The following is a 43067-nucleotide window of genomic DNA, read 5'->3' as shown; positions in this document are numbered from 1 at the left end:
CGTACGCGCCGTACCGCTCGGGAAGACCGACACGAAGCTCGGCTCCGTCGGGTTCGTCGCCGTCACGTTCAGCACGACCGCCTTGACCCCGGTGGCCGGGATCCCCTCGACGCCGGCCACCGGCAGGGTGACCGAGGTGCCGCCCGCGACCTTCGCCTGCGGGACGCCCAGGCCCGTACGGGTGTCCATCAGCCGCTTCGGGCCGTAGTTGGTGTGCGTGGCGCCCGCACCGCTCGACGTGAAGTAACCGGTGACGTCCGCGATCAGGTCGACGGTGCCCTGGTTGTTGTAGAAGCTGACCTTCCCGTCCACCACGGGCACGACCACCAGGTTCGGGATCGTCTGGCCGGGGGTGAAGTTCAGGTTCGAGGCGCTGGAACGGGGCGTACCGCTGGGGTACACGGAAACGAAGCTCGGCTGCGTCGGGTTCGTCGCCGTCACGTTCAGGACGACGGCGGTCACGCCGCTCGCGGGGATCCCGCTGTTGCCCGCCACCGGCAGGGTGACCACACCGGCGGTACCGACCTTCGCCTGCGGGACGCCCAGGCCCGTACGCGTGTCCATCAGGCGCGTGGGGGTGACCGGGACGAACTTGATGTCCTTGACCGCCGCCACGACGGTGACCGGGAGGCTGGTGGCCACCTTGCCGTTCGTGGTGGTCGCCACGACCTGGAGCTGGTGGCTGCCGAGGGCCAGCGTGGTCGAGGCCGTACGGGCGGTGCCCGCCGTGGTCGCGACCGGCTTGTCGTCGACCAGCAGCTCGAACTTGCTCACCTGGGCGCTCGCCGTGCTGGTCTCCCAGGTGAGCGACACCGGACCGGGGGTCTCGACCGGGGTACCCGGCTGGGGCGCCACCCCGTTCACGGAGGTGATGTTCTGCTTCGCCGCCGGGCCGGACTGGCGGACGGAGGCCAGCTGCGGGTAGAGCGAGTTGCCCGGGCACTGGGTGTTGAAGCCGTCCCGGTGACCCGAGAGCGTCTTGAAGGTGTACGTCTGGCCGAGCGTGAAGTCGGTGCCGAAGAAGTTCTTCTGCGTGGCGCCCGCGGTCAGCGTCGTCGTGCCGTTCATGTCCCCGTCGTACTGGCCCAGCTTGTACGCGGCGATCTTGGAGATGGCGTCGAGCGCGGCGGTCGGGGCCCCTGCGGTCGTGTAGTCGCCCAGTACGGCGATGCCCGCGGACTCGGCGTTCCAGCCGTAGGTGTGCGCGCCGTAGACGGGCTGGTCCGCGCCGCCCTGGCGGCCCTCGAAGACCGTGCCGCACTTGTCGACGAGGAAGTTGTAGCCGAGGTCCCGCCAGCCGTTGCCCTGCACGTGGTAGACGTGCAGCGCGCGGACGATGGCCGCGGACTCGGAGCACTCGTACGGCTCGGTGGCCGCCGTGTGGTGGACGAAGACCGCCTTGACCTTGCCGCCGGGGAGGTAGATCGGGCCCTCGTCGTTCAGGGACTCGTCAGCGCCCCACGCGAGGCGCGAGACCGCGTCGGGCTTCGGCGCCGTGGAGGCGGGCCCGGGGGTCGTCGGCGGCGTGGTGGGCGGGTCGCCGTCCGCCGTCGGGAGGGCGAAGGCCACCGGGGCGGCGGCGAGGTCGCCCTTCTTCTTGCCCGGGGCGGTGCCCGGGTCCACCAGGTTGAGCTGCAGTCCGGCGGGGAGCGCGGCGGCCGTGCCGCCCACCCGTACCTCCGCACCGTCCGACGGGCCGACCCAGACGGGCTCGGTGGCGCCGCGGAGCCCCGGGCGCTTGCCGTCGAGGCCCGCCTTGGCCTCCTCCAGGGTGATCCACTTGGACCACTTGCCGGTCTGCGCGTCCCGGGTACGGGCCTCGATGGCGCCCTTGACGTCGGCGGCCGGGTCCGTCCAGGTGACGCCCAGGAGGCCGAAGGGCTTGGTGTCCTGCTGCGAGAGGACGGCCTTGCCGGTCCCCTGCGACTTCAGCGCGAGCTTGTGCACCTTGCCCGCGACGGGAGCGTTCGCCTTGCCCGAGGACCGGTAGCGCGCCCCCGCGTCGACGTCCAGGGAGTCCGAGCCGAAGCCATTGGCCGCCCCCTGGAATCCGAGTACCGCTACGACACCGAGCCCGGCCGCAAGAGCCGTCCCTCGCACTCGCCCTAGTCTCAAGATGTCCCAACCCCTGTTGTAAGTGCGCCATAACACATGTCCGACCGGCCGGATGCTACTGGCCATCGAATTTGGCTTGAACAGTGGGGTCTGGCTTGATTTTGGGGGGCGCGTACGCAAGAACCCCCGGGCCCGCTCGTCGCGGGCCGGGGGTTCTCGGCAGGGCCCGGGACCACCGGGCCGGGACTACTTGTCCTTCTGCTGTTCCTTCGCCAGCTCCGACGCCGGCGCCTTGCGGCCGCAGACCGCCTTCCAGTTCAACGGCCCGATTCCACCGCACCAGAGCTCCCCGTCGTCGGGGTTCTGCCGCCAGTCGTTCGTCAGGATCTCGGCGCAGCTCTTGCTCGGCGCGAAGCGCGGGCAGCGGCCGTCGGCCTTCTTGATGGTGTGGGCGCGGTAGGCGTCGATGCCCATCGTCATGTTGTCGGACTGCGGCATGTAGCGGTTGACCGACCAGGACGCCCCCATCGTGGCGAACAGCGCGACCGGGCACACCATGCCGGCCGCGAGCTGCCGGACCACCCGGCGGGGCACGACCCGGGCCGTCGGTTCGGCGCCCTGCGGCCGCAGGGTGCGCTCGGCCCAGCCGGAGCCGCGGTGGACCACGGCCATCATGCCGAGGACGGCCAGGATCATCAGGCAGTACATGATGATCCAGGTGGTGCGCGGGTAGAGCTGGACCGCCTTGTCGTGCGCCATGTGCGAGGCGAACCAGAAGCGGGCCAGCCAGGCGCCGGCCAGGGTGGCGGCGGCGGTGCGGACCATGATGCTGCGCAGTCCCAGACCGACGCCCAGGCCCACGGCGAACAGCAGGAGCAGGGCGAAGCCGCTCTGCCCGGCCATCTCCCCCGCCGTCGGCCAGGTCTGGTACTCCAGCTTCCCGGACCGGTCGGAGACCCAGCCCAGCACGTACGCCGGGTCGACGTACACGGCCAGGAAGGCGTAGCGGTCCGGCGTCTGGGAACCGAGCCGGGCCATCTGGTAGAGCAGCGGGGCGCCGACGACACCGGCCGTCAGCACGGTGATCCCGACGAACGCGGCGGCCCGCTTGACCACCGCGGACCCGGCGCGCCAGGGGAAGACGAAGAGCGCCAGCATGCCCACGCCGGGCGCGGCCCAGACGTACCAGCCGGAGTACCAGAGGAAGAGCAGGCCGAAGAAGAGGCCGAGGACCGCACCGCGCAGCAGCGTCCGGCGCAGCGGCCGCTCTCCGGCGCGGCGCATCTCGCGCAGCCAGTAACCGAGCAGCGGCAGCAGCACGAGCATGGTGGCGTGGCTGTACGGGCGGATCGGGTCCATGAAGAGGATGGCCGACGGGACGGCGATCAGCAGCGCCCAGAACGGGCGGAGCAGCAGCCGCCAGGCCAGGTACGTCATCGGGCCCGCGACGGCGGTGAAGAAGATCTGGAAGTCCTTGAGGGCGAATCCGGTCCCGCCCGGGACGTCGTAGCGGATCTTCGCCCAGACGGCCATCAGGCCGGGGAAGAGCGGCGGGTAGATGCCCGAGACGCCCTCGCCGTGCAGGAAGGAGTTGGCCATGGCGACCAGGGCGCTCGGGTCGCCCTCCTGACCGCCGAGCGGCCAGGGGGTACCGCGCAGTGCGACGACCACGCCGCCCGCCACCACGCCGGTGGCGAGACCCGCCAGGGCCGCGCAGACCAGGCGCTTCACCATCTGGTGGCGGGCCGCCCTGCCGCGGTAGGCGGTGTGGAGCAGGAGCGCGAGCAGCGGCAGGCCTATGACGGCCGCGTACTGCTGGAGCTTGGCGAGTCCGCTGACCTGCCCGACGCGGACCAGCGGGTTCACGCTGATGTGCGTGCTCAGCAGGGTGAACCCGAGGGCTGCCGCGAGGCTGACCACGACCTCGGCCAGCGGCAGCACCCAGCGCCGGGACAGCCACGCCCGGCGTGGGGAGACGGACGAGGGACGCCCGCCTTCCGCTGTCTCGGCGTGGCGGTGCTCCGAGCCGGCCTGTCCGACCGCCTCGGGGGCCAGGTGTGTCATCTCAGTCCGTTTCGTGGTGTGCGGATCGGCTCAGTTCTGGCCGGAGGTGAAGGCGTGCTTCGCCAGGGTGCGTGCGCCCTCCCGGTGCCCGCGGCGCAGGGCGCCGGGGAGCATGGTGAGCGCGTGCAGGCGGGATGCGCTGTGGAAGCGGGCCGCGCGGGCCGCCTTGGGCCAGCCGCGGGCGTCCATGCGCGCGGCGACCGCGGCGAAGTACCGCTCGGCCTCGGTGAAGCGGGTGCCCGAGAAGGCCTGCACCGACGACTCGCTGACGGCGTGCCGGCGGTACTGGAAGACCGTGGTCGAGTTGTCGATCACCATCTCCTCGCCGCCCTCCAGCAGGTCGACCACCAGCGCCAGGTCCTGGATCACCGAGTAGTCGTCGCGGAAGTTCACCTTGCGCAGCGCCTCGCCGCGCCAGGCGATGGAGGGGAAGTACAGCCAGTTGCCGCGCAGCACGCTGGCGGCCAGCTCCTCACCGGCCATCAGCCGGCGGCCCTTCACCTGCGGCGCGTACAGCCGCTTCTTGGTGTTGTCCGCGAGGCCGCCCTGTGTGACGCGGCCTTCGCCGTCGATGACCTCGACGCCGGGCTGGACCATGCCGATGCCCGGGTGGGCGGCGATGATCGAGCGCACGGTCTCCAGGTAGTGCGGGTGCAGGAGGTCGTCGCAGCCCATGATGACCACGTGGTCGGCCTCGGAGAGCTCCACGCACTTCTGGAAGTTCTTGGTGATGCCGAGGTTCCGCTCGTTGCGGGTGTAGTGGACCCGCTCGTCGCCGAGCTGCTCGAACCAGCCGGGTACGTCCGGCTCCTTGCCGTCGTCGATCACGACGAGCCGGAAGTCCGGGTCGGTCTGCGCGAGGACGCTGCGCACGGCGTCCTGCATCAGCTGCACGTCCCCGTAGTAGGGGAGCATGAAGTCGAAGGTCGCCATGGGGCGTCAGGCCTTCACGGAGTCGGAGTCGGCGTCGGCCTTTGCCCCGGCCTTCGCACCGGCCTCGGCGCCGGCCTTGACGTCTGCCGTGGCGTCGGCGGTCGCCCGCGCGGCGGGGACGTCCGAGCCGAGGCGCTCGTCGTTGTGCCGGACGCCCTCGTTGATGGCCACCGTCCGGGCGAGGTCGGTGATCTTCTGCTCCAGCGAACGGAAGCGCAGGAAGGTGTTGAGCGTGAGGAAGCCCATCGCGAGCACCATCACGTAGAGCACCAGGTCGGTGCCCCGGCCGACGCCGAGCTGCTGGGCGAGCCAGGTGACGTCGGTCGGGCGGAGCACCGCGTACACGTTGACGACGACGAACACCGAGAACGCTATGCGCTTCCAGGCCCGGTTCTTCGCCTGGCCCCAGGTCCGGATGAACATCAGCGCCATGGACACCGAACCGAGGATCAGCAGCAGCTGGATCCAGAAGTACTTCATCGACGCCCACGCTCCCGCAGCGAAATGTCAAAAAGGATGTTGACGCCGTTGATCAGGGACTGACCCTTGGCGCGTGAGTAATCGGTGTAGAGGATGTCCACCGGGACCTCGGTGACCCGCAGTCCGGAGCCGGCGAGGAAGCCGACGAGCTCGGACGCGTGGGCCATGCCGTTCATCGTGATGTTCAGCTGCTCCGCGGCCTTACGGCTCAGCACGCGCAGGCCGTTGTGCGAGTCGGTGAGCTTGAGCTTGCGGGCGGTGGGGCTGACCGCGGCGGCGGTACGCAGCACCACCTGCTTGATCCACGGCACCTGGCCGTTCTGCTCGATGAAGCGCGAGCCGAGCACCACGTCGGCCTCGTCGCCGCGCAGCACCGCGACCATCGTCTCGACGTCCTTGGTCTGGTGCTGGCCGTCGGCGTCGAAGGTGGCGAAGTACTGGGCGCCGGGCTGGGCGAGCGCGTACGTGAGGCCGGTCTGCAGCGCCGCGCCCTGGCCGAGGTTGACCGGGTGGCGCACCAGGTGGGCGCCGGTCGTGGCGATGTGCTTGGCCGAGTCGTCGGTGCTGCCGTCGTCGACGACGACGATGTTGGGGAACGTCTTGCGGGCCCCCTCGACCACCTCGGCGATCACCTGGCCCTCGTTATAGGCCGGTATGACCAGCCAGACATCGTCGTATTGGGACACGGTAGCTCCAGCGGAATGGGGCACAAACGAGTGCTCGGTGATCGGTGTGACGTCGTGGGCCGGCATGGTCATGTCCCGACCGCGCCCACGCCCGGGCTGCTTGTGTCGGCCATCTGCCCGGGCCCTTCGGTGGCTGCCGCAGCCGCTCCGGGGAAGCTCAGCCTCAGCGCGGCCAGCATAGCGAGCACGGTGGCGACGGAGCCGAGAGCGTAGGCGACGATCACGCGCAGGGCCACATCGCCCGGGATCAAGGTGATGCCCAGCAGGACCCCGGTGCCGAAGGCCCAGCAGAGCAGTTGCAGGTTGTGCCGCTTGAATACCATGAGCGCCTGTCCGAGCACCATCGCGAACATGTACGCCACGGTGCCCGCGGACATCAGGAAGAAGTCGAAGCAGCCCAGCCGCGGCTTGGCGCCGAAGAGCACCTCGATCAGCCACGGGCCGAGGACGGTGGCGGGCACGCCGCCGAGCAGGCCGAGCGCGCCGACGACCATCGCGATCCGGCGCAGCATCGCCCAGAACGCGGCGCGGTCGCCGGCGGTGAAGGCCGCGGTGAGGCCGCTCAGCAGGGACGCCTGGAGCGAACCGAAGACGAAGAGCGGCACCCGCGCCAGGACCAGCGCGCTCAGCAGCGCCGCGATCAGCACGCTGTCGGTCGGGGCCAGCAGTTTGGTGCTCACGACCGCCGCGTTGACGACGGCCTGCGACAGCAGGGTCGCGCAGACGAGCAGGCCCAGTCCGCTGTACAGCTCCCGCCAGGCGATCGGTGCGCCGGGTCCGACGGCGCGGAGCAGCGCCGGCAGGGTGACCAGCGTCGCCGCTACCGGCGCGAGGGCCAGGACGAGGCTGAAGGCGAGGGCCGAGTGCAGCCCGAGCAGCGCGCAGCCGAAGGCGAGCACGATCCGCAGGCCGCCGTCGACGGCGAGCTGGGTGCCGTACGCGGGGAAGCGGCCGAGGCCGGCCAGTACGCCCCGGGTGAGGTAGCAGACGGCCATGCCGGTGAAGGCGCCGCCGAGCGCCGCCACCAGGGCGCGGTCGCCCTGGAAGAGCAGGTCGGCGATCGGGCCGGCGCCGAGGCCCAGGACGAGCAGGGTCGCGCCGAGGATCGCGCCGGTCAGCAGGGTGGCCCGGCGCAGCACCGGGGCCGTGCCCTGGCCGAGGACCACACGGGCGGAGACGATCCGGGTGAGCTCCTGCTCGATGGGGAAGAAGACGCCGATGCCGATGGACATCACGATCGTCCAGAGCACCGAGACGTTCGCCATGTCCTGCTCGGCCAGGCTGTGGCCGGCCACGCCCAGGTGGACGTAGGAGGCCGCGCCGAGCACGACGGTGCCGCCGGCCACCGCGACGGTGCCCGGCGGCAGCGCCGCGGTCAGCTTGTTCAGCAGGGTCCTCATCCCGTGCGGCCGTCCCGGGCCTGGGCGGCCAGTGCCGTGAAGACCGGGGTGGCGAGCGCCTCGGCGAGCTGCTCACGCCAGTCGGGCAGCGGGGCCAGGCCGGCTTCGGCCCAGCTGTCGTGCGCGAGCACGCTGAAGGCGGGGCGGACGGCGGGGCGCACGAACGCCTCGGAGGTGGTCGGCCGGATCCGCTCGGGGTCCAGGCCGCTCAGCCGGTAGGTCTCGCGGGCCAGTCCCATCCAGGTGGTCCGGCCGCTCGCGGTGCCGTGGTAGACCCCGCCCATGGCCCAGCCCTTCAGCGCGGCCAGGCCGAGCTCGACCAGGTGGCGGGCCAGCGCGTAGGACCAAGTGGGCTGGCCGTGCTGGTCGTCGACCACGTCGAGGGTGTCCCGCTGGGCGGCCAGCTTCAGCATGGTGGCGACGAAGTTCGGCCCGTGCTCGCCGTACAGCCAGGCGGTGCGGACCACGTAGCCGTCCTGCGGCAGCAGTTCGGCCACGGCCTGCTCGCCGACCAGCTTGGAGCGGCCGTAGGCGTTGACCGGACCGGTCTCGGCGTCCTCGCGGTACGGCTCCGAGGCGTCGCCGGGCAGCACGTAGTCGGTGGAGACGTGGAGCAGTCGCACGTGGGCGGCGGCGCAGGCCTCGGCGAGGACGCGTACGCCGGTGCCGTTGACGGCGGTGGCGGCTTCCTCGGCGGTCTCGGCGCCGTCGACGTCGGTCCAGGCGGCGCAGTTCACGACCACGGTGACGCCCTCGACCGCGACCCGGACGGCGGCCGGGTCGGTGATGTCGAGGTCGGCGCGGCTCAGGCCCACGGCCTCGATCCCGGCGCGCTTCAGGACGGCCAGGACGTCCTGTCCGAGCATCCCGGCGGCGCCGGTGACGAGCCAGCGCCCGGCCAGCGAGTTGGTCCTCACTTCTGCAGGGCCGCCTTCGCCTTCAGCGGCTCCCACCAGGCGCGGTTCTCGCGGTACCACTCGATGGTGGCCTTGATGCCGTCCTCGAAGGTGACCTGCGGCGCGTAGCCGAGCTCGGCGCCGATCTTGCTGATGTCGATGGAGTAGCGGAGGTCGTGGCCCTTGCGGTCCTCGACCTGCTCGACCATCTCCCAGCCGAGGCCCGCGGCCTCCAGCAGCACGCCGGTGAGCTCCTTGTTGGTGAGCTCGGTGCCGCCGCCGATGTTGTAGACCTCGCCCGCGCGGCCCTTGCGCATCGCCAGGTCGATGCCGCGGCAGTGGTCGGAGACGTGCAGCCAGTCGCGCACGTTGCCGCCGTTGCCGTACAGCGGGACCTTCTTGCCGTCCATCAGGTTGGAGACGAACAGCGGGATGACCTTCTCCGGGAACTGGTAGTGCCCGTAGTTGTTGGAGCAGCGGGTGACCACCACGTCCATGCCGTGGGTGCGGTGGTAGGCCAGCGCCAGCAGGTCGGACGACGCCTTGGAGGCGGAGTAGGGGGAGTTCGGCACCAGCGGCCACTCCTCCGTCCAGGAGCCCTCGCTGATCGAGCCGTAGACCTCGTCGGTGGAGATGTGGACGAAGCGGCCGACACCGTGCTTGCGGGCGGAGTCCAGCAGGACCTGCGTGCCGACCACGTTGGTCATCACGAAGGGGCCGGCTCCGGCGATCGACCGGTCCACGTGGGACTCGGCGGCGAAGTGCACGACGACGTCGTGACCGGGCATCACCTGGTCGACGGCCTCGGCGTCGCAGATGTCGCCCTTGACGAAGGTGTATCCCGGGTGGTCCGCGACCGGCGCCAGATTCGCCTCGACGCCGGAGTAGGTCAGCTTGTCGAAGACCGTGATCCGAGCGGCGGCATCTGCACCGAGCTGCTGGCGGACGAATTCTGAACCGATGAAGCCGGCGCCGCCGGTCACGAGGATGCGCATAATACGAAGAGTCTAGCGGCCTGCCGAACGTCACATTCCCTTGGCTCGGCTCCCCCGCACCCTCTCGCATAGGGTTCACCCATGCGTGGAATCCTTTTGGCCGGTGGCACCGGATCGCGACTCTGGCCGTTGACCCGGGCCGTTTCGAAGCAGCTGCTGCCCGTCTTCGACAAGCCGATGATCTATTACCCCCTCTCCACCCTGGTGATGGCGGGTATCAGTGAAATCCTGATCATCACCACTCCCGAAGACCGGGACCAGTTCGAGCGACTGCTCGGCGACGGCTCGCAGTTCGGCCTGCGGCTGGAGTACGCCGTCCAGGAGCGCCCGGAGGGCATCGCCCAGGCGTTCGTCCTCGGCGCCGACTTCATCGGTGACGAGTCCGTCGCGCTGATCCTCGGCGACAACATCTTCCACGGCAGCGGCCTCGGCACGCGGCTCGCCGAGCACACCGACTCCAAGGGCGGCCGGGTCTTCGCGTACCCGGTGGCGGACCCCACGGCGTACGGCGTGGTGGAGTTCGACGAGAACGGCCAGGCCATCTCCATCGAGGAGAAGCCGGTCAAGCCCAAGTCCCGCTACGCGGTGCCGGGCCTGTACTTCTACGACAACCAGGTCGTGGAGATAGCCCGCGGCCTCAAGCCGAGCGCCCGCGGCGAACTGGAGATCACCGCGGTCAACGACGCGTACCTCCAGGCCGGCGAGCTCAACGTCACGATCCTCGACCGCGGTACCGCATGGCTGGACACCGGCACCTTCGTCTCGATGGTGCAGGCCTCCGAGTTCGTCCGCGTGATCGAGGAGCGCCAGGGCTTCAAGATCGGTTGCATCGAGGAGGCGGCCTGGCGGGCCGGCCTGATCGATTCCGCACAGCTGCGCGAGCTCGCCCAGCCGCTCACCAAGAGCGGTTACGGCGACTACCTGCTGGCCCTGCTCGCCGAGGAGGACGCCCGATGAAGTTCCGTGAACTCTCCATCGAGGGCGCCTTCGAGGTGACCCCGCAGCTGCACGGGGACCCGCGCGGCCTGTTCACCGAGTGGTACCGCTTCGACCGGCTCGCCGAGGTGGTCGGCCACCCGCTGAACCTGGCGCAGGCGAACCTCTCGGTCTCCTCCGCGGGCGTGGTCCGCGGCATCCACTTCGCCGACGTGCCGCGCGGCCAGGCCAAGTACGTGACCTGCGTGCGCGGCGCCGTGCTCGACGTCATCGTGGACCTCCGGGTCGGCTCCCCCACGTTCGGCAAGTGGGAGGGCGTGCGCCTGGACGACGTGGACCGCCGCGCGGTCTACATCCCCGAGGGCCTCGGCCACGGGTTCTGCGCGCTGAGCGACGACGCGACGCTGTCGTACCTGTGCTCGGAGACGTACAACCCGACCGGCGAGCACTCGGTGCACCCGCTCGACGCCGACCTGGCCATCGAGTGGCCGGCCGACGTGCCGCTGCTGTCCGCCCGCGACGAGGCCGCCCCCTCGCTGGCCGACGCGGTCGCGTCCGGGCTGCTGCCCGACTACGCCGCCTGCAAGGAATTCACCGAGTCGCTCCGCGTGAGCTGACCGCGGCCGAACGAGCCGTACGGCAGGAGGGCCGCACCCCGGGCGGGGTGCGGCCCTCCTGCCGTTCCGCTCCCGGCGTTCCCCGACCGCACCGGGACGCGGGTGCCGCGTCCCGGCTGCCCGCGTCACGGCGGCCTTAGACGTATCTGCTGGGCAGTACCGGAAGCGAAAGAACCGTGCCCAACCCCTCCAGCCTCCCGCCGGGGGCCCGTAGCTCACACGGGTGAACCAGGCCAACTGGGCTGGCTTTCAAGGGGGTTCGCTGGCATATGCTCGCCGCGACACCCCAGACATACGTCGGCCCCCGGCGGGACTCGCAATCCCGGCCGAGGGCCTGGCCAACCAGGAAGTAGCACCTTCCCGATGGATGCCCCGCAGCCTACCGTCATCGCGCGCGCCTCGGTCCGGAATCCCGGCGAGACCCCCCGATCCGGTGTAGTGCACGTCAACGCCCGGCACACCCGCCGCTTCACGGTCGTCGGCAACCACCTCGCCCAGCACCCCGAACTGTCCCTGACGGCCCGCGGTCTGGCCCTCTACATCCAGTCCCTGCCGACCGGCGCCCGCATCGGCATCAAGGACCTGGCCCCGCAGTTCCCCGAGAGCGAGCACCGGATCGCCGGAGCCCTGCGCGAGCTGGAGACGTACGGCTACCTGCGTCGCACCCGGGAGCGGCTGCCCAACGGCCGGATGGTCACCCGTACGGTCTCCTACAACCGCCCGGGCTGCCTGCCCGAGGACCGGGAACCGGCCGAACCGGACCCCGAACCGGACCCCGTACCGGCGCGCGTGCCGGCGCCCGCGGCAGCGCCGTCGGCACCGCCTCCCCCACTGCCCGAGCCGCGTGACCCCGTTGATCCCTTCCGGTGGCAGGTGGCCGCCGCCCTCCTCGCCGAGCTGCGTCGCGTCGACCACCGGCTCCTGCTGGGCGCCGAGGACATCGACCGGCTCGCACCCGCCGTCGAGGCCTGGCTGGAGCGCGGAGCCCGGCCCGAATCCGTCATCGCCGTCCTCACCGCGAACCCGCCGCCGCAGATCCGCAACCCCGCCGGTCTCATCGCCCACCGGTTGACCGCCCAGCTCCCACCGCCACTGGAGCCCGTACCCCGCGCGCCGGCCTTCGTCCCGCCCGATCCCTTCCAGACCTGCCAGACCTGCGACCTCGCGTTCCGCGCCCCCGCGCCGGGCCACTGCCGGAGCTGCCACCCCGATCTGAAGGGGACTGCCTAGCATGAAGGTGATAACTCGGGCCCACGGGCACAGGAGCCGCCGCCGTGACCACCGCCCCGAACGATGAACAGCAGGGCACCCTGCTCTACCAGGTGATGCGCCGCACCCCGGCTCCTTCGACCCCCGCACCCTCATCGCCGCCATCGAAATCGTCTCCCGCTCCAACCCGGACAACGACTGGATCGGCAAGATGCGGGACTACCCGCTCCTCGGCGTTCCCGTCTACGCCGTCTTCGATCCGCGTACCGGCAGTGGCGCCGTCATGACGGACATCCACAGCACACCCGACGGCCCCCGGTACGCCACCCGCAAGGACTTCGTCTCCGGCGAGGACGTCACCATCGCCGACTGGACCATCTCCACCGAGGGACTCCCCCGCTACGCCTGAGCCACCCCGGGCACGACGAAGGGCCCCGCCCCACCGCCGAAGCAGTGGGACGGGGCCCCCCCGTCAAACATGGTGCCCGCTCGCGCGAGCTACCAGGTCAGAGCACGAAATTACTTCGTGATCTTGGTGACCTGGCCGGCGCCCACGGTACGACCACCCTCACGGATGGCGAACTTCAGGCCCTCCTCCATGGCGACCGGCTGGATCAGCGCGACCGTCATCTCGGTGTTGTCGCCCGGCATGACCATCTCCGTGCCGGCCGGCAGGGTGACGACACCCGTGACGTCCGTGGTACGGAAGTAGAACTGCGGACGGTAGTTGTTGAAGAACGGGGTGTGACGGCCACCCTCGTCCTTCGACAGGATGTAGGCCTGGGCCTCGAACTCGGTGTGCGGGGTGACCGAACCGGGCTTGATGATGACCTGGCCGCGCTCGACGTCCTCGCGCTTGATGCCACGGAGGAGCAGACCGACGTTCTCGCCCGCCTGGCCCTCGTCGAGCAGCTTGCGGAACATCTCGATACCGGTGACCGTGGTGGTGGTCTTCTCTTCCTTGATACCGATGATGTCGACGGTCTCGTTGACCTTCAGGACACCACGCTCGATACGGCCGGTGACGACCGTACCGCGACCGGTGATCGTGAAGACGTCCTCGACGGGCATGAGGAACGGCATCTCGGTGTCACGCGGCGGGGTCGGGATGGCCTCGTCGACGGCGTCCATCAGGCCGAGGAGCTTGTCGCCCCACTCCTTGTCGCCCTCGAGCGCCTTCAGCGCGGAGACGCGGACGACCGGCAGGTCGTCGCCCGGGAAGTCGTACTCGGAGAGGAGCTCACGGACCTCGAGCTCGACGAGCTCCAGGATCTCCTCGTCGTCCACCATGTCGGCCTTGTTCAGGGCGACGACGATGTACGGAACGCCGACCTGGCGGGCCAGGAGCACGTGCTCCTTGGTCTGCGGCATCGGGCCGTCGGTGGCGGCGACCACGAGGATCGCGCCGTCCATCTGCGCGGCACCGGTGATCATGTTCTTGATGTAGTCCGCGTGACCCGGGCAGTCGACGTGGGCGTAGTGACGCGCCTCGGTCTGGTACTCGACGTGCGCGATGGAGATCGTGATACCGCGCTGGCGCTCCTCAGGAGCCTTGTCGATCTGATCGAAGGCCGAAGCCGCGTTCAGGTCCGGGTACTTGTCGTGCAGCACCTTGGTAATGGCGGCCGTGAGGGTCGTCTTACCGTGGTCAATGTGACCGATGGTGCCGATGTTGACGTGCGGCTTAGTCCGCTCGAACTTCGCCTTCGCCACGGGGGTCCTCCTGAGAGTGGTTCTGTACGCCTTACAGATCGGCGCCAGGTGATCTTTGCTGGATAGCCGGCTCCCCCGGGGCAACGGGAGAGTTACTCCTGTTGCCCCAGAGGCTCCGGTGGCAAGCCTAAAGCGTGAACTCGGAAGAGTTACTCGCCCTTGGCCTTCGCGATGATCTCCTCGGCGACGTTCCGGGGAACCTCGGCGTAGGAGTCGAACTGCATCGAGTAGCTGGCGCGACCCGAGGTCTTGCTGCGGAGGTCTCCGACGTAGCCGAACATCTCCGAAAGCGGCACGAGGCCCTTCACGACGCGAGCGCCGTGACGCTCCTCCATGGCCTGGATCTGGCCACGGCGGGAGTTGATGTCGCCGATGACGTCACCCATGTAGTCCTCGGGCGTGGTGACCTCAACGGCCATCATCGGCTCAAGGAGCACGGGAGAAGCCTTGCGCGCGGCCTCCTTGAAGGCCTGCGAACCGGCGATCTTGAACGCGAGCTCGGAGGAGTCGACCTCGTGGTAGCCACCGTCGAGAAGCGTGACGCGAACGCCCGTCATCTCGTAGCCGGCCAGGATGCCGAACTGCATGGCCTCCTGCGCACCGGCGTCGACCGAAGGGATGTACTCCTTCGGCACGCGGCCACCGGTGACCTTGTTCACGAACTCGTACGCCGGACCGTCGGTCTCGGTGATGGGCTCGATCGCGATCTGCACCTTGGCGAACTGACCGGTACCACCGGTCTGCTTCTTGTGGGTGTAGTCGTGACGCTCGACGGCCTTGCGGATCGTCTCGCGGTAGGCCACCTGCGGCTTGCCGACGTTGGCCTCGACCTTGAACTCGCGCTTCATACGGTCGACCAGCACCTCGAGGTGCAGCTCGCCCATACCGCCGAGGATGGTCTGGCCCGTCTCCTCGTCCGAGTGAACGTGGAAGGAGGGGTCCTCCTCCGCGAGACGCTGGATGGCGACACCCAGCTTCTCCTGGTCACCCTTGGACTTGGGCTCGATGGCGACCTGGATGACCGGGGCCGGGAAGTCCATGGACTCCAGGATCACCTGGTTCTTGTCGTCACACAGCGTCTCACCGGTGGTGGTCTGCTTCAGGCCCATGACGGCGACGATGTCGCCGGCGCCCACCGAGTCGATCTCCTCACGCTTGTTCGCGTGCATGCGGTAGATCTTGCCGATGCGCTCCTTCTTGCCCTTGACGGAGTTCAGCACCGCAGTGCCGGCCTCCAGGCGGCCCGAGTAAACCCGGACGAAGGTGAGCTTGCCGAGGTGCGGGTCGCTCATGATCTTGAACGCCAGCGCCGCGAGCGGCTCGTCGTCGGAAGGCTTGCGCTTCACGACGAGCTCGGGGTCCTTGACGTCGTGGCCTTCGATGGCCTCGATGTCCAGGGGCGACGGCAGGTAGCGGACGACGGCGTCGAGCAGGGGCTGGACGCCCTTGTTCTTGAACGCCGTACCACAGAACACCGCGGTGATCGTGGGCTCGCCCTTGCCCTTGCCGGAGCCGAGGATGATGCGACGGACGGCGGCGTGCAGCTGCTCCACGGACGGCTCGTCGCCGTTCAGGAAGAGCTCCATGATCTCGTCGTCGTTCTCGGCGACGGTCTCGACGAGCTTCCCGCGCCACTCTTCAGCGGCCTCGGTGTGCGTGTCGGGGATGTCGACGATGTCGTACATCTCGCCCTTGGTCGCCTCGGCGGACCAGACGAACGCCTTCATGGTGACGAGGTCGACGACGCCCTGGAAGTCAGCCTCGGCGCCGATCGGGAGCTGCATGACGATCGGAACCGCGCCGAGGCGGTCCTTGATCATGTCGACACAGCGGTGGAACTCGGCGCCGGTGCGGTCCAGCTTGTTGACGAAGCAGATGCGCGGCACGCCGTAACGGTCGGCCTGACGCCACACCGTCTCCGACTGCGGCTCCACACCGGCGACACCGTCGAACACGGTGACGGCACCGTCGAGGACGCGGAGCGAACGCTCCACCTCGACCGTGAAGTCAACGTGACCCGGGGTGTCGATGATGTTGATGGTGTGGTCGACGTCCTCGAGCGGCCAGTGGCAGGTCGTCGCGGCGGACGTGATCGTGATGCCGCGCTCCTGCTCCTGCTCCATCCAGTCCATCGTGGCAGCGCCGTCGTGGACTTCACCGATCTTGTAAGACACACCGGTGTAGAACAGGATGCGCTCGGTGGTGGTCGTCTTGCCCGCGTCGATGTGGGCCATGATCCCGATGTTGCGGACCTTGGCCAGGTCAAGCGAAGTGGTAGCCATATCGGCTCAGTCTTCTCTCGGTCTCGATGTGGGTTTGAACTACCAGCGGTAGTGCGCGAAGGCCTTGTTGGACTCGGCCATCTTGTGCGTGTCCTCACGCTTCTTGACGGCAGCGCCAAGACCGTTCGAGGCGTCGAGCAGCTCGTTCATGAGGCGCTCGGTCATGGTCTTCTCGCGGCGGGCGCGGGAGTAACCCACGAGCCAGCGCAGCGCGAGGGTCGACTGGCGGCCCGGCTTGACCTCAACCGGAACCTGGTAGGTCGCGCCACCGACACGGCGGGACTTGACCTCGAGGGACGGCTTGACGTTCTCCAGCGCGCGCTTCAGCGTGATGACCGGGTCGTTGCCGGTCTTCTCGCGGAGGCCTTCCATGGCGCCGTAGACGATGCGCTCGGCGGTGGAGCGCTTGCCGTTCAGGAGGATCTTGTTGATGAGCGAGGTCACCAGAGGAGATGCGTAGACCGGGTCGATGATGACCGGGCGCTTCGGGGCGGGGCCCTTACGAGGCATTCTTACTTCTCCTTCTTGGCGCCGTAGCGGCTGCGGGCCTGCTTGCGGTTCTTGACAGCCTGGGTGTCAAGCGCACCGCGGATGATCTTGTAACGAACACCCGGCAGGTCCTTCACACGGCCACCACGCACGAGCACGATCGAGTGCTCCTGCAGGTTGTGTCCCTCACCCGGAATGTAAGCGGTGACCTCGATGCCAGAGGTCAGACGCACACGCGCGACCTTACGCAGCGCCGAGTTCGGCTTCTTCGGGGTGGTCGTGAACACACGCGTGCAGACGCCGCGACGCTGGGGCGAGGCCTCAAGCGCGGGGGTCTTTGTCTTCTCGACCTTGTCCTGCCGGCCCTTACGGACCAGCTGCTGGATCGTAGGCACTACTTCTCCGGTTTCTGTGTGCCGTGTAGTGAAGCTAACCTGGAACATTTGCCGACCCACGCGGTCGGGTGTGTCGGATCCGGCGGACCTCCGCGCAAGCACGGAAACGCATGGATCGCGGTGGCCGATACGGGCTCTCCTGCGGTTGATGGACACGCACGGGAGCCCAGGCACACCCCAGGCACAAGGTCTGAGCGTACCTACCGCAACCACTCCGGTCAAAACAAAAGCCCGGCCGCCGGAGCCGGGAGACGGCCACGACCCGTGCGCCGCACGGGCGACACCCCCGTGCGGCCCCGCCGACTCGCGGATGTGGTAGTGCCGTGGTATGGACGGCCAGGTCAGGCCCCCCGGGAAGGCGGCGACCGCCCCGTACGAGCACACGCGCGAGGCCCGCCGCGGGACCCCGGGCGCGGCCCGGTACCTGCCCGGCGAACTAAACTGCCGAGCGCTTCGGACCAAACGGCACGATCATCAGGGGAGCGGGACATTGGGGACGGTCACCTCGCAGCCGGCCACGGCGCACGGCCCGCGCCCCGACGGCGGCCGGGACCTGCCCGCCCCCCGACGGCGCCGGGCCCGCCCCGCCCGGCTGTACGGACCCCTGCTCGCCTTCCTGATCACCTCGGGGGCGTTCTGCGCGGCCTGGGTGGCGCGCGGCACCTTCCCCTTCGGCGACACCGGCCGGGCCGTCAACGACCAGGCCAACCAGTACGTGCCGTTCCACCGCGCGCTCTGGGACCTGGTCCACGGGCAGGCCGCCGGTGACGTGCTGTTCACCTGGCGCGGAGGTTTCGGACAGCAGTTCCTGTCCGACTACTACACCTACCTCGGCAACCCCTTCTCGTGGCTGACCGTCCTGGTCCCGCGCGCCCACGTCGACCTGGCCGTCTTCGCGCTCACCCCGGTCACCATGGGCACCGCCGCCGCCGTGATGACGGTGTACCTCGGCAAGCTGCACCCCGGTCCGTGGTGGCAGCGCGGCGTCCTCGGCGCCTGCTACGGCCTGTGCGGCTGGGCGCTCAGCGACGCCTCGTACATCCCCATGTGGCTGTGGGGCCTGGTCGCCCTCCCGCTGCTCGGCATCGCCGTCGAGTGGTGCCTCGAGGAGCGCCGCTGGCCGGGCGCGGCCCTATTGGTCGCGCTCGCCTGGTACGGGAACTTCTACACCGCGATGATGGCCACGATGGCCGCCTGCGTCCTGCTGGCCATCCGGCTGATCACCCACGACATGACGGGCCGGCGGCTGCGCGCCCTGGGGCGGGCGGCGACGGCCGCCGCGACCGGGGTGACGCTCACCCTTCCGCTCCTCCTGCCGTCGTTCCTGTCCAGCGGCTCCGCGCAGCCCACCCAGGCCGCCGCCTTCGACCCCGTCCGGATCGAGGTCTTCCTCGCGGGCATGCTCCCGGCGACCCACCTGTGGGGCGGCCGCCCGCGGCTCTACGTGGCCTCGCTCGGACTGATCCTCGCGGGCTCCTTCGTCTTCAACGCCGCCGTCGCGAGGAGGACCCGCCTGGTGTGGGCGGCCGCGATCCTGCTCGTGGCCGGCTCGTTCCAGTTCCCGCCCACGCAGTACGTGTGGCACGGGCTGGCGGTGCCCAACGGCAACCCGTACCGCGAGGCCTTCGTCTTCAGCGGCATGGTGGTCGTCGTGGCCTGGCTGTCGCTGGCCGCCCGGCCGCGCCCGCCGCACCTCGCGCTCGCCGCCGGCCTGCTGGTCGCGGCCACCTTCGTACTGCGGCACACCGACGACTTCGGCGGCTGGACCTGGCCCGCGGTGCTGGGGGGCGGGGCCGTGTCGCTGCTGGCCCTGATCCTGCTCGCGCTGGGTGAGGGGCGCCGGTACCTGATCCCCGTCGCGGCCGTCCTCATGGTCGGCGTGGTCTTCGCCGAGTCCACGGTGGCCGCGGCGAGCGCGGACGCCCGCCGGGCCCGCGAGCGCTGGGCGAAGCCGACCGCCACCTCGAACCGGTCGATCGGTGACCACTACGAAGCCGTCCGCCGGGTGGACGGCTGGCCCGCCTACCGGACCGACTCGGGCGGGCCGCAGACCTCGTACAACGACGCCCTCGCCCTGCGCGCGGAGGGCCCGCAGTACTACAGCAGCTACCTCCCGGAGGCCACGTACCGGGCGCTGGAACCCCTCGGCTACGGCTTCAAGAACGACGGCCGGACCTTCTTCGGCGCCGACAATCCGGTGCTCGACGCGATCTTCTCGATCGGCGCGCGGGTCCGGCCCGGGAGCGCACCGGGCAGCTGGACGGGCTCGAAGTTCCCCGCGCCCCCGCTGGTCACGGTCCGCTCCGCCCCGTACACCTCGCCGAACCCCGCGGCCAGCGTCTACGCCCGCCAGGAGAACGTCCTGGGCGCCACCGTCTACCGGGTCCCGCAGGTCACCCGCGGGGGCAGCGCCACCGAGCAGACGTACGCGGCGCAGTGCACCCCCGGCTCCGAGGCCTACTGGTACTCCCCCGAGGTGTACGGCACCCTGCGGACCACGGGCGCCGAGCTGCGGCTGGAGGACCAGATGACCGGCGTGATCCCGCTGGGCGAGGTCCCCGCCTCGGGCCGGGTCGACGTCACGGTGCACACCCGCACGCAGGGCGCGACCGCCGGGGACCACCCGCTGGGCTGCCTGGACCGCGCGGCCCTCGGCGCGGCGGTCGCCCGGCTGAGCGCCGGCGGCGCCACCGAAGTAAAAGCGAGCGGCCACACCATCGCGGCCACCCTTCCCGAGGGCGCGTCCGGCACCGCGGTCTTCGCGATGACGGATATCCCGGGCTGGCAGTGCTCCGCCCCGGTGCGCGACTTCCACGGTCTGGTGTCCCTGCCCCTGAGCCCCGGCACGAGGAAGGTCTCCTGCACGTTCACCCCCAAGGGCCTCACCACGGGCCTCGCCGGCGCCACCCTCGCCCTCCTGGCCCTGGCGTCGGTCACGGTGGCGGGCGCACGCCGCCGCCGCGCGGGCGCCGACGCCCGACCCGGGCACTGTCCGTGACCGTCCGTACTCATTCGAGTGGTTCCGGATCTGCGAGCGGCCCGCGGTCAGTACATTGACCGCCCTGACGCATCGGGGCGGGGGGCCGCATGAATGGGGAGAACCTCCGGGGCGACGGAGGGCTGGACGACCGGGTCCCCTTCCTGGCCCGGCTGGAGAACGAGGACGGGACGGCGTTACGCGCGCTCGGCCGTGAGCTGGCGTTCGCACCGCGCGACCGCCTGATCCACCAGAACGAGCCGTCGTCGCACATCCTGCTGGTCCTGCACGGCTGGACGAAGGTGACCGTCGCCGCACCCAACGGCTACCAGGCGCTGCTCGCCCTGCGCGGGCCCGGCGACATCCTCGGTGAGTCCGCCGCCCTCACCGGCCGCGTCCGCTCCGCCACCGTGACCGCGCTGGAGCCGGTCCGGGCGGTGGCCGTCGACCCCGAGACCTTCCGCGCGTTCCTCGCCGCCTTCCCCGCCGTCGCCCTCCAACTGCTCGCCCTCACCTCCGACCGCACCCGGGCCGCCGACCGGCGCCGCCTGGAGTTCGCCTCGCTGAGCGTGCGCGAGCGCCTCGCCGTCCTGCTCCTGGACCTGTCCAGGACCCACGGCCGCGCCACCGCCGCAGGCGTCGAGCTGACCGTTCCGCTCACCAAGGAAGAGCTCGCCGGAGCCGTCGGGGCGTCCCGCGAGATGGTCCAGCGGGAGCTCAAGGAGCTCCGCGAACGCGGCGTCGTGATCACCGGCCGCCGCGCGCTGGTGATCGTACGGCCGGACGTACTGCGCCGGATCGGCCAGTCGCAGCACTAGGGGGGTGTCCGGAGCCGACGGCGCCTTCAGTGCAGGGCGTCACACTCCGGGTGCGTCATCCGCCCTCACGGCATCGCGGCCGTCTGCCCCACTCTCTTGTCACAGCAGGGATCCGCCGGGATCCACCACGAGAGGCGATCATGAACGACCCACTCCCCCGCACCATCCTCCTGGTCGACACCGAGCGCTACAGCGACCGCGACGACGTCCAGCAGGCCTTCCTGCGCCGGATGCTCTACGACGTCGTCGACCGGACCCTGCTGGCGGCCGGAATCGACCAGACGTTACGGCTGCGCGCCGACCGCGGCGACGCGATCATGGAGATGATCGACCCGAGCGCGCCGCTGACGACACTGCTGCGCGCCCTGCTGACCGAGGTCCCCGCCCAGCTGCGCGCCGTGAACCGGCTGGCGGCCAGCTCGGCGCAGATCCGGCTGCGGGCCGTGCTGGCGACCGGGTACGTCGCCGTCGACGAGTTCGACGGCTGGGTGGGCACGGACCTCAACCACGCCTGCCGGCTGCTGGACGGCGAACCCCTGAAGCAAGCCCTGCGCGAGCGTACGGACGACTACGCGCTCTGCGTCTCGGAGCCGGTGTACGCCGGCATCGTGCGGCACAACCACACCGGAATCCCGGCCGACGAATTCACCGCGGTCACCATGCCCAGCAAGAACGGCCCGCTGGGCGCGTGGCTGTACGGACCACTGCCGACGGGGGGCCCGGCGCCGGAGCCCGAGGGGGACTCCGGCGCCGGGACAGCCGCAGCGCCCACCGCGCCGGCCGGGGCGGTGGGCCAGATCAACGGCGGGCAGTTCGGCGGCGTCAACCACGGCATCGACGGCGGCGTCTTCCACGGCGACATCCGGCTGGGCGGCGGTGACGGCCGATGAGCACACCGGTGGCGGAGGCCGCGGTCGCGGCGGAGGGCCCGGACCGGCCGGAGTCCCCGGCCGAGCCGGCGGCCGCGAGCGCGGCTCCGGCTCCGGCTGCGGTTCCGGCCGAGGAAGCACCCCAGAGCGCCTACGACGCCCGGCGCGACCTCTTCCGCGGCATCCCCGACGCCATGCGCGGCGGCGTCGGCGGCGGGCAGTTCGGCGGCGTCAACCACGGCATCAGCGGCGGCACGTTCCACGGCGGTGTCACCGTGAACCACCTGATGGTCGGCGGCGCGGCGCACACCTCCGGCGAGGTCCCCGGAGCCACGCTCACCCGCCTCGACGCGGTGTTCGCCGAGGACGGCAGCAACTTCCGGGATCTGCTGGAGCAGCTCCGCAAGGAGCGCGTCCTGGTACTCACCGGCCCCCGCTTCACGGGCCGGCGCACCGCCGCGCTGCTGCTCCTGCGGCGCCTGGGCACCGCTTCGGTCCATTCGCTGGACCGGAGCACGTCCCCCGAGAACCTGGCCGACGGGCTCGCCGCCGGAGAGTCGCGCGGCTACGTCCTGTGCGACCCGATCACCACACGGGACCAGCCGCTGCGCGACACGCACCTGCTGGCCGCCAGGGACCGACTCGGCGACCACGGCCTCCTGGTGATCACCGCCGGTCCGCACACCCATCTGGAGGGCGTCCCGGGCCACCGCTGGCAGCCTCCCGGCACCGCGGCCGTCCTGCGCTCCTCGCTGCGCGCCCGGCTGGACGACGAAGCCGAGTTACGGCGACTGCTGGAGCTGCCCGCCGTCACCGACTTCCTCAGCGGCCACCACCAGCTCCGCGAGGCCGCGCGGTTCGCCGAGGTACTGGGCCGGCACTCGCTCCACGGCTCCGACGCGTCGGAGATCGAGACCTTCTACCTGGGCGCCCTGGAACAGCAGATCCAGGAGTGGTTCGAGGACGCGGACGGCACGCTGCACCTGCGGGAGAAGGCCTTCCTCGTCGCCCTCGCCGCCTTCCACAAGGGGCCCTACGCCCTCACCGCCGAGCTCAGCGACCTGCTGTTCGGCCTCCTCCAGCGCACCGAGGACCCGGACGTGCCCGCGGCCGTCCCCGTCTTCGGCACCAACCCCGCCAAGCGCCTCCAGCTGGCCCGCGCCGTCCGCTACCCGAAGGAGGAGCAGACCGAGTGGGGTCCGGTCACCCAGTCGATGGCCGCCTTCCAGGACGACCGCCTCGCCGCGGTCCTGCTCCGCGAGGTGTGGACCGGCCACCCGTCCGCCCGCCCCGCCCTGGTCGGCTGGCTGCGGCTGCTCGCCGCCGACGGGCGGTCCTTCGTACGGACCCGGGCCGCGTCCACCGTCGCCGTACTCGCCCTCCACGACCTGCCCTCCGCGATGGCCCTGGTCGTCGAGGACTGGGCGCTGTCCGACCGCCCGTGGCTGCGGATCGGCGCCGTCAACGCCCTCGCGCTCGCCCACATCATCGGCACGCCGAACATCCCGCGGATCATCGACCGCTGGTGCGCCGACGAGGACGCCCACGCGCGCCTGCGCTGGGCCGCGATCCGCGTCCACGGCCTGATCGGGGACGAGCGGCCCGTGGAGACCGTCGAAGCCCTGCGCGTGGCCGTCCGGCGCGACGGGAACGACGCGGCGATGCTGCTCGAACTCGCCCAGTCCGTCGAGCTGCTGCTGCTCTCCGACGCGCGCGACGAGGTCCTCGCCGAGGTGCTGCGCACCCGCGACGACGACCGGGCCGCGGTCGACCTCGCGCTCGACGGTTTCCTGCGCGCCTGCCGGCACACGGAGGACGACGAGCCGTACGGCCGCCCGCTGGTCCTCGACTGGTACGCCCGGGCCGCCACCGAGCGTCCGCACTCCGCCCGCGGGATCGCCGAGCTGTGGCGGGCCGCCCTCGGCCGCCTCCCCAACCAGGACGCCCTCGACGTGCTGCACGACTGGGTGGTGGCCGCGGACCGCGACCACGCCGCCGAATGGGCGCTCGCCGCCCTGCTGCCCGCCCTGGTCACCCGCGCCAACGAGCGGGAGCGGCTGCTCCACCTCCTGCGCGAGCAGAACCACGGGGTGGTGAACGCCGCCGCCGAGCGCCTGCTGACCGTACTGCCGACCCGCTGAACCGAGGAGAAGCCGCACGATGTCCGATCCCCGCCGCCACCCCGACTGGGAGCAGCCGGCCGACCGGCGCACCCAGCTGATCGACCCGGTGATCACCGTCCAGCAGCTCGGGCGGTTCGAGGTGTTCCGCAAGCTGCAGACCCGCATCGACCACGCCCTGGTCTTCTCGACCGCCAAGGGCGGGTACGCCGCCTTCCTGCCGCCGCAGCGGCCGGGCTCCACCCGCGGCTACACGGCCGTCTACGAGGTGGACACGGGAGTCCACCACTTCCGGGCGGAGATCGAGCTCCCCAGCGACAACGACGCGTTCCAGTTCGTCGTGGTCGTGGAGATCAGCTGGCAGGTGACGGACCCGGCCCGGTTCGTGGAGAGCCGTCACCGCGACGTGCCCCGGCTGCTGCTCGGCGAGCTGGAGCAGGCCGCCCGGCCGGTCGCGCGGCGCTTCTCCATCGCCCAGAGCGCCGACGCCGAGGGAGAACTGCTGCGGGCGCTGCCCGCGGCCGGCCCGCTCGGCCGGACGTGCGGGCTCCAGACCTCGTGGACCGTCCGGCTGCGGCGCGACCAGGAGAACATCGACCACCAGCTGCGCATGCAGGCCATCCACCACGGCACCGACGAGCAGATCCTCACCGAGCGGCTCGGCATGCGCTACGACGCCCAGCTCGACGAGCGGGCCCGCCGGCAGGACGAGCTCACCACGGAGCGGGCCCTGGCCTACGGCGGCCGGCAGCACGAGCTGGCCCTGCGGCAGCAGCAGTGGGAACACCAGCAGCGCCTGGAGCTGAGCCGGCAGCAGGCGGAGCTGCAGCGGGTCGAGGCCGAGAAGATCGCCTTCTACCAGTACCACCTGGAGCAGGGCGGGGTGCACGCGTGGGCCCTCCACCTGGCCCAGCACCCCGAGGACTCGGCCCTCGTCATGCGGACCATGCGCGAGGACCAGCTCCAGATGATCCGGGACCAGATGAGCCTGGTCAGCCAGGTGCTCGGGGACGGCGGGGCCGAGCGGCACGAGTTGCAGGGACCCAAGCAGCTGGCGCTGCGGGCCATGAACGACATCCTGAACCAGCGCCTCCCCGGCGTCCCCCACGACGCGGCCCCGCCCTATCCGGGCCCGCTCCCGGCCCCGCCCCCGCAGCCGCCGGCGGGCCCGCCCGGGGTACCGGTTCAGGGTGTTCCCGTACCTGGCTACGGTCCGGCCGCACCGCAGCCGCCCGCGCCGTACGGACCGACCGCACCGCAGGCGCCCGCGCCGTACGGGCCGGCCCCGACCTTCGCCCAGTGGGAGCCGCCGCCCGGGTACGGGACCGCTCCCGTACAGCCGCCGGCGCCGCCCGGCCCCGCGGCCGAACGCGGATCCGAGCCCGAGCCCGAGGCCGGACCCGAGGCCCAGGCGGCCCCGGCCCCGGCCCGACCCCAGGAACAGGCCGTCGACGGGAGGCCCCAGCCGTGACCACCACCCCCACCCCGACCCCACCGTCGGCTCCACCCGGCGGTGAGGCCGCCACCAGGCTCCTCGCCGACCTGCGCGGTGAGATAGCCCGCGCCGACAGCAAGGCCTCGGTGCTGGTCGGCGCCCTCGGGATGACCGCCGGGGTGATCAGCGCCCTGCTCGCCGGGAAGGGCTGGCGGCCGGGCTCGCTCTCCACGCCCGGGACGGCCGTGTGGTGTGCGGGAGCCGCCGCCCTGGCCCTGGCCCTGCTCGCCCTGCTGCTGGCGGTGCTGCCCCGGTACCGCTCGACCGAGTGGCGACCGGGCTCCCCGCTCTCGTACTTCGGCGACATCCGCTCGGCGGTGCGCCAGGGCCGCCTCGCCGAGGCCCTCGCCGACACCGACCGCGACCCCGCCGCATCGCTCATGGCGGCGCTCGCGGAGAACAGCCGGATCGCCGCCCGCAAGCACCAGTGGATCAGGACCGGCCTGTTCGCCTTCTGCACCGCCACGGTGTTGCTCCCCGCCGCCCTGCTCATCGGCTGACGTCTCCGATACGACGAAGGATCCACCGTGAACCAGCCACCCGAACCCCAGTACCCGCAGGGCCCGCAGTACCCCCAGAGCCCGCCGCCCCCCGCGTACCCGCAGCCCCAGGCTCCCGCGTACCCGCAGCCCCAGCCACCCCAGCAGCCCGCGTACCCCCAGTACCAGCAACCCCAGTACCCCCAGCAGCCCGCGTACCCCCAGTACCAGCAACCCCAGTACCCCCAGCAGCCCGCGTACCCCCAGTACCAGCCCGCCCCCGCCGCCCCGCCGGCCCCGTTACCGGCCCCTGCGGCCCCGCTGGACGACCTGGAGTACCAGAACGCCCCCGGCAACCGCGTCCACCGCAAGGCGTACCAGCGCAGCGCGGACGCCACCGCCTTCGGCCAGCTCGCCCTGCACGTCCCCGGCTTCCTGATGAGCATGATGGTGGTGCTGCTCCTCGCCGCCGTCCTGGAGGGGGTCTCCGGCCTGCCGTACTGGTTGCCCACCCTGCTCTGGATCGCCTCCGGGGCCCTCGTGTTCCACCGCCCCAGCGAGGACTTCTTCGCCCGCCACCTGCTGCGCCTGCAGCGCCCGCTCCCCCACGAGCTCGCCGCGCTCTCCCCGGTGTGGCGCGAGGTCACGGCCCGCGCGGGCGTCGACGGCGACCGCTACGAGCTGTGGATCGAGGACACCGACCACCTGAACGCGTACGCGGCGGCCGGCCACATCGTCGGCGTCACCCGGTACGCCCTGGAGAACCTGCCCAAGTCCCAGCTCGCCGCCGTACTCGCCCACGAGCTCGGCCACCACACCGGCGGCCACGCCTGGTCCGGGCTGCTGGGCTGGTGGTACGGCCTGCCCGGGCGGATCGCCTGGCAGGTCATCAGGGCCGTGACCGTCTTCGTCATCCGGTTCACCAGCTTCTTCTCCTACCTGGCCGCCGGACTCATGATCATCTTCGTCGGGCTGTTCACCATCCTGACGATCACCGCCACCTACGGGCTCCCCCTGCTGCTGCTCGTGATGCCCTACCTGGTGGCGGCGGTGGGCCGGCGGGCCGAGCTGCGCGCCGACGAGCACGCCGCCGCCCTCGGCTTCGCGCCGATGCTCGCGCAGATGCTGCACGGGGTGATGGCCCAGGAGGAACAGGCGAAGCAGGCGGTCTTCGCCCAGACCGGGAAGCCGTTCACCGAGGCCGGCGCGCTGGACCGGCTGCTCTCCACCCACCCGGACCACCGGACCCGGCTGCACCACCTCCAGCCGTACCTGCAGCAGCCCGCACGCTGAGGCATCCGGTCGACAACGCGCCGCAGGGCGGCCACCCTCTCGGGTGACCGCCCTGCGGTTACATGCTCTGCGCGACTCAGCCGTTGTAGGGGCCGTAGTCGTAGTCCTCCAGCGGGACAGCCTGGCCGGAGCCGGTGCCGAAGGGCGAGTAGTCGATGTCGTCGTAGCCGACGGCCGAGTACATCGCGGCCTTGGCCTCCTCGGTGGGCTCCACCCGGATGTTGCGGTAGCGGGCGAGGCCCGTACCGGCCGGGATGAGCTTACCGATGATGACGTTCTCCTTGAGGCCGATCAGGGAGTCGGACTTGGCGTTGATCGCCGCGTCCGTCAGAACCCTGGTCGTCTCCTGGAAGGACGCCGCCGACAGCCACGACTCGGTGGCGAGCGAGGCCTTGGTGATACCCATCAGCTGCGGACGGCCGGAGGCGGGGTGACCGCCCTCGGTGACCACACGACGGTTCTCGGTCTCGAACTTCGACCGCTCGACCAGCTCGCCCGGCAGGAGCTCCGCGTCGCCGGACTCGATGATCGTCACGCGGCGCAGCATCTGCCGGATGATGATCTCGATGTGCTTGTCGTGGATCGACACGCCCTGCGAGTTGTAGACCTTCTGGACTTCGCCGACCAGGTGGACCTGGACGGCACGCTGGCCGAGGATGCGCAGCACGTCGTGCGGGTTGGTGGCACCCATGGTGAGCTTCTGGCCCACCTCGACGTGGTCGCCCTCGGACACGATGACCTTGGCGCGCTTCGAGATCGGGAAGGCCGTCTCGTCACTGCCGTCGTCGGGCGTGATGACGATCTTCTTCGTCTTCTCGGTCTCCTCGATCCGCACGCGGCCGGCGGCCTCGGAGATCGGGGCGACACCCTTCGGGGTACGGGCCTCGAAGAGCTCGACGACACGCGGCAGACCCTGCGTGATGTCGTCACCGGCCACACCACCGGTGTGGAAGGTACGCATCGTCAGCTGGGTACCGGGCTCACCGATGGACTGGGCGGCGATGATGCCGACCGCCTCACCGATGTCGACCAGCTTGCCGGTGGCGAGCGAGCGTCCGTAGCAGAAGGCACAGGTGCCGACCGCGGACTCACAGGTCAGGACCGAGCGGGTCTTGACCTCCTCGACGCCGTTGGCGACCAGGGCGTCGATGAGCACGTCACCGAGGTCGACGTTGGCCGGCGCGATGACCTTGCCGTCGATGACGACGTCCTCGGCCAGCATGCGGGCGTAGATCGAGGTCTCGACGTCGTCGGCCTTGCGCAGCACGCCGTCCTCGCCGCGAACGGCGATCTTCAGCTTCAGACCGCGCTCGGTGCCGCAGTCCTCCTCGCGGATGATCACGTCCTGCGAGACGTCCACCAGACGACGGGTCAGGTAACCCGAGTCGGCGGTACGCAGGGCGGTGTCCGCCAGACCCTTACGGGCACCGTGCGTGGAGATGAAGTACTCCAGAACGGTGAGGCCCTCACGGAAGGACGCCTTGATCGGACGCGGGATGGTCTCGTTCTTCGCGTTCGACACCAGACCACGCATACCGGCGATCTGTCGCATCTGCATCATGTTTCCTCGGGCACCCGAGTCAACCATCATGAAGATGGGGTTCGTCTTGGGGAAGTTCGCGTTCATCGCCTCGGCAACCTCGTTGGTCGCCTTGGTCCAGATCGCGATGAGCTCCTGCGTGCGCTCGTCCTTGGTGATCAGACCGCGCTCGTACTGCTTCTGGACCTTCTCGTCCATCGCCTCGTAGCCCGCGACGATGGCCTTCTTGGCCTCGGGCACGACGACGTCGGAGATGGCCACGGTGACGCCCGAACGGGTCGCCCAGTGGAAGCCGGCCGCCTTCAGGTTGTCGAGCGTCGCCGCCACGATGACCTTGGGGTAGCGCTCCGCCAGGTCGTTGACGATCTCGGAAAGCTGCTTCTTGCCCACCGAGTAGTCGACGAACGGGTAGTCCTCGGGCAGCAGCTCGTTGAAGAGCGCGCGGCCCAGGGTCGTCTTCAGACGGAAGCTGTCGCCCGGCTGGAACTCCCGCTCCGCGACGCCGTCGTCCCCGCTCTCGGAGACCGGCGGCACCCAGCCACGCGGCGGGATGGTGCCCACCGGGAAGCGGATGTCGACGGACGACTGGAGCGCGAGCTCGCCGTTGTCGAACGCCATGGTCGCCTCGGCCGTGGAGCCGAACGCGCGGCCCTCGCCCTTGACGTCACGGAGCTCACCGTCGGTGGTCAGGAAGAACAGACCGAGGACCATGTCCTGGGTCGGCATCGTGACCGGACGGCCGTCGGCCGGCTTGAGGATGTTGTTCGAGGACAGCATCAGGATGCGGGCCTCGGCCTGCGCCTCCGCGGAGAGCGGCAGGTGCACGGCCATCTGGTCACCGTCGAAGTCCGCGTTGAACGCGGTGCAGACGAGCGGGTGGATCTGGATGGCCTTGCCTTCGACCAGCTGGGGCTCGAAGGCCTGGATGCCGAGGCGGTGCAGCGTGGGCGCACGGTTCAGCAGGACCGGGTGCTCGGCGATGACCTCTTCGAGGACGTCGTAGACGACCGTGCGGCCGCGCTCGACCATCCGCTTGGCGCTCTTGATGTTCTGCGCGTGGTTCAGGTCGACCAGGCGCTTCATCACGAACGGCTTGAAGAGCTCCAGCGCCATGGCCTTGGGCAGACCGCACTGGTGCAGCTTCAGCTGCGGACCGACGACGATCACGGAACGCGCGGAGTAGTCCACACGCTTACCGAGAAGGTTCTGACGGAATCGACCCTGCTTGCCCTTCAGCATGTCGCTGAGGGACTTCAGGGGACGGTTGCCGGGACCGGTCACCGGACGACCACGACGACCGTTGTCGAAGAGGGCGTCCACGGCCTCCTGAAGCATGCGCTTCTCGTTGTTCACGATGATCTCGGGGGCACCGAGGTCGAGGAGACGCTTCAGACGGTTGTTGCGGTTGATCACGCGGCGGTACAGGTCGTTCAGGTCGGAGGTCGCGAAGCGGCCACCGTCCAGCTGCACCATCGGACGCAGGTCCGGCGGGATCACCGGCACGCAGTCCAGAACCATGCCCTTGGGCTTGTTGCTGGTCTGCAGGAACGCGGAGACGACCTTGAGGCGCTTGAGCGCACGGGTCTTCTTCTGGCCCTTGCCGGTACGGATGATCTCGCGGAGGCGCTCGGCCTCCTCCTCGAGGTCGAAGGACTCCAGGCGCTTCTGCAGCGCGGCGGCGCCCATGCAGCCGTCGAAGTACGTGCCGAAGCGGTCACGCAGCTCGCGGTAGAGGAGCTCGTCGCCCTCCAGGTCCTGGACCTTGAGGTTCTTGAAGCGGGCCCACACCTCGTCGAGGCGGTCGATCTCGCGCTGGGCGCGGTCACGGAGCTGCTTCATCTCGCGCTCGGCGCCTTCGCGCACCTTGCGGCGCACGTCGGCCTTCGCGCCCTCGGCCTCGAGCTCGGCCAGGTCGGTCTCGAGCTTCTTGGCACGGCCTTCGAGGTCCGCGTCACGGCGGTTCTCGATCTGCTGGCGCTCGACGGAGACGTGCGCCTCCAGCGACGGGAGGTCGCGGGTGCGGCGCTCGTCGTCGACGAACGTGATCATGTACGCGGCGAAGTAGATGACCTTCTCGAGGTCCTTCGGCGCGAGGTCCAGCAGGTAGCCCAGGCGCGACGGGACGCCCTTGAAGTACCAGATGTGGGTGACGGGAGCGGCAAGCTCGATGTGGCCCATCCGCTCACGACGCACCTTGGCGCGCGTGACCTCGACGCCACAGCGCTCACAGATGATGCCCTTGAAGCGGACACGCTTGTACTTGCCGCAGTAGCACTCCCAGTCCCGGGTAGGACCGAAGATCTTCTCGCAGAAGAGTCCGTCCTTCTCGGGCTTGAGGGTGCGGTAGTTGATGGTCTCCGGCTTCTTGACCTCGCCGTGCGACCAGGTTCGGATGTCGTCCGCGGTGGCAAGGCCGATCCGCAGCTCGTCGAAGAAGTTGACGTCGAGCACTGTGCGTCAATCCCTCTTTCGGGGTCGAGTCTCAATCATGGTCTGAACGGTCCCGGGGATGACGGGGGGCTCTTGAGCGAGCCCCCCGTCAGGCCCGTCAGACCTCTTCGACGCTGCTCGGCTCACGCCGGGACAGGTCGATACCGAGCTCCTCCGCCGCGCGGAAGACGTCCTCGTCGGTGTCGCGCATCTCGATGGACATGCCGTCCGAGGACAGCACCTCCACGTTGAGGCAGAGCGACTGCATTTCCTTGATGAGCACCTTGAAGGACTCGGGAATGCCCGGCTCGGGGATGTTCTCGCCCTTGACGATGGCCTCGTAGACCTTCACGCGGCCGGTGACGTCGTCGGACTTGATGGTCAGCAGCTCCTGGAGGGCGTAAGCGGCGCCATAAGCCTCGAGCGCCCACACCTCCATCTCACCGAAGCGCTGGCCACCGAACTGTGCCTTACCACCCAGCGGCTGCTGCGTGATCATCGAGTACGGACCGGTCGACCGCGCGTGGAGCTTGTCGTCGACCAGGTGGTGGAGCTTGAGGATGTACATGTACCCGACCGAGATCGGGTCCGGGAACGGCTCGCCGGAGCGGCCGTCGAACAGGCGCGCCTTACCGGTCGGGAGCACCATGCGCTCGCCGTCGCGGTTCGGGATGGTGTGCTGCAGCAGGCCGGCCAGCTCGTCCTCGCGGGCGCCGTCGAACACCGGGGTGGCGACGTTGGTACCGGGCTCGACCTTGTCGGCGCCGATCGCCTGGAGGCGCTGCGCCCACTCGTCCGCCAGACCGGAGACGTCCCAGCCGCGGCTGGCGAGCCAGCCGAGGTGGATCTCCAGGACCTGTCCCGGGTTCATTCGGGACGGGACACCCAGCGGGTTCAGGATGATGTCGACCGGCGTGCCGTCCTCAAGGAAGGGCATGTCCTCGATCGGAAGGATCTTGGAGATGACACCCTTGTTGCCGTGGCGGCCGGCGAGCTTGTCACCGTCGGTGATCTTGCGCTTCTGGGCGACGTAGACGCGGACCAGCTGGTTCACGCCCGGAGGAAGCTCGTCGCCCTCCTCTCGGTCGAAGACGCGGACACCGATGACCTTGCCGATCTCACCGTGGGGGACCTTGAGCGAGGTGTCACGCACCTCGCGGGCCTTCTCACCGAAGATCGCGCGGAGCAGTCGCTCCTCCGGGGTCAGCTCGGTCTCACCCTTGGGCGTGACCTTGCCGACCAGGATGTCGCCGGCGACGACGTCCGCACCGATGCGGATGATGCCGCGCTCGTCGAGGTCCGCGAGGACCTCCTCGGAGACGTTCGGGATGTCCCGGGTGATCTCCTCGGGGCCGAGCTTGGTGTCACGGGCGTCGACCTCGTGCTCCTCGATGTGGATCGAGGAGAGGACGTCGTCCTGCACGAGGCGCTGCGACAGGATGATCGCGTCCTCGTAGTTGTGACCCTCCCACGGCATGAACGCGACGAGCAGGTTCTTGCCGAGGGCCATCTCGCCCTCTTCGGTCGCCGGTCCGTCGGCGAGGACCTGGGACTCGACGATCCGGTCACCCTCGTTGACGATGACCTTCTGGTTGACCGAGGTGCCCTGGTTCGAGCGGGAGAACTTGGCGACGCGGTACGTGGTGTACGTGCCGTCGTCGTTGGCGACGGTGACGTAGTCGGCCGAGACCTCCTGGACGACACCGTCCTTCTCCGCACGGATCGAGTCACCGGCGTCGACCGCACAGCGGTACTCCATGCCGGTGCCGACGAGCGGCGCCTCCGCCTTGATGAGCGGAACGGCCTGGCGCATCATGTTCGCGCCCATGAGGGCACGGTTGGCGTCGTCGTGCTCCAGGAAGGGGATCATCGCGGTCGCGACGGACACCATCTGGCGCGGGGAGACGTCCATGTAGTCGACGTCGTCGCCGGCGATGTAGTCGATCTCGCCGCCACGACGGCGGACCAGCACGCGGTTCTCGGTGAAGCGCATGTCGTCGGACAGGCCGGCGTTGGCCTGGGCGATGACGAAGCGGTCTTCCTCGTCGGCGGTCAGGTAGTCGACCTCGTCGGTGACGACACCGTCGACGACCTTGCGGTACGGGGTCTCGACGAAGCCGAACGCGTTGACGCGGCCGTAGGAGGCGAGCGAGCCGATCAGACCGATGTTCGGGCCTTCAGGGGTCTCGATCGGGCACATGCGGCCGTAGTGCGACGGGTGGACGTCTCGGACCTCGAAGCCGGCCCGCTCACGGGACAGACCACCGGGGCCCAGCGCCGACAGGCGGCGCTTGTGGGTCAGGCCCGACAGCGGGTTGTTCTGGTCCATGAACTGCGACAGCTGGCTGGTGCCGAAGAACTCCTTGATGGAGGCGACGACCGGCCGGATGTTGATCAGGGTCTGCGGCGTGATCGCCTCGACGTCCTGGGTGGTCATGCGCTCGCGCACGACGCGCTCCATACGGGCCAGACCCGTACGGACCTGGTTCTGGATGAGCTCGCCGACGTTGCGCAGACGACGGTTGCCGAAGTGGTCGATGTCATCGGTCTCGACCACGATCGAACGGCCGGACTCGCCGGTCGTCTCGGTCTCGCCCGCGTGCAGCTTGACCAGGTACTTGATCGTCGCGATGACGTCGTCGGTGGTGAGCACACCGGCGTCGAGCGGCTCGTCGGCGCCGAGCTTCTTGTTCACCTTGTAGCGGCCGACCTTCGCGAGGTCGTAGCGCTTGGGGTTGAAGTAGAGGTTCTCGAGCAGCGTCTGAGCGGCCTCACGGGTCGGCGGCTCGCCCGGGCGCAGCTTGCGGTAGATGTCGAGCAGCGCGTCGTCCTGGCCCTGGGTGTGGTCCTTCTCCAGGGTGGCGCGCATGGACTCGTACTCGCCGAACTCCTCGAGGATCTGCTCGGTGGTCCAGCCGAGAGCCTTCAGGAGGACGGTGACGGACTGCTTGCGCTTGCGGTCGATGCGGACACCGACCATGTCGCGCTTGTCGATCTCCATCTCCAGCCAGGCACCCCGGGACGGGATGATCTTGGCGGAGAAGATGTCCTTGTCGGACGTCTTGTCGATGGAGGAGTCGAAGTAGACACCGGGGGAACGGACAAGCTGCGACACGACGACACGCTCGGTGCCGTTGATGACGAAGGTGCCCTTGTTGGTCATGAGCGGGAAGTCGCCCATGAAGACCGTCTGAGACTTGATCTCTCCGGTCTCGTTGTTCGTGAACTCGGCAGTGACGAACAGCGGAGCCGCGTACGTGAAGTCGCGCTCCTTGCACTCGTCGACGGAGTTCTTCGCCGGCTCGAAACGGTGGTCGCGGAAGGTCAGCGACATCGACCCGGAGAAGTCCTCGATCGGCGAGATCTCCTCGAAGATCTCTTCCAGACCGGACTTGGTGGGGACGTCCTGTCCACTCTCAAGCGCCGACTCGACGCGAGACTTCCAGGCAGCATTGCCGAGAAGCCAGTCAAAGCTCTCGGTCTGCAGCGCCAGGAGGTTCGGAACCTCGAGGGGCTCCTTGATCTTTGCAAAGGAGATGCGCAGCGGGGCAGTGCTGGCACCGGTGTTCGTATTGGTCGAGGCGTTGCGCGAGGCGGCCAAGAGGGGGTCCTTCCGAGGGCTCGGACTCACTACGCGCGTACCGGTCCCAGCCGACACAGAAGACAGGCCCTCGATCTGGCCAAAAGTCCAGGTCGAGGTGGATCAGTCAGGTGTGCTCAAGCGTGGGCATGTCCCTGGCGACGGGCAGGGGACAGCTAACAGGCAGCGCAAAGGGTCAGTGTAGCCACTTGGCTCACTGATGTCCAGACCAGGTTTCCGGAAACCGGCAACAGGCCTTCCCCATGTTGTTGAAACCAACATCCAACGCTGCGGCCCTCGTACACAGAGCGCGTATCAGTACTGCCCTCTTCGTAGTCGATCCATGCCTCGGATCTCGGATCGAGGCGGTCGAGCTTGCGACGGGACTGAGAATTGCGCGCCACGTCCCGTTCGTCAAGGCCCCCTGCTCCGAGCGGATCATCTGCGGACCCTGCTCCGGGGCAACGAAGATCACCCTACTCCCCAACGAGACCAGGGCAAGTCAGGCGCCGCGGGTACGCCAAAGGGCGACCACCCTTACGGGTGATCGCCCTTGGCCGGGGCCTCGGAGAGGCCCCAGAGGTGTTACTTGACCTCGACGGCCGCACCGGCGCCCTTGAGGGCCTCGGCGGCCTTCTCGGCGGCGTCCTTGGCAACCTTCTCGAGGACCGGCTTCGGGGCGCCGTCCACGAGGTCCTTGGCCTCCTTGAGGCCCAGGGAGGTCAGCTCACGCACGACCTTGATGACCTGGATCTTCTTGTCGCCCGCACCGGTGAGGATGACGTCGAACTCGTCCTTCTCCTCCTCGGCCTCGGGGGCGGCGCCGACACCGGCCGGACCGGCAACGGCGACGGCCGCGGCGGCGGTGACGTCGAACTTCTCCTCGAAGGCCTTCACGAACTCGGAGAGCTCGATGAGGGTCATCTCCTCGAACTGGGCGAGGAGGTCGTCCTGAGAGAGCTTCGCCATGATGGGCGATCCTTCCACTAATTCGGCAGGTGCCGGATGTATATAGAGGCGGGCGTAACGGCCCGCTACGACCCACGCACTAGGCGGCGTGGATCAGTGCGCGAGCCGAATTACTCGGCACCGCCCTGCTCGGCGAGCTTGACGCGAAGCGCTTCCGCGGTGCGGACGAACTTCGACGGCAGCGCCTGGAAGAGCGAGGCAGCCTGAGACTGCTTGCCCTTGAACGCGCCGGCCAGCTTGCTGAGCAGAACCTCGCGGGACTCGAGGTCCGCAAGCTTCTTGATCTCATCGGCGGTGAGCGCCTTACCATCAAGGACACCCGCCTTGATGATGAGGTTGGGGTTCTCCTTGGCGAAGTCACGCAGGCTCTTCGCCGACTCCACCGGGTCACCGGTGATGAAGGCGACCGCGGTCGGACCAGCGAAGTGCTCGTCCAGCGCGGTGATCCCGGCCTGGTTGGCCGCAATCTTGGTCAGCGTGTTCTTCACCACGGCGTACTGGGCGTTCTCACCGAGCGAACGACGCAGCGTCTTGAGCTGCGCGACGGTGAGACCCCGGTACTCGGTCAGCACGGCGGCGTTCGAGCTCTGGAACTGGTCCGTGAGCTCGGCTACCGCGGCAGCCTTGTCGGGCCTTGCCATAGAGCGTCGGCCTCCTTCCGGGTGATGAGGACCGCTCAGAAGGGGCTGAACAAAACGAAACGCCCCGGCGCATGCGCACGGGGCGTAAGCTCGACCGGATCACTCCGGGAGCTTTTCCACGAACACCTGCGCAGGACGTCCGCGCTCAGCGGATCCTTCGGCCGCCACACCCTTGCGGGCACGGCAACGACCAGCGGTCTTTGGCTTCTGGGGAAGCGTACGTGAAGGGGTCCAGTCGAGGCAAATCGCCTCAGGAGCCGCTGCCCTTCAGCACGTCGTCGAAGGAGACGACCTGGTCGGCGGCCGGCGCCGCGACCGGTGCGGCCGCGCCGTAGTCGGAGAACCTCGCCGTGGTCCTGGACGTTCCGTCACCGTCCGTGCTCACCGAGTCGACGCGGACGGGATAGCCGTCCTTGCCGATCCACAGGTCCACCTCGAAGGCCGTGAGGTGCTTCACGGACTCGTGGAGGTACCGGCGGTCCTCCTCCTCCATGACCTTGGTGGACTCGTCCGCCGCGAGGAGGTCGGCGTTGGTGAAGCTGCCCTTGTAGTGCCGGGCGTCGACGCCGTCGGCCTGCTCGGCCCCGACCAGCGTGAGTTTGGTCTGGCCGAGCAGCATCGCGAGGTACTCGGCCGGGTCCTCGTTCAGCCGGACGCCCGGCTTCCCGTCCTTGGACAGCTCCAGCCTCATCCAGGTCTTGCCGTCGAGGGGCTTGTCCATCTTGGTGTAGACGGTGTCGCCGATCATGACCGACCGCGCGCCGGGGTGCTTCTCGTCCTTCAGCGACACGTCGTGGCTGGACGGGTACCAGCCCTTCGTGCCGGACTGGCCGCCGGCCTTGCCGTCCGGCCCGACGCTGGAGATCTCGGCCTTGGCGAACCTGGCCGCCGCCGTCTTCACGTACGAAGCCTTCACGGCGTCCGCCGGGGTCTGAGCCCTGGCCTGCCCGGCCTTGTCCCCGTCCGCCGTGCCGTCGGCCACGGCGGCCTTGCCGTCGCCGCAGGCCGTGAGGCCGCCCACGAGCAGTGCGGTACCCGCCAGCGCGATACCGGCCCGGGTCCGGACAGCCCTGTTCATCTGGTTCTCCCCCGTGAATGGATCTTGGTGCAACTGCGTGCGCGCGGGCTGGTCAGGCGCCGGCGCCCATGTCGCCCAGCTGCTTGAGCATGGCGAAGAGGTCCAGGGTCTCGTTCTCCGGCGGGGCCTGGACGGTGGCCGCGGAGCCGTAGTCCGAGTAGTGGGCGTCCATGTTCATGGTCCCCTGGGGCATGCGGACGCCGACCTTCATGTGGACCGGGTAGCCGTCCTTGTCGACCCAGACGTCCATGTCGTAGTCGACGATGCCGGACTTCTTCATCGCCTCGACGAGCTTCGCCCGGTCGGCCTCGGGGAGCGCCTTGGCGGACTCGTTGGCCGCGAGCATCTCCGCGAGGGTCAGAGTGCCCTTGTAGTGCTCGGTGTCCGTGCCGTCGGCCTTCTCGGCACCGATGTGCTTCACGTTCGGCGAGCTGAGCAGCAGGGCGAGCTGCTTGGCGGGGTCCTGGCTCTGGTCCATGCCGCCGACGCCGCCGAGCTTCTTCAGCGCCTCCGCGTCCCCCGAAGCCTCCGCGGCCGCCTTGATGTCCAGCTTCATCCAGCGCTTGCCGTCGAGCCCCGCGGACATCGGGGAGTCGGCCGGCATCTCCATGAACATGACGTCGTTCGACATGATCATGCGCATGGACTCGGCGCCGGAACCGGGCGTGAGCGCCCCCTTCACGGTGATGTCCATGACCTGCGGGTCCCAGCCCTGCACGCCCGTCATCTCCACGGTGCTGCCGCTGCCACCGAGCGACTCGGGCATCGACATCGTCATGCGGACCTTGGCCGACTTGGCGGCCGAGGTCTTCTTGTAGGCGGCGGTGAGCGCCTCGGTGGCGGACCCGCCCGCCACCGGCGTGCTCGGCTTCGCAGGCGCGCCGGGGGCGGCCTTGCCCGAGTCGTCCTTCTTGCCGTTCTCGCACGCCGTGGCGCCGCCCACGAGCAGTACGGCGGCCAGCGCGGCGCCGACGGTCTTCTTCCGGTAAACAGACACGGAGGTCCCCACCCCTAGATTGATCGTTTCTTCGGGTCGACATTACGTTCCCCCGCCGACAGATCGCGCGGCAATTGGCCCCGGATGCCGGAATATGTGGCGCTCAACACGAAAACGGGCCCCCCGCCACCCCGTGAAGGGGAGCGGGAGGCCCGTCCGGACGATCAGAGCCGGGAGGCTCAGACAGCAGCCGGGTCTTCCTCGACGAGGAGGTTCCGGGTGCGGTTGGAGTCCAGCTGGATGCCGGGGCCCATCGTGGTGCTCAGGGCGGCCTTCTTGATGTAGCGGCCCTTCGCGGCGGACGGCTTCAGACGGAGGATCTCGTCCAGGGCCGCGCCGTAGTTCTCGACCAGCTGCTCATCGGAGAAGGAGACCTTGCCGATGATGAAGTGCAGGTTCGAGTGCTTGTCGACGCGGAACTCGATCTTGCCACCCTTGATCTCGGTGACAGCCTTCGCGACGTCCATCGTGACGGTGCCGGTCTTCGGGTTCGGCATGAGGCCACGGGGACCGAGCACGCGGCCGAGGCGGCCGACCTTGCCCATGAGGTCCGGGGTGGCGACAACGGCGTCGAACTCGTTGAGGCGGTTGCCCTTGGCGATCTCGTTGATCAGCTCGTCGTCGCCGACAATGTCGGCGCCGGCGGCTTCCGCGGCCGCAGCACGGTCACCGGTCGCGAAGACCAGGACCCGGGCGGTCTTGCCGGTGCCGTGCGGGAGGTTCACGGTGCCGCGGACCATCTGGTCGGCCTTGCGCGGGTCGACACCCAGGCGGAAGGCGACCTCGACGGTGCTGTCGAACTTGGTCGTGGAGGTCTCCTTGGCGAGACGGACGGCCTCGAGCGGGGCGTACAGCTTCTCCCGGTCGACCTTGGCGTCCGCAGCGCGGAGAGTCTTGCTGCGCTTCACTTCTGCTCCTGTGTTTTGACTTCAGGTGTGGAGTCGTGGTGCGGACCAGCGCTTGGCCCTACCACTGGTGGTGCTGGGGGGTGGCTGGATCAGCCTTCGACCGTGACGCCCATCGAACGCGCGGTGCCAGCGATGATCTTCATCGCGGCGTCGACGTCGTTGGCGTTCAGGTCGGGCATCTTCAGCTCGGCGATCTCGCGGACCTGGGCGCCGGTGAGCTTGGCGACCTTGGTCTTGTGCGGCTCGCCGGAGCCCTTCTCGATGCCCGCGGCCTTCAGGATGAGGCGCGCGGCCGGCGGAGTCTTGGTGATGAAGGTGAAGGAACGGTCCTCGTAGACCGTGATCTCCACCGGCACGACCATGCCACGCTGCGACTCGGTCGCGGCGTTGTAGGCCTTGCAGAACTCCATGATGTTGACGCCGTGCTGACCGAGCGCGGGGCCGACCGGCGGAGCCGGGTTGGCCGCACCGGCCTTGATCTGGAGCTTGATAAGCCCCGTGACCTTCTTCTTCTTGGGAGGCATTGCTCTCTCCGGGTCCTAGTGAGAGTTTTCGCCGCCAATCCGGTCGTCCGGATGGAGGCATACCGCACCACGATAACGGGTATCGCTGCGGGGCTAAAAACCGAGCAGGTCAGACCGCCCTTCAGGGGCGGTCTGACCTGTCCGGAAGCTGTGGCTCAGAAGAGGTGGATCAGTTCTTCTGGATCTGGTCGAAGCTGAGCTCGACCGGGGTCTCGCGGCCGAAGATCTCGACGAGACCCTTGACCTTCTTCGAGTCCGGGTTGATCTCGTTGATGGTCGCCTGGAGCGTCGCGAACGGGCCGTCGGTGACGGTGACCGAGTCGCCGACCTCGAAGTCGAGCACCTCGATCGTGCGCTTGATGGCGGGCGCCGGCAGGCCGGCCTCTTCCGCGGCGGCCTTGGCGGCCTTCTCCTGCGCCTCCGGGGCGAGCATCTTGACGATCTCGTCCAGGGTCAGCGGGTACGGGTCGTACGCGTTGCCGACGAAGCCGGTGACGCCAGGCGTGTTGCGGACGACGCCCCAGGACTCGTTCGTCAGATCCATGCGGACGAGAACGTAACCGGGCAGCTTGTTCTGCCGGACGTTCTTGCGCTCGCCGTTCTTGATCTGGACGATCTCTTCCTCGGGCACCTCGGCCTGGTAGATGAACTCCTCGACGTTCAGCGAGACGGCGCGCTGCTCCAGGTTGGCCTTCACGCGCTTCTCGTAGCCCGCGTAGGTGTGGATCACGTACCACTCGCCGGGCAGGAGGCGCAGCTCGTCGCGCAGGGCCTGGATGGGGTCGACGGGCTCGGCGGGCTCGGCCTCGGCGGCCTCCTCGTCGGCTGCGGCCTCGACCTCGGCCTCGGCGTCGCCCTCTTCCTCGGCGTCGTCGGCAACCGGCTCGACCTCGGCGTCGTCCTCGATCTCGGCCTCAGCCTCGACCTCGTCCTCGACGTGCAGCGCGGCCTCCTCGGCGGCGACACCCGCCTTGGCGTCGGCGTGCTCGGCCTCGTCGGGGTCCACAGCGTCTGCCGCCTCGACGATGTCGAGCTCGTCCTCGACGGACTCGACGGAGTCGCGGCTCGCGTTCAGGTTCGGGTCAGACACGGTGGCTGCTTCTTCCTGGATACAAAAGGTGGTGGAACATGCGAAAACGGGCGGCAGCCATCAAGGCGCCGCCCTCCGCGGGGATCAGCCGAAGACGAACTTGATGGCTTCCTGGAACCCATAGTCAATCACGGTCACCAGACCGATCATGATGACCACGAAGACAATCACCACGGTGGTGTACGTCGTGAGCTGGTTGCGAGTGGGCCATACAACCTTGCGGAGTTCCGCGACGATCTGGCGGTAGAACAGCGCGAGACGACCCAGAGGGCCCTTCTTGCCGCGCTTGCCGCCCTTGCGGGCCTTCTTCTCGCGGGTCTCGTCCTCGGCGTCAGGCATGTCGATGGAGCCCAGGGCGTCCGTCACGTCTCTCACCTGAATCCGGGTCGTGGCCGTACCGCGCCCGGTTGCGCCGCACGGCGTTACATCGAAGTACGTACCTGCGCACACACATCCGAGAAGGAGTGTGGAGCAGGGCCGGAGGGACTCGAACCCCCAACCGCTGGTTTTGGAGACCAGTGCTCTACCAATTGAGCTACGACCCTTTGCGTCCCCCAACCTACCGCATCCGGGCGAGTGCACGGAGTGCTCACGCTCTGGGGCGGCTGGCGAGGTCCAACGACAGGTGAGTGTACGTGAACCGGGCCCTGACGTCGAACAGAACCCGACGGGGCATCAATCGGTCCGCTCTCTGAAACGGTGTGCGGCGGCTCTTTGCCGTCTGGGACGATTGCCGGCATGACCTCTGCAACGCCTTCCTCCGAGCGCCGGGTGTCCGCCCGTATCGGCGCCATCTCCGAGTCCGCCACCCTCGCCGTGGACGCCAAGGCCAAGGCCCTCAAGGCCGCCGGGCGCCCGGTGATCGGCTTCGGCGCGGGCGAGCCCGACTTCCCGACCCCGGACTACATCGTCGAGGCCGCGGTCGAGGCCTGCCGCAACCCCAAGTACCACCGCTACACGCCGGCCGGCGGCCTGCCCGAGCTCAAGGCCGCGATCGCCGCGAAGACCCTGCGCGACTCCGGCTACGAGGTCGACCCGGCGCAGGTCCTGGTGACCAACGGCGGCAAGCAGGCGATCTACAACGCCTTCGCCGCGATCCTGGACCCGGGTGACGAGGTCATCGTCCCGGCTCCGTACTGGACCACCTACCCGGAGTCCATCCGTCTCGCCGGGGGTGTCCCGGTCGACGTCGTCGCCGACGAGACCACTGGTTACCGGGTCTCCGTCGAGCAGTTGGAGGCCGCGCGCACCGAGCGCACCAAGGTCGTCCTCTTCGTCTCCCCCTCGAACCCGACCGGCGCGGTCTACAGCGAGGACGACGCGAAGGCCATCGGCCAGTGGGCGGCGGAGCACGGCCTGTGGGTCCTCACGGACGAGATCTACGAGCACCTGGTCTACGGCGAGGCGAAGTTCACCTCGCTGCCGGTCCTGGTGCCCGAGCTGGCCGACAAGTGCATCATCGTCAACGGTGTCGCCAAGACATACGCGATGACCGGCTGGCGCGTGGGCTGGGTCATCGCCCCGCTGGACGTCATCAAGGCCGCGACGAACCTGCAGTCGCACGCCACCTCCAACGTCTCCAACGTGGCGCAGATCGCCGCCCTGGCCGCCGTCTCGGGCAACCTGGACGCCGTCGCGGAGATGCGCAAGGCCTTCGACCGCCGCCGCCAGACGATGGTCAGGATGCTGAACGAGATCGAGGGCGTGCTCTGCCCGGTCCCCGAGGGCGCTTTCTACGCGTACCCCTCGGTCAAGGCGCTCCTCGGCAAGGAGATCCGCGGCAAGCGCCCGCAGACCTCGGTCGAGCTCGCCGCCCTGATCCTGGACGAGGTCGAGGTCGCGGTCGTCCCCGGCGAGGCCTTCGGCACGCCGGGCTACCTGCGCCTGTCCTACGCCCTGGGCGACGAGGACCTGGTGGAGGGCGTCTCCCGCATCCAGAAGCTCCTCGCGGAGGCCAAGGCCTAGGCCTGACGCGGCCCGCAGCACGGACCTGAGCGGCGGCTCCCTGAAAAGGGGGGCCCCCCGCCGGCGGTTGCACGGGCGCCCCCCCCCCCCCCGCCGGGGCGCATACACCCGGGGTCGTATAAAAAAAAACGAACCCCCCCGAAA

General features: G+C 69.5%; 33 protein-coding genes, 1 tRNA gene and 1 pseudogene. 12 read left to right on the top strand and 23 right to left on the bottom strand.

The annotated features are described in order from the left end of the window. The 8 genes from ACFCZ1_RS24305 to rfbB all read right to left on the bottom strand — a co-directional run. Positions 1–2100, bottom strand: a 2100-nt coding sequence (locus ACFCZ1_RS24305; RefSeq protein ID WP_376680386.1) for an N-acetylmuramoyl-L-alanine amidase, incomplete at its 3' end; no start/stop codon positions are given. A 201-nt stretch (positions 2101–2301) separates the two neighbouring features. Next, positions 2302–4119, bottom strand: coding sequence for a hypothetical protein (locus ACFCZ1_RS24300; RefSeq protein WP_376680385.1), 1818 nt, complete (start codon positions 4117–4119; stop codon positions 2302–2304). 30 nt (positions 4120–4149) lie between these two features. Then, positions 4150–5052, bottom strand: a complete 903-nt coding sequence (locus ACFCZ1_RS24295) for a glycosyltransferase family 2 protein (protein WP_376680384.1) — start codon at positions 5050–5052, stop codon at positions 4150–4152. A 6-nt stretch (positions 5053–5058) separates the two neighbouring features. After that, a complete protein-coding gene (locus ACFCZ1_RS24290) occupies positions 5059–5532 on the bottom strand; it encodes a DUF2304 domain-containing protein (RefSeq protein WP_376680383.1) in 474 nt (157 codons plus the stop codon). Further along, positions 5529–6218, bottom strand: a complete 690-nt coding sequence (locus ACFCZ1_RS24285) for a glycosyltransferase family 2 protein (protein ID WP_376680382.1) — start codon at positions 6216–6218, stop codon at positions 5529–5531. Before ACFCZ1_RS24285 ends, ACFCZ1_RS24290 begins: the two co-directional genes overlap by 4 nt. Before the next feature lie 68 nt (positions 6219–6286). Further along, positions 6287–7618, bottom strand: a complete 1332-nt coding sequence (locus ACFCZ1_RS24280; RefSeq protein WP_376680381.1) for a lipopolysaccharide biosynthesis protein — start codon at positions 7616–7618, stop codon at positions 6287–6289. Next, a complete protein-coding gene (gene rfbD, locus ACFCZ1_RS24275; protein WP_376680380.1) occupies positions 7615–8535 on the bottom strand; it encodes a dTDP-4-dehydrorhamnose reductase in 921 nt (306 codons plus the stop codon). Before rfbD ends, ACFCZ1_RS24280 begins: the two co-directional genes overlap by 4 nt. Further along, a complete protein-coding gene (rfbB, locus tag ACFCZ1_RS24270) occupies positions 8532–9509 on the bottom strand; it encodes a dTDP-glucose 4,6-dehydratase (RefSeq protein WP_376680379.1) in 978 nt (325 codons plus the stop codon). Before rfbB ends, rfbD begins: the two co-directional genes overlap by 4 nt. A gap of 81 nt (positions 9510–9590) precedes the next feature. Here rfbB and rfbA point away from each other — a divergent pair, with 81 nt between their 5' ends. The 4 genes and pseudogenes from rfbA to ACFCZ1_RS24250 all read left to right on the top strand — a co-directional run. Next, entirely contained in the window at positions 9591–10466 is an 876-nt protein-coding gene (gene rfbA, locus ACFCZ1_RS24265) for a glucose-1-phosphate thymidylyltransferase RfbA (RefSeq protein WP_376680378.1), read from the top strand. Continuing rightward, a complete protein-coding gene (rfbC, locus tag ACFCZ1_RS24260) occupies positions 10463–11062 on the top strand; it encodes a dTDP-4-dehydrorhamnose 3,5-epimerase (protein WP_376680377.1) in 600 nt (199 codons plus the stop codon). The genes rfbA and rfbC overlap by 4 nt, the downstream gene beginning before the upstream one ends. Before the next feature lie 363 nt (positions 11063–11425). After that, a complete protein-coding gene (locus ACFCZ1_RS24255) occupies positions 11426–12292 on the top strand; it encodes a helix-turn-helix domain-containing protein (RefSeq protein ID WP_376680376.1) in 867 nt (288 codons plus the stop codon). A gap of 94 nt (positions 12293–12386) precedes the next feature. Then, positions 12387–12680: pseudogene (locus ACFCZ1_RS24250) on the top strand (Uma2 family endonuclease); the annotation flags it as partial. 110 nt (positions 12681–12790) lie between these two features. Here the strand turns inward: ACFCZ1_RS24250 and tuf are convergent. The 4 genes from tuf to rpsL all read right to left on the bottom strand — a co-directional run bounded on the left by tuf (position 12791) and on the right by rpsL (position 17150). Next, a complete protein-coding gene (tuf, locus tag ACFCZ1_RS24245; protein ID WP_376680375.1) occupies positions 12791–13984 on the bottom strand; it encodes an elongation factor Tu in 1194 nt (397 codons plus the stop codon). Between the two features lie 149 nt (positions 13985–14133). Next, entirely contained in the window at positions 14134–16266 is a 2133-nt protein-coding gene (gene fusA, locus ACFCZ1_RS24240; RefSeq protein WP_376680374.1) for an elongation factor G, read from the bottom strand. A 39-nt stretch (positions 16267–16305) separates the two neighbouring features. Next, positions 16306–16776, bottom strand: coding sequence for a 30S ribosomal protein S7 (rpsG, locus tag ACFCZ1_RS24235; RefSeq protein ID WP_007265894.1), 471 nt, complete (start codon positions 16774–16776; stop codon positions 16306–16308). Between the two features lie 2 nt (positions 16777–16778). Next, a complete protein-coding gene (rpsL, locus tag ACFCZ1_RS24230) occupies positions 16779–17150 on the bottom strand; it encodes a 30S ribosomal protein S12 (protein ID WP_007265893.1) in 372 nt (123 codons plus the stop codon). 490 nt (positions 17151–17640) lie between these two features. On the opposite strand from rpsL, the gene ACFCZ1_RS24225 reads away from it, so the two are divergent. The 7 genes from ACFCZ1_RS24225 to ACFCZ1_RS24195 all read left to right on the top strand — a co-directional run bounded on the left by ACFCZ1_RS24225 (position 17641) and on the right by ACFCZ1_RS24195 (position 27201). Next, positions 17641–20148: a YfhO family protein gene (locus ACFCZ1_RS24225; protein ID WP_376680373.1), complete on the top strand. Its 2508-nt coding sequence runs from the start codon at positions 17641–17643 to the stop codon at positions 20146–20148. An 89-nt stretch (positions 20149–20237) separates the two neighbouring features. After that, positions 20238–20945, top strand: a complete 708-nt coding sequence (locus tag ACFCZ1_RS24220) for a Crp/Fnr family transcriptional regulator (protein ID WP_376680372.1) — start codon at positions 20238–20240, stop codon at positions 20943–20945. 140 nt (positions 20946–21085) lie between these two features. Further along, positions 21086–21835 carry a hypothetical protein gene (locus ACFCZ1_RS24215; protein WP_376680371.1) on the top strand — a complete coding sequence of 250 codons (750 nt, stop codon included), beginning with the start codon at positions 21086–21088 and terminating at the stop codon, positions 21833–21835. Then, positions 21832–23955 (top strand): hypothetical protein, encoded by a 2124-nt coding sequence (locus ACFCZ1_RS24210; RefSeq protein ID WP_376680370.1) that lies wholly within the window; start codon positions 21832–21834, stop codon positions 23953–23955. The genes ACFCZ1_RS24215 and ACFCZ1_RS24210 overlap by 4 nt, the downstream gene beginning before the upstream one ends. 19 nt (positions 23956–23974) lie before the next feature. Next, positions 23975–25405 carry a hypothetical protein gene (locus ACFCZ1_RS24205; protein WP_376680369.1) on the top strand — a complete coding sequence of 477 codons (1431 nt, stop codon included), beginning with the start codon at positions 23975–23977 and terminating at the stop codon, positions 25403–25405. Then, complete coding sequence (locus ACFCZ1_RS24200) at positions 25402–25929, top strand: Pycsar system effector family protein (RefSeq protein WP_376680368.1); 528 nt, start codon at positions 25402–25404, stop codon at positions 25927–25929. Before ACFCZ1_RS24205 ends, ACFCZ1_RS24200 begins: the two co-directional genes overlap by 4 nt. Positions 25930–25956: 27 nt before the next feature. Continuing rightward, positions 25957–27201: a M48 family metalloprotease gene (locus ACFCZ1_RS24195; protein ID WP_376680367.1), complete on the top strand. Its 1245-nt coding sequence runs from the start codon at positions 25957–25959 to the stop codon at positions 27199–27201. 76 nt (positions 27202–27277) lie between these two features. Here ACFCZ1_RS24195 and ACFCZ1_RS24190 read toward each other — a convergent pair whose 3' ends face one another. The 11 genes from ACFCZ1_RS24190 to ACFCZ1_RS24140 form a co-directional block, all read right to left on the bottom strand. Next, positions 27278–31192, bottom strand: a complete 3915-nt coding sequence (locus ACFCZ1_RS24190; RefSeq protein ID WP_376680366.1) for a DNA-directed RNA polymerase subunit beta' — start codon at positions 31190–31192, stop codon at positions 27278–27280. Positions 31193–31289: 97 nt separating this feature from the next. Then, positions 31290–34772: a DNA-directed RNA polymerase subunit beta gene (rpoB, locus tag ACFCZ1_RS24185; RefSeq protein WP_376680365.1), complete on the bottom strand. Its 3483-nt coding sequence runs from the start codon at positions 34770–34772 to the stop codon at positions 31290–31292. 564 nt (positions 34773–35336) lie between these two features. Next, positions 35337–35720, bottom strand: coding sequence for a 50S ribosomal protein L7/L12 (gene rplL / locus ACFCZ1_RS24180; RefSeq protein WP_376680364.1), 384 nt, complete (start codon positions 35718–35720; stop codon positions 35337–35339). A 110-nt stretch (positions 35721–35830) separates the two neighbouring features. Then, positions 35831–36361, bottom strand: a complete 531-nt coding sequence (gene rplJ / locus ACFCZ1_RS24175) for a 50S ribosomal protein L10 (RefSeq protein ID WP_215144029.1) — start codon at positions 36359–36361, stop codon at positions 35831–35833. A 250-nt stretch (positions 36362–36611) separates the two neighbouring features. Beyond that, a complete protein-coding gene (locus ACFCZ1_RS24170; RefSeq protein WP_376680363.1) occupies positions 36612–37439 on the bottom strand; it encodes a hypothetical protein in 828 nt (275 codons plus the stop codon). A gap of 52 nt (positions 37440–37491) precedes the next feature. After that, positions 37492–38436 (bottom strand): hypothetical protein, encoded by a 945-nt coding sequence (locus ACFCZ1_RS24165; protein ID WP_376680362.1) that lies wholly within the window; start codon positions 38434–38436, stop codon positions 37492–37494. Between the two features lie 179 nt (positions 38437–38615). After that, positions 38616–39344 (bottom strand): 50S ribosomal protein L1, encoded by a 729-nt coding sequence (gene rplA / locus ACFCZ1_RS24160; RefSeq protein ID WP_052876423.1) that lies wholly within the window; start codon positions 39342–39344, stop codon positions 38616–38618. 89 nt (positions 39345–39433) lie between these two features. After that, a complete protein-coding gene (gene rplK, locus ACFCZ1_RS24155) occupies positions 39434–39868 on the bottom strand; it encodes a 50S ribosomal protein L11 (RefSeq protein ID WP_376680361.1) in 435 nt (144 codons plus the stop codon). Positions 39869–40037: 169 nt separating this feature from the next. Further along, positions 40038–40958: a transcription termination/antitermination protein NusG gene (gene nusG / locus ACFCZ1_RS24150; protein WP_376680360.1), complete on the bottom strand. Its 921-nt coding sequence runs from the start codon at positions 40956–40958 to the stop codon at positions 40038–40040. Between the two features lie 84 nt (positions 40959–41042). Beyond that, on the bottom strand, positions 41043–41324 hold the full coding sequence (gene secE / locus ACFCZ1_RS24145) for a preprotein translocase subunit SecE (RefSeq protein ID WP_030825982.1): 282 nt from the start codon (positions 41322–41324) through the stop codon (positions 41043–41045). Between the two features lie 106 nt (positions 41325–41430). Beyond that, positions 41431–41503: transfer RNA gene (locus tag ACFCZ1_RS24140), tRNA-Trp, on the bottom strand. Between the two features lie 193 nt (positions 41504–41696). On the opposite strand from ACFCZ1_RS24140, the gene ACFCZ1_RS24135 reads away from it, so the two are divergent. Next, positions 41697–42923, top strand: coding sequence for a pyridoxal phosphate-dependent aminotransferase (locus ACFCZ1_RS24135; RefSeq protein WP_376680359.1), 1227 nt, complete (start codon positions 41697–41699; stop codon positions 42921–42923). The last annotated feature ends 144 nt before the right edge of the window (positions 42924–43067 follow it).

Source organism: Streptomyces sp. NPDC056224, assembly GCF_042267665.1.
GTDB lineage: Bacteria > Actinomycetota > Actinomycetes > Streptomycetales > Streptomycetaceae > Streptomyces.
Note: the sequence above shows the minus strand (reverse complement) of the source record. Positions and strands in the feature narration are given on the sequence as shown.

What these genes read in the sequence shown, in the direction of transcription:
- rplL (WP_376680364.1), bottom strand. Translation starts at nt 35,720, where the DNA reads ATGGCGAAGCTCTCTCAGGACGACCTCCTCGCCCAGTTCGAGGAGATG.
- ACFCZ1_RS24215 (WP_376680371.1), top strand. Translation starts at nt 21,086, where the DNA reads ATGAACGACCCACTCCCCCGCACCATCCTCCTGGTCGACACCGAGCGC.
- rpsG (WP_007265894.1), bottom strand. Translation starts at nt 16,776, where the DNA reads ATGCCTCGTAAGGGCCCCGCCCCGAAGCGCCCGGTCATCATCGACCCG.
- ACFCZ1_RS24205 (WP_376680369.1), top strand. Translation starts at nt 23,975, where the DNA reads ATGTCCGATCCCCGCCGCCACCCCGACTGGGAGCAGCCGGCCGACCGG.
- ACFCZ1_RS24210 (WP_376680370.1), top strand. Translation starts at nt 21,832, where the DNA reads ATGAGCACACCGGTGGCGGAGGCCGCGGTCGCGGCGGAGGGCCCGGAC.
- rfbB (WP_376680379.1), bottom strand. Translation starts at nt 9,509, where the DNA reads ATGCGCATCCTCGTGACCGGCGGCGCCGGCTTCATCGGTTCAGAATTC.
- rfbC (WP_376680377.1), top strand. Translation starts at nt 10,463, where the DNA reads ATGAAGTTCCGTGAACTCTCCATCGAGGGCGCCTTCGAGGTGACCCCG.
- rplJ (WP_215144029.1), bottom strand. Translation starts at nt 36,361, where the DNA reads ATGGCAAGGCCCGACAAGGCTGCCGCGGTAGCCGAGCTCACGGACCAG.
- ACFCZ1_RS24220 (WP_376680372.1), top strand. Translation starts at nt 20,238, where the DNA reads ATGAATGGGGAGAACCTCCGGGGCGACGGAGGGCTGGACGACCGGGTC.
- ACFCZ1_RS24295 (WP_376680384.1), bottom strand. Translation starts at nt 5,052, where the DNA reads ATGGCGACCTTCGACTTCATGCTCCCCTACTACGGGGACGTGCAGCTG.
- ACFCZ1_RS24170 (WP_376680363.1), bottom strand. Translation starts at nt 37,439, where the DNA reads ATGAACAGGGCTGTCCGGACCCGGGCCGGTATCGCGCTGGCGGGTACC.
- ACFCZ1_RS24280 (WP_376680381.1), bottom strand. Translation starts at nt 7,618, where the DNA reads ATGAGGACCCTGCTGAACAAGCTGACCGCGGCGCTGCCGCCGGGCACC.
- ACFCZ1_RS24255 (WP_376680376.1), top strand. Translation starts at nt 11,426, where the DNA reads ATGGATGCCCCGCAGCCTACCGTCATCGCGCGCGCCTCGGTCCGGAAT.
- ACFCZ1_RS24300 (WP_376680385.1), bottom strand. Translation starts at nt 4,119, where the DNA reads ATGACACACCTGGCCCCCGAGGCGGTCGGACAGGCCGGCTCGGAGCAC.
- ACFCZ1_RS24135 (WP_376680359.1), top strand. Translation starts at nt 41,697, where the DNA reads ATGACCTCTGCAACGCCTTCCTCCGAGCGCCGGGTGTCCGCCCGTATC.
- fusA (WP_376680374.1), bottom strand. Translation starts at nt 16,266, where the DNA reads ATGGCTACCACTTCGCTTGACCTGGCCAAGGTCCGCAACATCGGGATC.
- rfbA (WP_376680378.1), top strand. Translation starts at nt 9,591, where the DNA reads ATGCGTGGAATCCTTTTGGCCGGTGGCACCGGATCGCGACTCTGGCCG.
- rplK (WP_376680361.1), bottom strand. Translation starts at nt 39,868, where the DNA reads ATGCCTCCCAAGAAGAAGAAGGTCACGGGGCTTATCAAGCTCCAGATC.
- ACFCZ1_RS24290 (WP_376680383.1), bottom strand. Translation starts at nt 5,532, where the DNA reads ATGAAGTACTTCTGGATCCAGCTGCTGCTGATCCTCGGTTCGGTGTCC.